Annotated in this window: 43 protein-coding genes, 1 tRNA gene and 2 pseudogenes; 28 read left to right on the forward strand and 18 right to left on the reverse strand. The window is 70.3% G+C overall.

The genetic code is table 11. The features are described 5' to 3' along the window. The 7 genes and pseudogenes from QR77_RS35405 to QR77_RS35435 all read left to right on the forward strand — a co-directional run. A pseudogene (locus QR77_RS35405) lies at positions 1–239 on the forward strand (prenyltransferase); the annotation flags it as partial. Beyond that, positions 236–1,081 carry a sugar phosphate isomerase/epimerase family protein gene (locus QR77_RS35410; RefSeq protein WP_040026093.1) on the forward strand — a complete coding sequence of 282 codons (846 nt, stop codon included), beginning with the start codon at positions 236–238 and terminating at the stop codon, positions 1,079–1,081. The pseudogene QR77_RS35405 and the gene QR77_RS35410, both read left to right, overlap by 4 nt. After that, on the forward strand, positions 1,078–1,674 hold the full coding sequence (locus QR77_RS35415; RefSeq protein WP_040026094.1) for an EboA domain-containing protein: 597 nt from the start codon (positions 1,078–1,080) through the stop codon (positions 1,672–1,674). Before QR77_RS35410 ends, QR77_RS35415 begins: the two co-directional genes overlap by 4 nt. Continuing rightward, positions 1,675–2,523, forward strand: coding sequence for a TatD family hydrolase (locus QR77_RS35420; RefSeq protein WP_040026095.1), 849 nt, complete (start codon positions 1,675–1,677; stop codon positions 2,521–2,523). A gap of 3 nt (positions 2,524–2,526) precedes the next feature. Then, the gene (eboE, locus tag QR77_RS35425; protein ID WP_040026097.1) at positions 2,527–3,705 is read left to right on the forward strand and encodes a metabolite traffic protein EboE; all 1,179 of its coding nucleotides are present in this window, start codon (positions 2,527–2,529) and stop codon (positions 3,703–3,705) included. Next, complete coding sequence (locus tag QR77_RS35430; RefSeq protein WP_052489299.1) at positions 3,702–5,135, forward strand: nucleotide pyrophosphatase/phosphodiesterase family protein; 1,434 nt, start codon at positions 3,702–3,704, stop codon at positions 5,133–5,135. Before eboE ends, QR77_RS35430 begins: the two co-directional genes overlap by 4 nt. Before the next feature lie 32 nt (positions 5,136–5,167). Next, the gene (locus tag QR77_RS35435) at positions 5,168–6,199 is read left to right on the forward strand and encodes a sugar phosphate isomerase/epimerase (protein WP_040026098.1); all 1,032 of its coding nucleotides are present in this window, start codon (positions 5,168–5,170) and stop codon (positions 6,197–6,199) included. Positions 6,200–6,309: 110 nt separating this feature from the next. Here the strand turns inward: QR77_RS35435 and QR77_RS35440 are convergent, their stop codons facing one another. The 4 genes from QR77_RS35440 to QR77_RS35455 all read right to left on the reverse strand — a co-directional run bounded on the left by QR77_RS35440 (position 6,310) and on the right by QR77_RS35455 (position 12,875). Next, on the reverse strand, positions 6,310–7,704 hold the full coding sequence (locus QR77_RS35440; protein WP_040026100.1) for an OFA family MFS transporter: 1,395 nt from the start codon (positions 7,702–7,704) through the stop codon (positions 6,310–6,312). Positions 7,705–7,776: 72 nt separating this feature from the next. Then, on the reverse strand, positions 7,777–9,924 hold the full coding sequence (locus tag QR77_RS35445) for an acetate--CoA ligase family protein (protein ID WP_040026101.1): 2,148 nt from the start codon (positions 9,922–9,924) through the stop codon (positions 7,777–7,779). Further along, positions 9,924–11,180, reverse strand: a complete 1,257-nt coding sequence (gene frc, locus QR77_RS35450) for a formyl-CoA transferase (RefSeq protein ID WP_040026102.1) — start codon at positions 11,178–11,180, stop codon at positions 9,924–9,926. The genes QR77_RS35445 and frc overlap by 1 nt, the downstream gene beginning before the upstream one ends. Positions 11,181–11,192: 12 nt before the next feature. After that, positions 11,193–12,875 (reverse strand): thiamine pyrophosphate-binding protein, encoded by a 1,683-nt coding sequence (locus tag QR77_RS35455; RefSeq protein ID WP_040026103.1) that lies wholly within the window; start codon positions 12,873–12,875, stop codon positions 11,193–11,195. 144 nt (positions 12,876–13,019) lie between these two features. Here QR77_RS35455 and sucC point away from each other — a divergent pair, with 144 nt between their 5' ends. From sucC to QR77_RS35475, 4 genes are all read left to right on the forward strand, one after another. Then, positions 13,020–14,153, forward strand: a complete 1,134-nt coding sequence (sucC, locus tag QR77_RS35460) for an ADP-forming succinate--CoA ligase subunit beta (RefSeq protein WP_040026104.1) — start codon at positions 13,020–13,022, stop codon at positions 14,151–14,153. Positions 14,154–14,166: 13 nt separating this feature from the next. Beyond that, positions 14,167–15,054, forward strand: coding sequence for a succinate--CoA ligase subunit alpha (sucD, locus tag QR77_RS35465; protein ID WP_040026106.1), 888 nt, complete (start codon positions 14,167–14,169; stop codon positions 15,052–15,054). A gap of 233 nt (positions 15,055–15,287) precedes the next feature. Further along, entirely contained in the window at positions 15,288–16,829 is a 1,542-nt protein-coding gene (locus QR77_RS35470; RefSeq protein WP_040026108.1) for an aldehyde dehydrogenase family protein, read from the forward strand. A 165-nt stretch (positions 16,830–16,994) separates the two neighbouring features. Further along, positions 16,995–17,079 (forward strand) — tRNA-Leu (locus QR77_RS35475). A 112-nt stretch (positions 17,080–17,191) separates the two neighbouring features. On the opposite strand, the gene QR77_RS35480 is transcribed toward QR77_RS35475, so the two are convergent. After that, positions 17,192–17,407: a hypothetical protein gene (locus QR77_RS35480; RefSeq protein WP_040026109.1), complete on the reverse strand. Its 216-nt coding sequence runs from the start codon at positions 17,405–17,407 to the stop codon at positions 17,192–17,194. 444 nt (positions 17,408–17,851) lie between these two features. After that, the gene (locus QR77_RS35485) at positions 17,852–18,139 is read right to left on the reverse strand and encodes a hypothetical protein (RefSeq protein WP_040026111.1); all 288 of its coding nucleotides are present in this window, start codon (positions 18,137–18,139) and stop codon (positions 17,852–17,854) included. 529 nt (positions 18,140–18,668) lie between these two features. Here QR77_RS35485 and QR77_RS35490 point away from each other — a divergent pair. The 5 genes from QR77_RS35490 (at position 18,669) to QR77_RS35510 (ending at position 23,303) form a co-directional block, all read left to right on the forward strand. Then, positions 18,669–21,197, forward strand: coding sequence for an ATP-binding protein (locus QR77_RS35490; RefSeq protein WP_150130484.1), 2,529 nt, complete (start codon positions 18,669–18,671; stop codon positions 21,195–21,197). Further along, a complete protein-coding gene (locus QR77_RS35495; protein ID WP_052489301.1) occupies positions 21,187–21,654 on the forward strand; it encodes a roadblock/LC7 domain-containing protein in 468 nt (155 codons plus the stop codon). Before QR77_RS35490 ends, QR77_RS35495 begins: the two co-directional genes overlap by 11 nt. A 31-nt stretch (positions 21,655–21,685) precedes the next feature. After that, positions 21,686–22,099, forward strand: a complete 414-nt coding sequence (locus QR77_RS35500) for a DUF742 domain-containing protein (protein ID WP_040026112.1) — start codon at positions 21,686–21,688, stop codon at positions 22,097–22,099. Positions 22,100–22,169: 70 nt separating this feature from the next. Further along, complete coding sequence (locus QR77_RS35505) at positions 22,170–22,697, forward strand: ATP/GTP-binding protein (RefSeq protein WP_040029222.1); 528 nt, start codon at positions 22,170–22,172, stop codon at positions 22,695–22,697. Positions 22,698–22,814: 117 nt separating this feature from the next. Next, complete coding sequence (locus tag QR77_RS35510) at positions 22,815–23,303, forward strand: carbonic anhydrase (RefSeq protein WP_040026113.1); 489 nt, start codon at positions 22,815–22,817, stop codon at positions 23,301–23,303. Positions 23,304–23,361: 58 nt separating this feature from the next. Here the strand turns inward: QR77_RS35510 and QR77_RS35515 are convergent, their stop codons facing one another. The 7 genes from QR77_RS35515 to QR77_RS35545 form a co-directional block, all read right to left on the reverse strand. Then, positions 23,362–24,225 (reverse strand): helix-turn-helix transcriptional regulator, encoded by an 864-nt coding sequence (locus QR77_RS35515; RefSeq protein ID WP_040026114.1) that lies wholly within the window; start codon positions 24,223–24,225, stop codon positions 23,362–23,364. 262 nt (positions 24,226–24,487) lie between these two features. After that, a complete protein-coding gene (locus QR77_RS35520) occupies positions 24,488–26,146 on the reverse strand; it encodes a hypothetical protein (protein ID WP_236711203.1) in 1,659 nt (552 codons plus the stop codon). Between the two features lie 217 nt (positions 26,147–26,363). Further along, positions 26,364–28,460, reverse strand: a complete 2,097-nt coding sequence (locus QR77_RS35525) for a tetratricopeptide repeat protein (RefSeq protein ID WP_040026115.1) — start codon at positions 28,458–28,460, stop codon at positions 26,364–26,366. Between the two features lie 188 nt (positions 28,461–28,648). Next, positions 28,649–31,549: an NHLP bacteriocin export ABC transporter permease/ATPase subunit gene (locus tag QR77_RS35530; RefSeq protein ID WP_052489797.1), complete on the reverse strand. Its 2,901-nt coding sequence runs from the start codon at positions 31,547–31,549 to the stop codon at positions 28,649–28,651. A gap of 58 nt (positions 31,550–31,607) precedes the next feature. Continuing rightward, on the reverse strand, positions 31,608–33,890 hold the full coding sequence (locus tag QR77_RS35535; protein ID WP_078877554.1) for an NHLP family bacteriocin export ABC transporter peptidase/permease/ATPase subunit: 2,283 nt from the start codon (positions 33,888–33,890) through the stop codon (positions 31,608–31,610). Then, on the reverse strand, positions 33,887–34,693 hold the full coding sequence (locus QR77_RS35540) for an HlyD family efflux transporter periplasmic adaptor subunit (protein ID WP_040026118.1): 807 nt from the start codon (positions 34,691–34,693) through the stop codon (positions 33,887–33,889). Before QR77_RS35540 ends, QR77_RS35535 begins: the two co-directional genes overlap by 4 nt. 96 nt (positions 34,694–34,789) lie before the next feature. After that, positions 34,790–35,005 (reverse strand): hypothetical protein, encoded by a 216-nt coding sequence (locus QR77_RS35545; protein WP_040026119.1) that lies wholly within the window; start codon positions 35,003–35,005, stop codon positions 34,790–34,792. Between the two features lie 706 nt (positions 35,006–35,711). Between QR77_RS35545 and QR77_RS35550 the strand changes: the two genes are divergently transcribed. Further along, positions 35,712–38,405, forward strand: a complete 2,694-nt coding sequence (locus tag QR77_RS35550) for an AAA family ATPase (RefSeq protein WP_040026120.1) — start codon at positions 35,712–35,714, stop codon at positions 38,403–38,405. A gap of 167 nt (positions 38,406–38,572) precedes the next feature. Further along, on the forward strand, positions 38,573–39,361 hold the full coding sequence (locus QR77_RS35555; protein WP_052489798.1) for a pentapeptide repeat-containing protein: 789 nt from the start codon (positions 38,573–38,575) through the stop codon (positions 39,359–39,361). Positions 39,362–39,483: 122 nt separating this feature from the next. Here QR77_RS35555 and QR77_RS35560 read toward each other — a convergent pair whose 3' ends face one another. The 3 genes from QR77_RS35560 to QR77_RS35570 form a co-directional block, all read right to left on the reverse strand. Next, complete coding sequence (locus QR77_RS35560) at positions 39,484–40,710, reverse strand: D-alanyl-D-alanine carboxypeptidase (protein ID WP_040026122.1); 1,227 nt, start codon at positions 40,708–40,710, stop codon at positions 39,484–39,486. A 66-nt stretch (positions 40,711–40,776) separates the two neighbouring features. Beyond that, positions 40,777–41,403: a dihydrofolate reductase family protein gene (locus QR77_RS35565; RefSeq protein ID WP_040026123.1), complete on the reverse strand. Its 627-nt coding sequence runs from the start codon at positions 41,401–41,403 to the stop codon at positions 40,777–40,779. Between the two features lie 84 nt (positions 41,404–41,487). Next, positions 41,488–42,396, reverse strand: a complete 909-nt coding sequence (locus QR77_RS35570) for a helix-turn-helix transcriptional regulator (protein ID WP_063798118.1) — start codon at positions 42,394–42,396, stop codon at positions 41,488–41,490. 277 nt (positions 42,397–42,673) lie between these two features. Between QR77_RS35570 and QR77_RS35575 the strand changes: the two genes are divergently transcribed. The 5 genes from QR77_RS35575 (at position 42,674) to QR77_RS35595 (ending at position 48,932) form a co-directional block, all read left to right on the forward strand. Beyond that, positions 42,674–45,421: a hypothetical protein gene (locus QR77_RS35575; protein WP_040026124.1), complete on the forward strand. Its 2,748-nt coding sequence runs from the start codon at positions 42,674–42,676 to the stop codon at positions 45,419–45,421. Positions 45,422–45,542: 121 nt separating this feature from the next. Beyond that, positions 45,543–46,505, forward strand: coding sequence for an ABC transporter substrate-binding protein (locus QR77_RS35580; RefSeq protein ID WP_040026125.1), 963 nt, complete (start codon positions 45,543–45,545; stop codon positions 46,503–46,505). Continuing rightward, positions 46,502–47,314, forward strand: a complete 813-nt coding sequence (locus QR77_RS35585) for an ABC transporter permease (protein WP_236710947.1) — start codon at positions 46,502–46,504, stop codon at positions 47,312–47,314. Before QR77_RS35580 ends, QR77_RS35585 begins: the two co-directional genes overlap by 4 nt. Next, complete coding sequence (locus QR77_RS35590) at positions 47,311–48,120, forward strand: ABC transporter permease subunit (protein WP_052489302.1); 810 nt, start codon at positions 47,311–47,313, stop codon at positions 48,118–48,120. Before QR77_RS35585 ends, QR77_RS35590 begins: the two co-directional genes overlap by 4 nt. A gap of 38 nt (positions 48,121–48,158) precedes the next feature. After that, complete coding sequence (locus QR77_RS35595) at positions 48,159–48,932, forward strand: ABC transporter ATP-binding protein (RefSeq protein ID WP_040026127.1); 774 nt, start codon at positions 48,159–48,161, stop codon at positions 48,930–48,932. 147 nt (positions 48,933–49,079) lie between these two features. Here the strand turns inward: QR77_RS35595 and QR77_RS35600 are convergent, their stop codons facing one another. Continuing rightward, positions 49,080–49,688: a TetR/AcrR family transcriptional regulator gene (locus QR77_RS35600; protein WP_040026128.1), complete on the reverse strand. Its 609-nt coding sequence runs from the start codon at positions 49,686–49,688 to the stop codon at positions 49,080–49,082. Between the two features lie 338 nt (positions 49,689–50,026). On the opposite strand from QR77_RS35600, the pseudogene QR77_RS35605 reads away from it, so the two are divergent. The 4 genes and pseudogenes from QR77_RS35605 to QR77_RS35620 all read left to right on the forward strand — a co-directional run. Further along, positions 50,027–50,848: pseudogene (locus QR77_RS35605) on the forward strand (hypothetical protein); the annotation flags it as partial. A 533-nt stretch (positions 50,849–51,381) separates the two neighbouring features. After that, complete coding sequence (gene tdh, locus QR77_RS35610) at positions 51,382–52,413, forward strand: L-threonine 3-dehydrogenase (RefSeq protein WP_040026129.1); 1,032 nt, start codon at positions 51,382–51,384, stop codon at positions 52,411–52,413. Between the two features lie 92 nt (positions 52,414–52,505). Beyond that, positions 52,506–53,699 (forward strand): glycine C-acetyltransferase, encoded by a 1,194-nt coding sequence (locus QR77_RS35615; RefSeq protein ID WP_040026131.1) that lies wholly within the window; start codon positions 52,506–52,508, stop codon positions 53,697–53,699. A 70-nt stretch (positions 53,700–53,769) separates the two neighbouring features. Further along, positions 53,770–54,684 (forward strand): LysR family transcriptional regulator, encoded by a 915-nt coding sequence (locus QR77_RS35620; protein ID WP_040026132.1) that lies wholly within the window; start codon positions 53,770–53,772, stop codon positions 54,682–54,684. On the opposite strand, the gene QR77_RS35625 is transcribed toward QR77_RS35620, so the two are convergent. Continuing rightward, positions 54,671–55,339, reverse strand: coding sequence for a TetR/AcrR family transcriptional regulator (locus QR77_RS35625; protein WP_040026134.1), 669 nt, complete (start codon positions 55,337–55,339; stop codon positions 54,671–54,673). The genes QR77_RS35620 and QR77_RS35625 overlap by 14 nt on opposite strands. Positions 55,340–55,431: 92 nt before the next feature. On the opposite strand from QR77_RS35625, the gene QR77_RS35630 reads away from it, so the two are divergent. Then, positions 55,432–56,086, forward strand: a 655-nt coding sequence (locus QR77_RS35630) for a hypothetical protein (RefSeq protein ID WP_040026135.1), incomplete at its 3' end; no start/stop codon positions are given.

Consider the following 56,086-nt stretch of genomic DNA (forward strand, 5'->3'; position numbering starts at 1 on the left):
AGGCGGCGGGCCCCGCGCTCGCCGCCGTCTATGTCGGCACCGCCGCCCGGCCACTGCTGCACGCCGCGCTCAACCCGTCCCCGGCGCTCACCCAGCGCGCCGTCGGCGGCGGAATCCGCGCCATGATCCCGCTTCAGGCCGCCCTCGCAGCGCGCGGCGGCGCCCTCGGGACCGCCCTCGCCGTCATGGGGCTCGTCCCCGCCGCCCGCGCCCTCGCACGGAAAGTGAGCGTCACATGAGCCTGCGCCTCGGGTACGGCACCAACGGGCTCACCGACCTCAGACTCGACGACGCCCTCCGGCTCCTCGCCGACCTCGGCTACGACGGGGTCGGACTGACCCTCGACCACATGCATCTCGACCCCATGGCCCCCGACCTGACGGCCCGTACCCGGCACGTCCGCCGGCTCCTCACCGAGCTGGGGCTCGGGGTCACCGTCGAGACCGGCGCACGGTACGTCCTCGACCCGCGCCGCAAACACGGCCCCACCCTCCTCGACCCGGACCCCGACGACCGCGCCGCCCGGGTGCGGCTGCTGGTCACCGCCGTACGGGTCGCCGCCGAACTGGGCGCGCACGCCGTCCACTGCTTCAGCGGCGTCACACCGGAGGGGACGGACCCGGACACCGCGTGGAAACGCCTCGAAGAGGCGATGACCCCGGTCCTCGCCGCCGCCCAGGCAGCCGGCATGCCGCTCGCCGTGGAACCGGAACCGGGCCACCTGGTCTCCGACCTCGCCGGCTTCCACCAGCTCAGAGAGCGCCTCGGCGACCCCGCCCTGCTCGGGCTCACCCTCGACATCGGCCACTGTCAGTGCCTGGAACCCGCACCGCCGGCCGACTGCGTCCGGGACGCCGGGCCCTGGCTCAGGCACGTCCAGATCGAGGACATGCGGCGCGGTGTCCACGAGCATCTCCCCTTCGGGGACGGCGAGATCGACTTCCCGCCGGTGCTCAGGGCGCTGGAGGAGACCGGCTACCAGGGCCTGACCGTGGTCGAACTGCCCAGGCACTCGCATGCCGGACCCGAACTCGCCCGCGCCTCCATGGAGTTCCTCCGGCCGAAGGGAGCATCCGCATGACCCCGACCAGCGAGGAGATCGCCTCCCGGCTCGAACCACCCGCCAGAACCTGGCTGGACAAAGCCCTGGCCGAGGCGGGGTCGGCAGCCGAGGACAACGTTGCCGTCCCGGCCTGGGAGCTGCGGTTCGCTGCGGCCGGCCGGCAGTGCGGCAGTGAACACGCCGACGCCGTAAGGACCTTGCTGCTGCGGCGGGCCGGTGCGGGTTCCGGCACCCTCACCCGGATCTACCAGGGCGGCACCGCGGCCGAGCGCCGCGCCGTACTGCTCGCCCTGCCGGACCTCGTGCCCGGGCCCGAAGCGCTGCCGCTGACCGAGGACGCCCTGCGGACCAACGACACCCGGCTCGTCGCCGCGGCCGTCGGCCCCTACGCCGCCGCCCACCTCGACCCCCACGCCTGGCGGCACGCCATCCTCAAATGCCTCTTCACCGAAGTGTCGCTCGACGCCGTCGACGGCCTCGCCGCACGCGCCGCCGGTGACGGTGAACTGGCCAGGATGCTGGGCGACTTCGCCGCCGAGCGGACCGCCGCCGGCCGTCCCGTGCCCGCCGACCTGTACCGCGCGCTGAATCTGACCGGCGAGGAGTCCTGAATGCGCATCTTCGACCCCCACATCCATATGACCTCCCGCACCACGGACGACTACCAGGCGATGTACGCCTCCGGCGTCCGGGCCCTGGTCGAACCGTCCTTCTGGCTCGGCCAGCCGCGCACCTCGCCGGTGAGCTTCTTCGACTACTTCGACGCGCTCCTCGGCTGGGAGCCCTTCAGGGCCGCGCAGTACGGCATCGCCCACCACTGCACGCTCGCCCTCAATCCCAAAGAGGCGAACGACCCGCGCTGCGCGCCCGTACTCGACGAACTGCCCCGCTATCTCGTCAAGGACGGTGTGGTCGCCGTCGGTGAGATCGGCTACGACTCGATGACACCCGCCGAGGACAAGGCGCTCGCCGCGCAGCTCCAACTCGCCGCCGACCACGGCCTGCCCGCGCTGGTCCACACCCCGCACCGCGACAAGCTGTCCGGACTGCGCCGCACCATCGACGTCGTACGCGAATCGGCGCTGCCGCCCGAGCACGTCCTGCTCGACCACCTCAACGAGACAACCGTCAAGGACGCGGCGGAGAGCGGCTGTTGGCTCGGCTTCTCCATCTACCCCGACACCAAGATGGACGAGGACCGCATGATCGCCGTCCTCAACGCGCACGGCACGGACAAGGTGCTGGTCAACTCGGCGGCCGACTGGGGCAGGAGCGACCCGCTGAAGACCCGCAAGGTCGCCGACGCGATGCTCGCCGGCGGCTTCACCGAGGACGACGTCGACAAGGTCCTCTGGCGCAACCCCGTGGCGTTCTACGGGATCAGTGGCAGACTCCAGCTCGACGTACCCGCGCCCGGGGCCCTCCACGAGGGCAACTCCATTCTCCGCGGCGGGGAGTGAGCGATGCGCTTCCGCCATCTCGACGGCTCCACCGTCCACCTCTCGTACTGCACCAATGTGCACCCGGCCGAGACCCTCGACGGCGTGCTCGCGCAACTCCGCGACCACTGCGAGCCGGTCCGCCGCAGGCTCGGCCGCGACCGGCTCGGCATCGGACTCTGGCTCGCCAAGGGCGCCGCCGGAGCTCTGATCAACGACCCGGCCCAACTGCGCGGCCTGCGCGCCGAACTGGACCGGCGCGGCCTCGAGGTCGTCACACTCAACGGCTTCCCGTACGACGGATTCGGCGCCGAAGAGGTCAAGTACCGCGTGTACAAGCCGGACTGGGCCGACCCCGAGCGCCTCACCCACACCACCGACCTCGCCAGGCTGCTCGCCGCGCTGCTGCCCGACGATGTCATCGAGGGCTCCGTCTCCACCCTGCCGCTCGCCTGGCGCACCGCCTTCGACGCGGAAGCGGCCCGTACGGCCAGGGAAGCACTGATCACCCTCGCCGGACGGCTCGACGCCCTGGAGGAGCTGACCGGCAAATCCATCAGGATCGCGCTGGAACCGGAACCCGGCTGCACCGTCGAGACCACGGCCGACGCGATCGGCCCGCTCACCGACATCGCCGCCGAAGCCGGCGGCCGGATCGGCATCTGCGTCGACACCTGCCACCTCGCCACCTCCTTCGAGGACCCGGCCACCGCCCTGGACGCGCTGGAAGCGGCCCGTATCCCCATCCCGAAGGCCCAGCTCTCCGCGGCGCTGCACGCCGAGGAGCCCCATCTGCCCGAGGTACGCGAAGCACTCGGCGCCTTCGCCGAGCCCCGCTTCCTGCACCAGACCCGCACCCGCACCGCCGCCGGACTCATCGGCACCGACGACCTGGACGAAGCGCTCACGGGAGGGGCACTGCCGTACGGCGCCCCGTGGCGCTCCCACTTCCACGTACCGCTGCACGCGCCGCCCGCGCCGCCGCTGACCTCCACGCTGCCCGTCCTGCGTGACGCCCTCACCCGGCTGGTGGGCCGCGCCGAGCCGCGCACCCGCCACCTGGAGGTCGAGACCTACACCTGGCAGGCGCTGCCGGCCCAGTTGCGGCCGCGCTCGCGCGGACAGCTCGCCGAGGGGATCGCCGCCGAACTCACCCTGGCCCGCGACCTCCTCGTCGACCTCGGATTGAAGGAGCTGCCATGACCGGAAGCACGACACGTACGGAGAACGCCGGAAGCGCGGGGGTCAGCGGGAGCACGGACCCCACACCGCTCCTGGTGATCGACGTCGTCGGTCTCACCCCCCAGCTCCTCCACCACATGCCGCGCCTCAAACGCCTCGCCACCGCAGGCTCCCAGGCCCCGCTGACCACCGTGCTGCCCGCCGTCACGTGCAGCGCCCAGTCCACCTTCCTCACCGGCACACTCCCCGCCGAACACGGCATCGTCGGCAACGGCTGGTACTTCCGCGAACTGGGCGACGTCCTGCTCTGGCGGCAGAACAACGGCCTGGTCGCCGGCGACAAACTGTGGGACGCGGCCCGCCGCTCGCACCCCGGCTACACCGTCGCCAACATCTGCTGGTGGTACGCGATGGGCGCCGACACCGACTACACCGTCACCCCGCGCCCCGTCTACTACGCCGACGGCCGCAAGGAACCCGACTGCTACACCAGGCCGCCCGCGCTGCACGACGAACTCCACGAAAAGTTCGGCACGTTCCCGCTCTTCCACTTCTGGGGACCCGGCGCCGACCTCGTCTCCTCGCAGTGGATCATCGACGCCACCCGGCACATCATCCGCACCCGTACGCCCGACCTCGCGCTGTGCTACCTCCCGCACCTCGACTACGACCTCCAGCGCTACGGACCCGACGACCCGCGCTCCCACCAGGCGGCCGCCGACCTCGACGCGGCCATGGAGCCGCTGCTCGACGACGCGCGGGCCGAGGGCCGTACGGTCGTCGCGCTGTCCGAGTACGGCATCACCCCCGTCTCACGGCCCGTCGACATCAACCGCGCGCTGCGCAGGGCCGGGCTGCTGGAGGTCCACACCCAGGACGGCATGGAGTACCTCGACCCGATGGCCTCCCGCGCCTTCGCCGTCTCCGACCACCAGATCGCACACATCTACGTGCGGCGCCCCGAGGACCTCGACGCCACCCGCGCCGCCCTGGCGGACCTGGCAGGCATCGACGTGATCCTCGACGACGAGGGAAAGAAGAGCCAGGGCATCGACCACCCGCGCGCGGGCGAGCTGGTGGCCGTCGCCGAACCCGACGCCTGGTTCACGTACTACTACTGGCTCGACGACGCCCGCGCCCCCGACTTCGCGCAGCTCGTCGAGATCCACCGCAAGCCCGGCTACGACCCCGTCGAGCTGTTCATGGACCCCCTGGATCCGTACGTACGGCTCAAGGCGGCCAAGGCCATCGCCCGCAAGAAGATCGGGATGCGCTACCGGCTCGCAGTCGTCCCCCTCGACCCCTCGCCCATCCGGGGCAGCCACGGCCGCCTCCCGGCGAGCGACGAGGAGGGCCCGCTCATCCTGTGCTCCACCCCCCGTGCTGTCGGGGGCCGCGTCGCGGCCACCGATGTGAAATCCCTGCTGCTCCAGCTCGCAGGCCTGCACTGAACCGCCTTCACACAGGATTAGGAGTTCCGTACATGAGCCGCAAGAAGTCCACCGACCCCGAACTCTCCGCCAAGCTCAGCAGACGCAACATGCTCGGTGTCACAGCCGGAGCGGGCGCCGCCGCCCTGCTGGGCCTGGGCGCCGTACCGGCCGCCGCGCAGGACCTGGCAGCCGGCAAGGGCGGGGCGAACCAGCCGGTGCTCCCGCCGGGCCGCCTCGGCATCCAGCTCTACTCCCTGCGGGACAAGGTCGCCGAGATCGGCTTCGCCGCTGTCTTCGCCGAGCTGGAGAGGTTCGGGTACGACGAGGTCGAGTACGCCGGCTACACCCAGGGCATCGGGCAGATAACGGTGCGCCAACTCGCCAACCTGGCCAAGGGACACGGCCTCAACGGCATCGGCACCCACGTCAACTACTTCGACAACAACCCGGACGGCTACAGCTTCGCGACGAAGCTCGAAGCGGTGCTCGACGACGCCCAGGTGCTGGGCCTCGAACACGTCGGGACCGCCTCCAGCCCCAACCGCTACGGGAACACCGTCGACGCCTGGAAGCGGGCCGCCGCGGAGTTCAACACGTACGGTGCGGCGGCGAAGGCGCGCGGCATGAAGTTCTACCAGCACAACCACGGCGACGAGTTCGGCTTCGCCACCGACCAGCCCAACGTGCGCCTCTACGACGTGCTGCTGAACGAGACCGACCCGGCGCTGGTCTTCCTGGAGATGGACATCTACTGGGCGTACACCGGCCAGTTCCGCTTCAGCAAGACCGCGGAGGGCAAGCCCCGCCCCTTCGACCCGCTGGACTACGTCATACAGAACCCGCACCGCTACCCGCTCTTCCACGTCAAGGACGGCGTGCACGACCCGGCGGCGCGTGACGGCTACGACATGGTGGACGTCGGCGACGGGGAGATCGACTACAAGACCTTCATCCAGAAGGTGAACAAGACCAACAAGGGCCGCACCACCCACCACTGGCAGGTGGAGCACGACCAGCCGGTGGACTCCATCGAGTTCGCCCACAAGTCGGCGGACCACCTGCACGCACTGCGCGGCAAGTAAGCGCGAAGCAGGAACATGAAGCGGCGGCCCTCCGCCCGGTTCCCCAGGGAACCGTGCGGAGGGCCGCCTTGTCGCGCGTGGTGCGTGTGCGTTATGCGTGTGCTACCGGATCAGACCGCTTCCCGGCTGACCGGCTGCGGATTGGGTGAGATGCCCTTCTCGCCCCGTGGCCTGCCAGGATGGCGTAGGAACAGCGCCAGCCCGGCTGCCACCAGTGAGATGACACCGGCAATGACATAGGCACCGTTGTAGCCCCAGGCGTCCACCGCCTCGGCGCCCAGACCGCCACCGAACAACCCGCTGATGACCTTGCCGCTGTAGGCGATCCCGTAGTTCGTGGCGTTGTAGTTCTCACCGAAGTAGTCCGGTGTGAGAGACGCGAACATGGGATAGAACGCACCTCCACCGAATCCGGAGAAGAAGGCGAACACCAGGAACAGCCACTCACTGTGGATGTTGCCGGCCCACAGCACACCGAACTGCGAGAGACCCAGCACCAGGATCACGAAGATCAGAGCCAGCTTGCGGCCCCAGATGTCCGAGAGCCAGCCGACGACTCCCCGGCCGACGCCGTTGACGATCGACAGGATGCCCGCCGAGTTGGCGGCGACGAGCGGACCGAAACCGACTTCCTTGGCGAACGGCACCTGGAAGGAGATGCCGAAGATGGAGACACCCGCGGTGAGCACCAGCAGCAGCCAGATGAGCGGGAGCTGACCGGTCTTGAGGGCCTCCATCGGCCGGTACTGCTTGGTCGCCGGCGGGTTCTTGAGCAGACTCCGTGCCGACTTGCCGACCGCCTTCAGCGGATCGACGTCGTGCGGCCACCAGTTCTTCGGCGGGTCCTTGAAGAACCACCCGGAGACGGCGACGGCGAGCAGGACCCAGACACCGATCAGGTCGAGCACTGTCTGGTAGTTACCGGTGTCGAACAGGAAGTTGAAGATGAAGATGAACGGCACGGCGCCGTAGGCGAATCCGCCGTTGACGAATCCGGTCTTACCGCCGCGCTTCTCCGGGAACCACTTGCCCACCATGTTGATGCAGGTGGAGTACACGAGACCCGATCCCACACCTCCCAGTACGCCGAACCCCAGAATGGCGAGGAACACGCTGTGGAAGTGGGATATGGAAAGGAACCCGAGCAGTGCGAGCACGGAGCCGATCATCATGGCGCTGCGCGCCTTCAGAATTCCCTTTTCCCGCATCCAGCCGGTGGGGAACGAGACCCCCGCCTGGAAGAAGGTCCACACACTGAGAATCCAGAATGTGTTGGTCTGCGACCAGCCGTGGGCGTCGGACAGAACGTCCTCGGCCGAGCCGTACGCGTACTCGAACACGCTGATGCCGAACATCGCGAGCCATGGCAGCCACACCATGAGCTTGCGGGAGTGACCGAGAATGTCCCGGTCGGTCTCCCCTACGCGATAGAGCCGACCCCTGCTGTCCGTGATCTCGCGGTAAGCGACATCCGTTGGCGCTTCCCGCTCTTCCTCTGAACTCATCGAATCTCCTTGGGCTGTGAAAGAACCTGGCCAGCGCCCCCTGTCCGGACTCTTCTCGCTTCAGGAGAGTCCTTACGTGAGCAGCCCCGCTGCCCGAGCCCAGCGGTATTTCGCTCCTAGTGCTTCCACAGGCTTCTCCGTGGTGTAGGGGTAGGCGACGACACCGTGCTCGAAGAGGTACTGGCACGCCTCTTCGACCTCGACATCGCCGGCGAGAGATGCGACGACGGGCTTTTCGATGCCCTTTGCCTTGTACTCAGCCACGACCTTCGCCGTCAGTTCGGCGAAGACCATCGGCGGTGTGACGATCGTGTGCCAGTAACCGAGCACCAGCGCGTGGATGCGCGGGTCCTCCATTCCCAGCCGGATCGTGTTCTCGTACGTCGACGGCGGCTCGCCACCGGTGATGTCCACCGGGTTCCCGGCCGCGCCGAACGGGGGGATGAACTTCCGGAAGGCCGCGTCGAGATCCTCCGGAATCGTCATCAAGGAGAGGCCGTTGTCCACGATGGCGTCCGAGAGGAGCACACCGGAGCCGCCGGCGCCCGTGATGATGACGACGTTGTCGCCCTTGGGGGTGGGGAGCACGGGCAGGGACCGCGCGAACTCCAGCATCTCGTTCAGACCGCGTGCCCGGATGACACCGGCCTGCTTGAGCACGTCCTCGTAGACCGCGTCGTCACCGGCGAGCGCGCCGGTGTGCGAGCCGGCCGCCGCGGCGCCCGCCGCCGTACGCCCCGCCTTCAGGACGATGACCGGCTTCTTCGGTACGGTCGCGCGCGCCGCCTCCACGAAGGCGCGCCCGTCCTTGAGGTCCTCCAGGTGCATCGCGATGCACTGGGTGTTGGGGTCCTCACCGAACCAGGTCAGCAGGTCGTCCTCGTCGATGTCCGACTTGTTGCCGAGACCGACGATCGCCGAGACACCCGTCTTGGTGGTCCTGGCGAAGCCAAGGATCGCCATGCCGATGCCACCGGACTGCGAGGTCAGTGCCACGCCGCCCCTGACGTCGTACGGGGTGCAGAACGTGGCACAGAGGTCCTGCCACGTCGAGTAGTAGCCGTAGATGTTCGGCCCGAGCAGCCGGATGCCGTACTCCTGGGAGATCGCGACGATCTCCGCCTGGAGCTCGTGCTCACCGGTCTCGGCGAAGCCGGACGGGATGAGGACGGCGTTCGGAATGCCCTTCTGGCCACACTCCTTGAGCGCGGCTGCGACGAACTTCGCGGGGATCACGAAGATCGCCACATCCGGCTCACCGGGGACGTCCAGGATGCTCTTGTACGCCTTCAGCCCGAGGATCTCGTCCGACTTGGGGTTCACCGGGTGGATCTCGCCCGGGAATCCGCCGTCGACCAGGTTCCGCATGACCGAATTGCCGAGCTTGCCCGCCTCGTTGGAGGCGCCGATCACCGCGACCGACTTGGGCTTCATCATCCGGCGCATCGAGGTGAGGATCGCCTCGCGCGTGAACGTCGGCCGCCGCACCGGGGCTTCGGTGGTCAGGATGATGCGTACGTCGGCCGCGATCACCCCGTTCTCCGAGGCGAACACCGGGTTGAGGTCGACCTCGGCTATCTCCGGGAAGTCGGAGGCGAGCCGGGAGACCTTGACCACGAGGTCGGCGAGCGCCTCACGGTCGACGGCCGGGGCGCCGCGCACGCCGCGCAGGATCTCGGCGGCACGGATGCCGTCGAGCATCGACAGCGCGTCGTCCTTGGAGGCCGGCGCCAGGCGGAAGGTGACGTCCTTGAGGACCTCCACCAGCACACCGCCGAGACCGAACGCCACGATCTTGCCGAACGTCGGGTCGGTGACCGTACCGATCAGCACCTCGGTGCCGCCCGGCGGAACCATCTGCTGGATCTGCACACCGAGGATCTGCGCGTCGGCGTTGTACGCCTTGGCGTTGGCGACGATCGACGTGAACGCCTCCCGCACCTCGGCGACGGAGTTCACACCGATCCTGACGCCGCCGGCGTCCGTCTTGTGCAGGATCTCCGGGGACACGATCTTCATCGCGACCGGGAAGCCGATCCGGTCGGCGAGCTGTACGGCGTCGTCCGCGGACTCCGCGAGGCCCTCGCCCGGGGTGGGGATGCCGTACGCGTCGGTGAGAGCCTTGCCCTCGGGCGCGGTCAGGGCCGTACGGCCCTCGGCGATCGCGGCCGTCAGGAGGGCGCGTACAGCCTCCTGATCGGGTTCAAACGTGCCAGGCACTAGATGACTCCATTCGTCTTGAGCAAGCGCAGTTCCTCGACGTCGAGACCCAGCTCACCGGCGTAGACCTCTTCGTTGTGCTCGCCGAGCAGCGGTGAACTGACGATGTCCACCGGTGAGTCGGAGAGTTTCAGAGGGCTGCCGACGGTGGTGAAGGTGCCCCGCTCGGGATGCCGGACCTCGACGACCATGTCATTCGCGGCCAGTGACTCGTCCTCGATGATCTCCTTGGTGGAGAGGATCGGGCCGCACGGAATGTTGTGGGCGTTCAGCTTCTCCAGTACTTCCCACTTGGAGAGGGTGATCGTCCACTCCTCGATGAGCTGGAACATCTTGTCCAGCTTCGAGAGCCTGACTTCGGGAGTCGCCCAGTCGGGGTCGTCCGTCAGCTCGGGCCGCCCTATCAGGTTCGTGATCGGCTTCCAGCCCACCGGCTGGACGATCACGTACACATAGTCGTTCGGGCCGCCCGGCGCGCACTTGACGGCCCAGCCGGGCTGGCCGCCGCCGCTCGCGTTGCCGCTGCGCGGTACGTCCTCGCCGAAGTCCTCGTTGGGGTACTCCGGGAGCGGACCGTTCGAGAGGCGCTGCTGGTCGCGCAGCTTCACGCGCACCAGGTTCAGCACGGCGTGCTGCATCGCGACGTTGACCCGCTGGCCACGCCCCGTGCTCTCACGCTGGTACAGCGCGGCGAGGATCGCGGCGACGGCGTGGATGCCGGTGCCCGAGTCACCGATCTGCGCTCCGGTGGCGAGCGGGGGCCCGTCCTCGAAGCCGGTCGTGGACATCGAGCCGCCCATGGCCTGGGCGACGACCTCGTACGCCTTGTAGTTGGTGTACGGGCCTTCGCCGAAGCCCTTGATGGAGGCGTAGATGATCTTCGGGTTGATCTCCTGGATCTTCTCCCAGGTGAAACCCATCCGGTCGACGGCCCCGGGCCCGAAGTTCTCCACCATCACGTCGGAGCGGCGGATGAGCTCCGTGAGGATCTCCTTGCCGCGCTCCGTCTTGGTGTTGAGGGTGACGCTGCGCTTGTTGCAGTTGAGCATCGTGAAGTAGAGCGAGTCGACATCGGGGATGTCGCGGAGCTGCTTGCGGGTGATGTCGCCCGTGGGTGCCTCGACCTTGACCACGTCCGCACCGAGCCACGCCAGCAACTGAGTTGCCGAAGGGCCGGACTGTACGTGCGTCATGTCGAGGACGCGGACACCCGCCAGTGCTTTCGTGCCTTGCGAGGCCTCTAGAGCCTGGGTCATCGGAGGGCTCCTCTACTTGTACATCGTCTGATTCATGGTTCCCGGGGCGTACGCGTCGGGGTCGACCCAGACGTTGATCAGCGACGGCAGTCCGGACTCACGTGCACGCTGGAGCGCCGGCGCGATCTCGGACGGGTCGCGCACCTCTTCTCCGTAACCTCCGAGCATCTGGGCGAACTTGTCGTAGTGCACGTCGCCCAGGGTGTTGCCGACGCGCTCGCGCTCGTCGCCGTACTTGGCCTTCTGGCCGTAACGGATCTGATTCATCGACGAGTTGTTGCCGACGATGCCGACGAACGGCAGGTTGTAGCGGACCAGCGTCTCGAAGTCCCAGCCCGTCAGGGAGAAGGCGCCGTCACCGAACAGCGCGACGACCTCCTTGTCGGGGCGTGCCTTCTTCGCGGCGAGGACGAACGGGATGCCGACACCGAGCGTGCCGAGCGGGCCCGGGTCCATCCAGTGGCCCGGCGACTTCGGCTGGACGACCTGACCGGAGAAGGTGACGATGTCGCCGCCGTCGCCGATGTAGATCGAGTCCTCGGTCAGGAAGTCGTTGATCTCGCTGACCAGCCGGTAGGGGTGGATCGGCGAGGCGTCCGACTTCAGGCTCGGCAGCCGCTTCTCGATCGCGGCCTGCTCGGCGGCGCGCAGCTCGTCGAGCCACGCCTTGCGCTTGACGCCGCCCCCGTTGATCCGGCCGCTGGCGGCCTGGGTGACGGACTTGAGGATGACACCGGGGTCGCCGACGAGGCCGAGGTCGATGTCGCGGTTCTTACCGACGGTGCGGTAGTCCATGTCGATCTGTACGACGGTCGCTTCGGGGGAGAGGCGCTTGCCGTAACCCATCCGGAAGTCGAACGGCGTGCCGACGATGATGATGAGGTCGGCGTTGGAGAACGCGTAACGCCGGGAGAGCTGGAAGTGGTGCTGGTCGCCGGGGGGCAGCGTGCCGCGGCCCGCGCCGTTCATGTAGGCCGGGACGTTGAGCGTCCGTACGAACTCGATGGCGTCGTCCGTGGCCCGTGCCGTCCAGACCTGGCTGCCGAGCAGGATCGCCGGCTTCTCGGCCTGGGCGATGAGGTCGGCGAGCTTCTCGATGGCCTCGGGGTCACCGATCGAACGGGTGGAGGCGCGGTACTGGCCGGCCGAGGGGATCCGGGCCTTCTCCGCGGGCACGCTGGCGTCGAGGACGTCGCGCGGGATCTCCAGGAACGACGGCCCCTGCGAGCCGTTGAAGCACTCCCGGAACGCCATCGACACCATGTCCGCCACGCGGGCCGTGTCCGGCACGCTCGCGGCGAACTTGGTGATCGGCGTCATCATGTCGACGTGGGGGAGGTCCTGGAGCGAACCCATCTTGTGCTGCGTGAGCGAGCCCTGACCGCCGATGAGCAGCATCGGGGACTCGGCGCGGAAGGCGTTCGCGACACCGGTTATGGCGTCGGTGGTGCCCGGGCCGGCGGTGACGACCGCGCAGCCCGGCTTGCCCGTAATACGTGCGTAGCCGTCAGCGGCGTGCGCGGCTACCTGCTCGTGGCGTACGTCGACGACCTCGATGCCTTCGTCGACGCAGCCGTCGTAGATGTCGATGATGTGGCCGCCGCAGAGTGTGTAGATGACCTCTACGCCCTCTGCTTTGAGGGCCTTGGCGACCAGGTGACCACCGGAAATGCTTGCCTGGCTGTCGTCGGGCATGAAAAGTCCTGTCTCTCCGTAGGGGTGAGCGGGGTTCGCTCGGTACATTGCATACAGTCTACGAATACTGTATGAACCTTGTTATCTCGCATCTGGTGGACGGTGTCCAGGGGGCAAGCGGCACTTTCGTCAAAAGGGAGTGGCATGGATCTGTACGAGCACCAAGCAAGGGAACTGTTCGCGGACCACGGAATCCCGGTTCCGGAGGCCGAAGTGGTGGAGGTGGCCAAGGACGCCAAGGCCGCCGCCGAACGCCTCGGCGGCCGGGTCGTGGTCAAGGCCCAGGTGAAGACCGGAGGCCGGGGCAAGGCAGGTGGGGTCAAGCTCGCAGCCGACCCGGCAGCGGCCGAACTGACGGCCCGCCAGATACTCGGCATGGACATCAAGGGCCACACCGTAAGGAAGGTGATGCTGGCTCAACCAGTGGACATAGAGGCGGAGTTCTACGTCTCGTTCGTGCTCGACAGGGCCGCGGGAACCTTCCTCGCGATCGCTTCCGTCGAGGGCGGCATGGAGATCGAAGAGGTCGCGGCGACCCGCCCCGAGGCGGTCGCCAGGATCCACATCGACCCCGCGGAAGGGGTCACCGAGGCCAAGGCCGCCGAGATCGCAGCGGCGGCGAAACTGCCGCCGGAGACGGCGTCCGTCATCGCTCAGCTCTGGCAGGTGCTGATCCGCGAGGACGCTCTGCTGGTCGAAGTGAACCCATTGGTCCGCACCAAAGATCGGCGCATTCTCGCCCTCGACGGTAAAATAACGCTTGACGACAACGCACGTTTCCGGCAAGAGCGCTGGGGCGGCGACGAGAGCGACCCCGGCGCCGACCCGCTGGAGGCAGCGGCGGCGGCCAAGGGGCTGAACTACGTCAAGCTCGACGGCGAGGTCGGCATCATCGGCAACGGCGCGGGTCTCGTGATGTCGACCCTCGACGTGGTCGCCGGCTGCGGCGCCCGCCCCGCCAACTTCCTCGACATCGGGGGAGGGGCCTCGGCCCAGGTCATGGCCGACGGTCTGTCCGTCATCCTCTCGGACCCGGCGGTCAAGTCCGTCTTCGTCAATGTCTTCGGCGGGATCACGGCGTGCGACGCGGTGGCCGACGGCATCGTCCAGGCTCTGGAGTCCGTCCAGCTCACCAAGCCGCTCGTCGTGCGTCTCGACGGCAACAGCGCGGCCCGGGGGCGCGCGATCCTCGAGGACCGCGCCCACCCTCTCGTACAGCAGGCCACGACCATGGACGGCGCCGCCCGCCAGGCGGCCGTACTGGCGAACGCGGAATAAGGAGAAGGACACCATGGCCATCTTCCTGACCAAAGAGAGCAAGGTCCTCGTCCAGGGCATGACGGGCGGCGAGGGCATGAAGCACACGCGCCGCATGCTCGCCGCCGGCACCGACATCGTCGGTGGCGTCAACCCGCGCAAGGCCGGCCGCAGCGTCGAGTTCGACGAGCGCACCGTTCCTGTTTTCGGATCCGTCGCCGAGGGCATGGAGGCGACAGGGGCCGACGTCACCGTCGTCTTCGTCCCGCCGCCGTTCGCCAAGGCCGCCGTCATCGAGGCGGCCGACGCGGGCATCGCGCTGGCCGTCGTCATCACCGAGGGCATCCCGGTCCACGACGCCGTCGCGTTCCAGGCGTACGCCAAGGAGCGCGGCACCCGGATCGTCGGGCCCAACTGCCCGGGCCTGATCAGCCCCGGGCAGTCCAACGCCGGCATCATCCCTGCCGACATCGCGGCCAAACCCGGCCGGATCGGTCTGGTGTCCAAGTCGGGCACCCTGACCTACCAGCTCATGTACGAACTGCGGGAGATCGGTTTCTCCTCGGCGGTCGGCATCGGCGGCGACCCCGTCGTCGGCACCACACACATCGACTGCCTCGCGGCGTTCGAGGCCGACCCCGACACCGAACTCATCGTGCTCATCGGTGAGATCGGGGGCGACGCCGAGGAGCGCGCCGCCGCGTACATCGCCGATCACGTGACCAAGCCGGTCATCGGCTACATCGCCGGCTTCACCGCACCCGAGGGCAAGACGATGGGGCACGCCGGCGCCATCGTCTCCGGCTCCTCGGGTACGGCGGAGGCCAAGAAGACGGCGCTGGAAGCGGTGGGCGTACGGGTCGGCTCCACACCTTCGGAGACGGCGCGGCTCGTCCTCGACCGGCTGGCGTCCCTCGTCTGACGGCCGTCCGAACGTCCGGTCGCGACTGACCGGTACGGGAGGCGCGCGGCTGACGGTACGTGCAAGCCGTCAGCCGCGCGGGCCGTTCCCGCTCCACAACCGCAGGACTCAGCAACCGCAGAACTCAGCAACCGCAGGATTCGCCAACCGCAGGACTCAGCAACCGCAGGATTCAACAACGGCACTCGTGCCGAGCCATGCAAATCCCGCCCTCCCTCGAGCGGAGAATCCCGATGGCACCTTCACTCATACTCAAGCCCGGCACGTCCTGGTCCGACGCGTGGCAGCGCTGCCTCGCCGTGGCCCCCGAGGCCTTCCAGGACGATCGTGTCCTCAACCTCTGGGGGTCGTCCTGGCAGTCCGACGGCCGTGCGCTGGCCGCCACCAGCCCGGTCGACGGGAGCCCCATCGCCGGGCCCCCGCGACTCGACGCCGCGACGGCCCAGCAGGCCGTGCGCGGCAGTCTCGACGAACACCGCGCCTGGCGGCACACTCCGCTGTCCGAGCGCAAGGCCCGCGTCACGGCCACACTCGACGCGCTGACCGAACACCGTGAGCTGCTCGCCCTGCTCCTCGTCTGGGAGATCGGCAAGCCGTGGAAGCTGGCGCAGGCGGACGTCGACCGTGCGATCGACGGTGTGCGCTGGTACGTGGACGGTGTGGACCGGATGCTGGACGGCAGGACCCCGCTGCCCGGTCCCGTGTCCAACGTCGCCAGTTGGAACTACCCGATGTCCGTCCTCGTCCACGCCATGCTCGTGCAGGCGCTGGCGGGCAACGCCGTGATCGCCAAGGCCCCGACCGACGGCGGGGTGGCCTGTCTGACGCTGGCCAGTGCGCTCGCCGTACGTGAGGGACTGCCGGTCACCCTGGTCAGCGGCAGCGGCCGGGAGCTGTCCGAGTCGCTCATCAACTCGCCGGAGATCGGCTGTGTCTCCTTCGTCGGCGGCCGGGACACCGGCGCCGGCATCGCCAGCGCCGTCGCCGACCTGGGCAAGCGCCATGTCCTCGAACAGGAGGGCCTCAACACCTGGGGCGTCTGGAACTTCAGCGACTGGGACGCGCTGACCGCCGTCATCCCGAAGCTCTTCGACTACGGGAAGCAGCGCTGCACGGCCTACCCGCGGTTCGTGGTCCAGCGCTCGCTGTTCGCCGACTTCCTGGAGGCGTACCTGCCGGCCGTACGCTCCGTCCGCCTGGGCCACCCCCTGGCGGTCGAGCACGCCGACGACCCGCTGCCGCAGCTCGACTTCGGCCCGCTCATCAACGCGGCCAAGGCCAAGGAGCTGGCGGACCAGGTGGCGGACGCCATCAACCGGGGCGCCGTCCCCCTGCACCAGGGAGACCTGGCAGAGGGCCGCTTCCTGCCGGGCCAGGACACGAGCGCGTACGTGCCGCCCGTCACCCTGCTCGGCCCGCCGCCGTCGTCCCCGCTGCACCACGCGGAGCCCTTCGGCCCGGTCGACACCATCGTCCTGGTCGACACCGAGGCGGAGCTGCTGGCGGCGATGAACGCCTCGAACGGCGCGCTGGTGGCGACCCTGTCCACCGACGACCCCGACACGTACGCGCGGCTGTCACCGCAGATCCGCGCGTTCAAGGTCGGCCACGGCAGGCCCCGCTCGCGCGGCGACCGCGACGAGCTGTTCGGCGGCTTCGGCCACTCCTGGCGCGGCGCCTTCGTGGGCGGCGAGCTGCTCGTCAAGGCCGTCACCGAAGGCCCGGCGGGAGAGCGGCCTCCGGGCAACTTCCCCGACTACCACCTGATGCCCTGAGCATCGGTCCCGATCCCCGCCGGCCGGGCTGGAGTACGAACGCCCGGCCGGCGGGTTCCACTCCCGCGATCATTCGCTGACCACCGGATATACGGGTGAGCCGCACCCCGATCCCCTGGTATTGTTGACCTGTCGCCACGGGGAACAACCGCGGTTCGACCACTCGTCCGGGTGGCGGAATGGCAGACGCGCTAGCTTGAGGTGCTAGTGCCCTTTATCGGGCGTGGGGGTTCAAGTCCCCCCTCGGACACGACGGGTAATCCACACGAATACCCGGCTCGGCTTCACAGAACTCCCGGCACGGATTCGTCCGTGCCGGGAGTTCTTTTCGCGTTCGGGATCTTGATCGGCGGGGGCGAGCCCTACTCGCAGATCTTGACGCTGCTGACGTAGTCGAGTTTCTTTCTCAGGACATAGCCGGTCGCGCTCCCGGCGAGAGCCTCGTCGACCGTGCCGTAGTAGCGGTCATCGACGGGCGCGGGGTAGCCGGCGGGCTCCTGTCGGAAGAACAGGGTCCCTGAGGCCACGTCGCCGATGGGCTCTCCCCGCGCATCCCAGATCTGAGCCTTGTTGTTCACCCGGTACTCCTGCCGCTGCTGACAGACCCGTGTCGGTGACGGTTTGGGCGTGGGACGTCTCGACGGGGCGGACAAGAGGGGCGGATTCGGGGCTCGTAGTGGTGGCGCGGGCGTCGGTCGGAGGGTCGGGGGGAGGGGCGGCGGGAGAGCCGGTGGTGTCGACGAGGTGCTCGGCGTGGGTGCTGTTGTCGTCGGTGGGGCCGGCAATCGCCCCGGGGCAGCACTTGGCGCGGACTGGGCGGGCGGAGTGGACCGAGCGGACTCCATGAGGGCGTAGCCGATGATGAGAACAGCCGCGCACACCACCACCAGAACGGCGCTCAGGGCTTTCAGCGAGGGTCCGTTGCGTTGGACGGCGTTGTCCCCGACCACAACGGACTCGGGCCCGCTCACGACAATGCTGCGCGGTTTGTCCTCGCAGCCGCCGGGACACTTTGTCACCGGTCAGTGAAAGTGGTTGGTCTGGCGGCTCTTGTCCCCGACCAGAACACCTTTGCCGTCGTACACGGAAACGGTGTACTTCGGAACGTCGCGATCAGGTTTGTCCGCCTGCCCGATGCCCTCACCAGGGTCGCCGGCGGACCGCTCCTCGCCGACCGCGGTACTTCGGCCGCGGCGCGTCAGGGAGATCAGTCCGTCCCAGACGTTCCGCCCGACACGCCGGACCGTCTCCGTCACCCCGGCCGTCACTCCCGCGACCAGGGCCTGGGTCGCCAGTTCCGCCTCGGACATTGTTCCCCCTTCACCGACTTACCAACTCTTCGACCGACATGGGTCGTTGCGGCCCAGTATGGTCAAAACGCCTCCCCGCCTCGCGGGTGACGGCACCCGGACATGGTGCTGACCTCGGGGGACGTCGGATCGTGTTCGCTCGGACGAGTGATGCCGCCTCGGTCTGCCCGTACAGCCGGGGGAGGCCGTTCGCCGGGACACGGAGTGGCGTACGCAGTGATCCAACCGATTTGCCTCACATGGCGTCAAGTGCCGCTTGATCACTGCTTGGCATCGAATCGCGACCGGTTGTGCCGAATGTCCAGTGGAACACATCACAATCTGCCGTTTGCTTCAGATTTTTCATTCACGAGGGGCCCATGGCGCGATCCCATGGTCACGATAGGGTCCGCAGCGTTGACGCCCCGTTCTTCGGGGCCCAACATCCGTCCAGATTTGCGCCGTTCGCGGTACAACTCACCCAACCTGACGGTCGGCGGGCTCATATGGCTTGGCGTCTGTCGGGATGATTTCAGTCTGAGGAGGCTCGGTGTCCTCGCACGAAGGGGCCGCTTCCGGGCGGCCGCCTGCCCGACGGCGCAGCCGTGGCCGTACGATCGTCGCGTTCATGGAGCGCTGGTCGTTCGGCAGAAAGCTCTACCTCCTGGTGATGGTGCCCGTCATCGTCGTCGCCGCGATGCTGGCCTACGTGGTGACCAACCAGGTCGTGGAGGCCCGGCACGCCGCCGACGCCGCCTCCCTCGTACGTGACAGCGAGAGAGTCGCGACGCTCATCGACAACCTCCAGACCGAGCACCGGCAGGCACTGCTGCTCTCCGTGCGCCAGCAGGCCTCGCAGACCGGCGTCGAGACCCCGTCGAACGCCACCTACATACAGGCCCAGCACGCGGTCGACGCCCAGGTCGAGCAGGTCAGGGACGGGTTCGGTCCCCGGCTGCCGGCCGCGGAGTCCGCCGCCATGGACTCCATCGGCAAGCTCAGCGGCCTGCGGCAGATGATCGGCCGGACGTACATACCCGCCGACAACATCGACCCCACGTACACGAGTCTGGTCGAGAAGCTGATCAGCGGCCTCGGGCTCGGCACCTCGGCCATCAGCTCGCCCGGCTCGGCCGAGAGCAGGCTCGACGCGCTGCTCGGCGCCGACGCCGCCCACGCGGCCTTCGAGATCAGTGTGTTCGGCGCGCAGACCGGCGGTGCCAACGCGATCAACGAGTTCGCTCGCGGGGTCGGCGACCGCCGCCAGTACGACAACGCCGCCGACCTCTTCAAGTCGCTGTCCCCGCAGGCGCAGGGGCACGAACTGGACGGCATGGAGCGCGGCTCCCAGCAGAGCATCATCGAGGACCAGTACAACGCCCAACTCGTCGACCCCACTTCGCTCCAGGCGCAGACGCCGGACAAGCTGCGGGTCGCGATCAACGACGCACTGGGGAACGAGCCGGCCTACGCCGCACAGGCCAAGGAGCGGCTGGCCGTCACCCACTCCCTGATCAACAAGATCGCGGCCGACGCCGAAGACGCGTCAAGTCAGGCCTGGCGGCACACCATCACCCTGCTGGTCGGCGCGGTGCTCGCGCTCGCCGCCTGGCTGCTCTTCTCCTTCCTGGTACGCCGCTCGGTGGCCCGCCCGGTGCGGGTGCTGACCGTCGCGGCCCAGGAGGTCGCCGACGCGACGGGGCGCGAACTCGCCCGGGTCGCCGACGACGAGTCCGCCGAGACCGGACCGCCACGGCTGCGTGAGGTGCCCGTCCCCGTACGCGACGAAATCGGCGCGCTGGCCGAGGCGTTCAACCATGTGCAGGCGAGTGCGTCGGCGCTGTTGGAGCGTCAGGTCACCGTGCGCGGTAACGTCGAGAAGATGTTCGGGAACATCGGCCACCGCGTCAGCAACCTGGCGTCCCGTCAGCTCGACCTCATCGAGGGCCTCGAACAGTCGCAGACCGACCCCGAACTGCTCCGCCCGCTCTACCAGATCGACAACATCGCCACCCGGCTGCGCCGCAACGCCGAGAGCCTCCAGGTGATCGCGGGCAAGCGGGAGGCCGCCGAGGACATCGACGCGCAGGGGCCCACCGGCCTCGCCGACGTCCTGCGCGCCGCGCTGAGCACCATCGGCGGCTACGAGCGGGTCTCCCTGCGCCCGGCACCCGAGGTGGCCGTGGTCCCCGCCGTCGTCAGCGACTTGACACTGATGCTGGCCGAACTGCTCCAGAACGGTGTGTTCTTCTCGCCCGCGCACACCCTGGTCGATGTGGCCGTCACGGTGGACTCCCCGGCAGAGGGCGTCGTGATCGAGATCATCGACCACGGCATCGGGATCCCCGCCGAACAACTCGTCGAGGAGAACGCCCGGCTGCTGAGCCGCGAACGCCTCGACCTCGCGCCGACCAACGTGCTCGGCCTGTTTGTGGTGGGACGCATCTCCCGGCGCTTCGGCATCGGCGTGGGCCTCGGACGCACCTCGGGCGGCGGTGTGACGAGCACCGTCTCGATCCCGGGCGACCTGCTCCTGCCCGCCAGCGCCATCCCCTCCCGGACGGCGCCGGCCGACCCGTACCGCGCGATCCCGTCCTCGACCTCAGGACGGCAGCCCCGGCCGGCCCTGGTGGCGGCGGCGCCGCACGAGAGCGGTCTGCCGAGGCGCGTCTCGCGCCGGGACGGGGACGAGTCCCCCGGCGGGCCGATCGCCGCCGCACAGCGCGGCGGGCTCGACGACCAGCCGCGGCACGATCAGGCGGGCAGTGACCAGCCCCGCCAGGACCCCGCTCGGGACCAGCATGTGCGCGACCGCGCGCAGGACGACGACTACCTGGAAACCATTTCCCGCCCTCTGCGCCGCCGTGTGCGCGGCGCGACCCTGGACCGGGCGGCGTCCCGTCGCCCGACCGCCGCTCCCGCTCCGCAGCGGCATCCCGTGGACGCGGCCGGTGTCCGCAGCGAGCTGGAGGATTTCGAGGCCGCCACCCGGCGGGCACGAGAAGACTCCGCCCGTGGCAGGACACCATCGGTGCCGCGGCCATCACTCACCCCGGAAGGACCCGGCAATGACGGATGACTTCACCACCAACCCGGCGACAGCCGAGGGGCTCGGTGAATCCGCAGCGAAATTCACCTGGCTCCTGGAGCGCTTCGCGTCGGAATCCGCAGGCGTACTCGATGCCATCGCCGTCTCCTCCGACGGCATGCTCATCGCTGTCTCCCGGCGCGACGGCCACGCGGACTCCGAGCGCCTCGGGGCGGTGATCTCCGGCATGCTGAGCCTGGCAGCCGGTGCCTCCGCCAACTACGGCCTCGGCGACCTCAGCCGCGTCATCATGGACTACCTCGGCGGGCGGCTGCTCGTGTCCGCGCTCGGCAGCGGCGCCGTGCTCGGCGTGGTGGCGGCGAAGGAGGCCAAACTGGCCGACGTCGCCTACGAGATGACACTCTTCGTCGAGCGGGCCGGCGCGGTGATCAGCCCGGAGCTGATAGTCGAGCTCCAGAAGCAGGTCACTTCGGCGCCGGCCGGCTGAGCCGTGGAAGAAACGGGGAGGAAGAACCGTCATGGCGGCCGGTGACCCAGCAGCCGACGTAAGCCACGAAACCGGTCAGGACCCGGTCAGTCGCGCTCCCGCGATCCGGCCCTTCCTGCTGACCTCGGGAAGGGTGGCGGACGCGAGCAACGCGCTCCCCATCGAGACCCAGGTCGTGGCGACCGCGGCGGCACTCGCGATCCTCGACACCTTCTCCTTCGAACCGTTGGCCATCGTCTCCGTCTGCCGGCAACCACAGTCGCTCGCGGAGATCGCCGCTCACCTCCATCTGCACCTCAACGTGGTCCGGGTGCTGGCCGAAGACCTCCGGGTCAAAGGACATCTGGCTGTGTACGAGCCGGATACCAGGACCGCTCAGGACTCCTCGATTCTGCAAAGGGTTATCGATGGGCTACTCGCCATCCCCGACTCCCCGGACGTATAGCCCGACCGGTGCCGAGACCGACGCCGGCCCGGCCGTCCAGGGAACCGTTCAGCCGCCGCTGCCGGTGAAGATGGTGATCGCGGGCGGCTTCGGCGTGGGCAAGACCACCTCCGTGGCCTCGATCTCCGAGATCACACCGCTCACCACCGAGGCGTCGATCACCTCGGTCTCCGCCGATGTCGACGACCTCGCCCACACGCCGTACAAGGCGACGACCACGGTCGCCATGGACTTCGGCTGCATCACCATCGACCCGACGCTCAAGCTGTACCTGTTCGGGACGCCGGGCCAGGAGCGCTTCAAGTTCATGTGGGACGACCTCGTCCAGGGCGCCCTCGGCGCGCTGGTGATCGTCGACACCCGCCGGATGGACGACTGCTACGTGGCCGTCGACTACTTCGAGGACAAGGGGATCCCCTTCGCCGTCGGGGTCAACCACTTCGAGGGCGAGGTCAGGCACACCATCGACGAGGTGCGCTGGGCGCTGGACGTCGAGGAGCGCGTACCGCTGTTCACCTTCGACGCCCGCGACCGCGGATCCGTACGGGACGCGCTGCTGACCGTACTCAAGGTCGCCCTGGCCAGAACCGCCGCCTGACGCGGGGGGTCGCGCGGGCCGAGTGTTTCAGGTGCGTGGCCAGGTGGCCGGAGGCCTTCTGCGTTCCGGACAGTGCCGCCTACATTGTCCGGGCCGACAACAGAATGTGGGGCCGACATGTCAGTCACCGACGAATACCTGGCCAACAACGCGTCCTACGCCGCCTCGTTCGAGGGGCCGCTGCCGTTGCCCCCCTCGCGCCACATCGCGGTCCTGGCCTGCATGGACGCGCGCCTCGACGTCTATCGCATCCTCGGGATCAAGGACGGGGAGGCGCACGTCATCCGCAACGCGGGGGGCGCCGTCACCGACGACGAGATCCGCTCTCTCGCCATCAGCCAGCGGCTGCTCGGCACCCGCGAGATCGTGCTGATCCACCACACCGACTGCGGAATGCTCACCTTCACCGACGACGCGTTCAAGCAGGGCATCGAGAAGGAGACCGGCCTGCGCCCGCCGTGGTCCGCGGAGGCGTTCCCCGACGTGGAGGAGGACGTACGGCAGTCGCTGCGGCGCGTGCGGACGAGCCCGTTCGTCCCGCACACCGACTCCGTACGCGGATTCGTCTTCGACGTGGCCACCGGGCTGCTCAACGAGGTGGTCTGAGCGCGGACCGCTCCGCCCCGCCGGGCCACCGCGGCGGGGCGTGGCGCGTGGGCGCCGGTCACAGCTCCCGGCGGAACTTCTCCAGGAGCTCCTTCGTACGGCTCGTCGACTCCGCGTGTGCCACGACCCGGTCCATCGCCTCCATGTGCTGGGAGACCTCGCTGTCCTCGTCCAGGTAGAGCGCGCCGGTGAGGTATTCGATGTAGACCATGTCGGGCACTTCGGGCACACCGAAGCGGAACAGGACGAACGGGCTGTACGTGCCGGGGTGGTGGCCGGAGGAGAACTCGGCGATCTGGATCGTGACGTTCGGCAGCTCGGCCACCTCCATCAGCCGGTCGATCTGGGCCCGCATCACGGCCGCCGAGTTGACGGGGCGGCGCAGCACCGTCTCGTCCAGCACGGCCCAGTAGGCGGGCGCGTCGGGGCGGGTGAGCAGATCCTGGCGCTCCATCCGCAGCGCGACATGGCGCTCGATCCGGTGCGGGTCGGTCATCCGGCCCACGGCCCCGGTGGTGAGGATCTCGCGGGCGTAGTCCTCGGTCTGGATGAGGCCGGGCACGAAGTGCGGCTCGTAGGTACGGATGGTCCTGGCGGCCTCTTCGAGGCTGACGTAGCCGCTGAACCAGTCGGGCAGCACGTCGTGGAAACGCTGCCACCAGCCGGGCCTGTTGGCCTCGTCCGTCAGCCGGAGGAAGACGGCGGCCTCGTCGTCGGGGACTCCGTACGCGGGCAGCAGGATCTGGAGATACGGGATCTTGAGCGTGACCTCGGCCATCTCCATCCTGCGGATGGTCGCCGCGGTCACCCGCAGCAGCTTGCCGGCCTCGTCCCTGCTCAGCCCCGCCTTGGTGCGGCGGGCCTGGAGCTGCCTGCTGAGGACGAGCTGGCCGATCGTCGGGGCGGATCGTGGCTCGCTCACACCGCGTCCCCCAGCACCGGTGACATGCCGGGCAGTCTGCCACAGCGGGCGCGGCGAGAACACGGTTATGTGAGATGACTGCCGGTCAACATCGGTTCCCCGGCGCAGACCTGACACAACGTCGGCCATGGGCCCGGGAACGGGCGCCGAGGCGGGAGACCGGCGTCACGGTGGTGTACGTGCCTGACCCGGGTGGTCGAGGGGATCCCCGACCGCCGCGACGTCTTCCAGTCCCCGGCCGGACAGCGGATGAACAGCGACATCACCCTGTGCCGCAGCCGGGCGAAGTCCGAGGTGCTGGCGGTCGATGTGTGCGAGGCGCCGCTGTCGGGGACTCCGACGGGAACTCTCCGGGCTGCCGCGAGAAGCCGATCCCGACACCGCGCGCGCCCGTCCGTACGAGCAGCCCGCGCGTCAGATCCCCGGCGGCGCCGCCGTTCACCAGCCACACATTGACGGCCGAGCCGAGCAGCAGCGGATCGAGGGAGGGGCGCGGGGCGCCCCAGACATGTTCGGTGCGGGCCTCCACGAGCAGGCCGCCGCGCAGCCGTACGAGCGCGCGGTACTCGTCGAGCGCGGCCACCAGGACGTTGTGGCCGCCGTACTGCCTGGCGGTGTCCCGGACCCAGTCGACGGCGGGCACTTCGGCGTCGGCGGTCGTACGGGCGACAACCTCAGCGCTCTGCGCCCAGCGGTGCGGACCGCCCTCGGCGGCCACCGCGTAGAAACCACGGGCCTCCGTGTGATGGCCGGCGACCACGGGCCACCGCCGCACCTCGACGGCACCGTCCTCGCCGACGGCGCCGGTGACGTCGTACGTGGTGGGCGGGGACGCGGGGACCGGCTCGGGCGGCGGTACGGGGTCCGGCTCCGGGGCGCTGTGAGGGAGGCGTACACCGTGCTTGGCGAGCGGCGCGTACATCTCCTGCCGGGTGATCTCGCCCGACTTGTCGACCGAGCCGAGCTGCCGGTCGACGACCGGCCTGAGCGTGTCGGGGTCGTAGGCGTCGGCGACGGCGAGGAGCTGCGCGTACAGATCGCCGCGCGGATCGAGCCGTGGTGCCTTGTGGCCGAACTCGGCGGCGGGGGACAGCGGATGAAGCTCGTCCAGCCCGGTGGCGGCCAGCAAGGTGACGCGTTCGGCCGCGGCCGAGTAGAAGGTGGTGCTCCCGTGGTCGCCCACCACCCAGTCACTGGCGATGACGGCGGCGCGCCAGCCTTCCTGCGGCGGGATCAGCATCAGCCCGGCGTCCATGGCGGGACCCAGCCGCTCCAGCACGCCGCCCCGGCTGTGCCGCGCCCACACGTTGGGGTGGAACACGGCGGCCACGGCGAACTCGTCGGCCGGCAGCGAGGTGACGAGGTCGAGGGGGAGACCGGGCCACCGGCCCAGCAGCGAGTGCTCGCTCCACGTCGAGTGGACGACGACCAGCCGCCGCCCGTGCACCGCCCCGAGCCGTGCGCGGTAGCGGTCACGCTGCGGAGCACTCGCCAGAATCCGCTGGAAGCACCAGTCGCCGACCACCCGCGCGTGCGGCAGCGCCTCGGGGCAGGTCTCGGCGAGCCGGGTGAGCTGCTCCTCGTGCGACACACCGATGGTGGCCGGCACGACCTTCCCCCGCCGCATCAGCTCCTTGCGGGAGAGCCCGGCCGGCGAGGAGGTGTCACCGGTGGACTCCGAGACCAGCCGGTTGTAGCCGGCGCCGTGCGGCAGGACCATCAGCGGGGCGTCGAGGCGCCGCATGGTGGGGTGTACGGAGCACGCCACGGCGAGGTCGAAGGAGCGGCGGGTGGCTTCCTGCCAGCTCAGGAACTGGACGCCGGAGGCGGCCAGATAGGCGTCGAGCCCGTCGCCGAAGGCCGATCCCGGGTTGACCGTGCAGTACTTCTCGATGCCGTCCTCGGCGCGCAGCAGCCGCATGACGTCCAGCACCCGGGTCGCCGACGTCAGGGTGCGCGCGACCCCGATGACCGCTGCCTTCGGCGGATCCCAGGTGTCCCAGCGGGAGCGCGCGGGCCGCCGGCCCGGCCGGGCGAGGCGGCTGCGCGGCGACAGCGGCAAGGGCAACTGTGTCTCCGGGACGAGGGGGCGGAGTCGGTGGCTGTAGGTGCCGACGATCGTACTGTTCCGCCTGGGCTCAGCCGGACTCGGTACGCGGCGCGACGCCGCTGATCCCCCGCAGCTCGCGCAGCCGCAGGTCGCAGACCTCCCGCAGTTTCACGTCCATGGTCAGCGCCGCCAGCTCCTCCAGAACCGCGAGAGCCTGGTCGAGCTTGGCGTACTGTCTCCGCTCCGCCGCCACCTCGGCGGCCGACACGGCGCTGTCGACCGCTTCGGCCAGCGAGCCGAGCCCGCGCAGCGCGCGAGCCCTGACGATGCCGATACGGGGAAGCATCGCCCCGTCGTCCGCGGCCAGCGCCCCCGCCATCGCCTCGTCCAGGGCCTCCAGCGCCTCCTGCCATCTGCCGCCGGCCACCAGGGCCTGGCCGATGTTGTACCCCTGCACGATCACACCGTGCTCGTCCTTCGCCTCGGCGTTGGCCGATCTGGCCTGGCGGAACAGCGCCTCGGCGTCGTCGGGACGCCCGAGATCCAGCGCGATCAGCCCCTGTGTCTCCCGGACGACCCCGCTGAGCTGGTGGGCGGAGACCAGCCCGAGCAGCTCGCTCGCCACGGTCAACTGCGCCTGCGCCGGGCCGTACTGGCGCAGCTCGTAGTGTGCGCGGGCGAGTTGGTTACGCATCCGGACCTCGGCGTCCTGACGGCCCTCCCACTGGGCCGCCTCGATCCCCAACCGGTGTGCCTCGATGGAGTCGGCATGGTGTTTACGGCTGTGATAGAGGGCCCACAGTGACTCGCAGAGCCGCCAGACGGCGTCGTACCAGCCCTCCTTCGAGGCGAGGCGCAGCAGCTCAAGCAGGGCGGAGCGCTCGGCGTCCAGCCATTCGAGTGCCTCGGCGGAGGTGGTGAACAGCGGTTCCCCGGGGGACAGTTCGTCCACCGTGCGGGAGGGCGGCTCCTGGATACGGAACCGCCGGCCGAGGACGGCGGCGTCGGCGTGCGCCGCGGCGGCGAGGTAGAAGTCCGCCACACCCCGGAGCGCGGCGAGGCGGTCCTGCTCGGGCATGCCGCTCGCGAGCGTCCTCGCGTGCGCCCGCACCACGTCGTGCGGCCGGAACCGCTGGGGCCGGTCGGCGGATTCGGCGGCGACCAGCAGGTGCGCCGTGACCAGATCGCCCAGCGCGTCGTCGACGCGGGTGACACCGGCGGCGCCGGCGACGGCCGCGGTGACGCCGTTGCCGGGCAGGCAGCCCAGCAGCAGGTAGAGCCGCCGGCTGTGGTCGGGCAGTTCGGCGATGACCGTGTCGAGAACCGTGTCCACGTGGTCCGTCTCTTCCGTAGGGGAGCGGTGCTGCCCGGCGGCCAGCCTGCGTACGACGGCGTCCAGCCCCAAGTGCGGCCGCCCCGCCAGCCATTCGCCCGCCGCGCGCAGCGCGAGCGGCAGCCCGCCGCACAGCCTGACCAACTCGGCGGCCGTGCCCTCGGCCGCCGTGACCTGCCAGTGCCGTACCAGCTCGATACCGGCGGACCGGTCGAGCGGGTCCACCACGACATGGAGCGCGCCGTCCATCGTGAGCGAGGGCAGATGCCGGTGGCTGGTGACGACCAGCAGCCCGGCGGGCGGCAGCAGCGGCCGTACCTCCGGTGCCTGGTGGGCGTTGTCGACCACGACCAGCAGGGGGCGGTCCGCCGCGACACTGCGGAAGAGGGCCGCGCGTTGCGCCGGGTCCTCGGGGATGTAGTCCTTGTGCACACCGAGGGCGCGCAGGAAACCCGCCAGCACGGCCCCGGTGTCGACCGCGCCGTCCAGCCGGACGTCGTCCAGATCCACGTACAACTGCCCGGCCGGGTAGAGCTGTTCGAGGTCGCTGTGCACCCACTGCGAGACGAGCTGTGTCTTGCCGACCCCGCCGAGACCGGTGACGAGGATGACGCCGGGCATCCGTTCGGCCCCGCGGGCGGTGGCCCCGGCGCGCAGCGCTGTCAGCTCCTCCGTGCGGTTGACGAAGACCCGGCTCGGCGGCGGCACCTGATGCGGTGGGGCGGTCGGTCCCGGCGGCCCGAAGCTGATCGATCCGATGCGTTCGGCCTGCACCAGCGGTCCGGCGATCACCGCGTTGCCGGACACGGTGTTGTGTGTCGCCCCGGTGCCCTCGGTGCTGCGGTCGCTCACCCGTACTCCCTCAGCCTGTCCTGGAAGCGTCCAGGGTATGGCCTCGCCGGGCGGGTGCGCAGCGATACGTGTGAGTGCTCCTCCCGTACGCTTCCGGTGCGCTTTCCGCGCTCCTCGTGCGCTCCCCTCGTACGCGGTGGGGCACGCTGCCCGTGCGGGGGAACCGCGTGCGGCCCCGGCCGGAGGCTTCAGGCCATCTGGCGGCGTACCAACTCGTGGAGCCGGCCGGCCGGGTCGGCCAGCAGGTCGGCGGGCGCGCCCTGTTCCACGACGCGTCCGTCCGCCATCACGATCACCCGGTCGGCGTCCATCACCGTCGTCAGCCGGTGGGCGATGACCAGCCGGCTGGCGCTCAGCTTCCGGGTGCTCTCGATGACGATGCGCTGGGTCTCGTTGTCCAGGGCGCTGGTGGCCTCGTCGAAGAAGAGGATGCGCGGACGCCGGACGAGCGCCTGGGCGATCATCAGACGCTGCCGCTGACCGCCCGAGATCGCGCCGCTGCCCGCGATCATGGTGTGCAGCCCCATCGGCATCAGCTTGATGTCCTCCGCCAGGCCCGCCATCTCCGCCGCCTCCCACGCCTCCTCCTGGGAGAAGGCCTCGGCGCCGCAGATGCAGTCGAGGATCGATCCGGTGAGCGGCTGCGCGTTCTGGAGGACCACCCCGCACTGGCGCCGTACGGCGGCCTGGTCGAGGGCTGACAGGTCCTGGCCGTCGTACAGCACACTGCCGGAGACCGGCTTGTCGAAGCCGATGAGCAGCCGCAGCAGCGTCGACTTGCCGCAGCCGCTGGGGCCCACGACAGCCACGAACTCGCCGGGGCGGATCTGGAGCGAGACGTCGTCGAGGACCAGCGGGCCGTCGTCGGTGTAGCGGAAGGAGAGCTTCCGCGCCTCGATGCCGCCGGACAGCACACCGGGCTGCGCGCTGGAGCCCCGTACCTCCGGTGCCTCGTCCAGGACCGGCTTGATCTGTTCGAACATGGGCAGCGCCGCCGCACCTCCCACGAGCGCCCCGGTGAGCTGGGTGACCGAGGTCAGCACCATGGTCACCGAGGTGTTGAAGGTCAGGAAGGCGCCGGCCGACATGCTGTCGCGCGCGGGTCCAGCCAGCAGGACGAACATGATGAGCGAGCACAGCGGCAGATAGACCGCGTCCAGGACGGTCGTCAGGTTCTTGATCCGGCCGGTCCGCTGCTGGAGCTCGCGTGAGCGGGCGAACTCGCGGGCCCAGGCCGCGTACGCGAAGCTCTCCGCCGCCGCCACGCGCAGCTTCGGCAGACCGCGCAGGGTCTGGAAGGCCTGGTTGTTGAGCTTGTTGCCCAGCTCGACCAGGCGCCGCTGCCAGCGGAGCTGCCACAGGCCCATCGCGAGGAACACCGCTCCGATGACGATCAGCATCGCCACCGCCGCGAGCGCCAGCGGCACACTGTAGAAGAACAGCAGTACGACGTTCATCGCACCGACCGTGCTCGCCTGCACGGCCACCGGGCCGATGCCGGACAGCACCCGGCGGATGGTGCTGATGCCCATCGCCGCGCTGGCCAGCTCCCCGGTGGAGCGTTCGGTGAAGAACTTCGTCGGAAGCCGCAACAGCCTGTCCCAGACGGCCGGTTGCAGGGTGCTCTCGATACGGCCCTCCATCCGCAGGATGGTGAGGTTCTGGAGCAGCATGAAGGCGGCCGAGACGATTCCGGTGATCATGACAGCCAGCGAGACCTGGACGACCAGGCTGGTCTCGGCGTTCGGTACGTAGACCCCCAGCACCCGGCCGGTCGCGATCGGCACCAGGGCGCCGAGACCGACCGTGACCAGCCCGGCCATGAGCAGATTGCGTACGTCCATGCGGGTGCCGCGCAGGCTGAAGCGCAGCAACCGGGGCAGGTTCATGGGCCGTTCGGGCAGCGGTCGGTAGAACATCACGCCGCGCGCCTCCAGTTCACCGGCGTTGTCGGATCCGATCCGCATCCGGAGCCCCGAGGCCGGGTTCACCGCCTCGTACCTCCCGCGCCGCCACAGCAGTGCGACCGGCGCGCCCGACTTGGCCCAATGCCCCACCATCGGACCGGTGTTGGTACGCCACCAGCGCCCGTCGAGCCGGACGGCGCGGGTCCGGACACGGGAGCCGATCGCGATGCGCTCGACGGGACTGACCCGGTCCTCGGCGGCGGGGTCACCGGCGCCGCCCACCGGACCGCCCGCCGTGGGCCCGGCGAGCGTGATGCCCGTGGCCTCGGCGACCCGCCGGCAGACCGCGTAGGTCGTGTCGTCGTTGGAACTGTCCCTGGCCGCCGTCGCGCGCCCGCGCTCCGGCCTGCCGATGGAGGCCAGCAGCGCCTGGTCGGCGCGGGCGCTGACGGCCTCGCCCGCCCTGATACCGGCCGCCGTGCGGTCCTCGTGGGCGCGCTCCAGGCGTTCGATCCAGCGGTCCACCGCCGACATCAGCCGGTACTGCTGGTTGACCATCCCCTGCCACATCGCGCCGTCGACCAGCAGGTCACCCGCCGCCTCCGCGCTGAAGGAGGCGCCGTAGCGCACACTGCCCGGCGGGACCGGCATCCACAGGATGTCGTCGTCGGCCACGGCGTCCTCGATGCCGGGGCGGTCGTCGAGCGGGGCCTCGAAGAGCACACCGAGACCCCGGCCGATGCCGAGCGCGAACGCGTGCTCAAGGGGCGCAGGGGAACCGTACGCGTCAGCCTCCGCGCCGTACGCGTCGTAGCCCCCGTACGCGTCGTACCCGCCGTACTCGGGCTGGTTCAGCTCGCGCAGTGGGATCCTGCGCAGCGCGCAGTCGCCCGAGGGCCTGCCGAGCAGGGTGTGTGCGGGGCCCTCGACCGGTCCCAGCAGCAGCGTTCCCGATTCGAGGCGGCCGAGGAAGTGCCAGTGCCCGTCCCGGGCGGCGTCGACGGCGAACAGATCGAGTACGCCGCCCACCACGAGCCACAACACCTGGGGCCCTTCCAACGGCACACTGCTGATCCCCGCGCAGTCGACGGGCGCCCCGAGACCGCCGAGCGCGTGGATCACGGCGTCGCCGCCGCCGGACTCGGCGGACCGGGCGGCGCCGACGGACGGATCCGGGCCCACGGAAGGGTCAGGCCCTGCTGCCGGTTCGGGCAGGTCGGCCGGGTGAACGGATGCCACGTCAGTGCTCCTTGACCAGCTCGGCGTACGGGCCCCCGGCGGCGACCAGCTCTTCGTGCCGGCCGCGTTCGACCACGGCGCCGTGGTCGAGGACCACGATCTCGTCACTGTCGCGCACCGTGCTCAGCCGGTGCGCGATCACCACACACGCACACCCGCGCCGCCGCAGATTGTCGATGATGATCCGCTCGGTCTCCGCGTCCAGCGCGCTCGTCACCTCGTCGAGCACCAGGATGCTCGGCCGCCTGACCAGCGCCCGCGCGATCTCCAGACGCTGCCGCTGCCCGCCGGAGAAGTTACGGCCGTCCTGCTCGACCCGGCTGTGGATGGCGTCGGGACGGCGCGCGATGACATCGTCGTACAGCGCGGCGTCCCGCAGCGCAGCGATCACCGCGTCGTCCGGTATCGACGGGTCCCACAGCGCCACGTTGTCCCTGACCGTCCCCTCGAAGAGGAAGACGTCCTGGTCGACGAAGGAGACCGAAGCGGCCAGCGCACTGCGGGAGATGTCCTCCAGACGCTGCCCGTCGATACGGATCGTGCCCTCCCAGGGGCTGTAGAGCCCCGAAATCAGCCGGGAGACCGTGGACTTGCCGCTGCCCGACCCGCCGACGAGTGCCACCTGCTGACCCGGGCCCACCGTCAGCGAGAAGCCGCTGAGCAGCGGCTTGTCCAGCGGGCTGTAGCCGAACGTGATGTTCTCCAGCGTCACATGGCCGGTCAGCCTGCGGGTGCTCGCGTCCGGCTGCTCCCGCGAGTACAGCGTGTCGACGGGGAAGTTCTCGACGTCCTTCAGCCGCGCCACATCGGCGGCGAAGTCCTGGACCCGCCCGGCGACCCCGTTCAGCCGGGTGATGGGCGCGGTGAAGCGGGTCACCAGCGCCTGGAACGCGACGAGCAGACCGATCGAGATGTGCCCCTCCACCGCCCTCATCCCCCCGATCCACAGGATCAGCGCGCTGTTGAGCGTCGCGAGGGTGGGTGCCACCACGGCCAGGACCGCGCTCGGCACACCGAGGCGCTGCTGCTCCTCCAGTGTGGTGGCGTGCTGTCCCGCCCAGCGGCGGAAGTAACCGTTCTCGCCGCCGGTGGCCTTCATGGTCTCGATGAGCTGGAGCCCGGTGTACGAGGTGTTGGTGAGCCGGGCGCTGTCCGCGCGCAGCTTCTGCGTGTGCGTGGCGCGCAGCCGGATCACGATCCGCATCGCGACCACGTTGAGCAGCGCGATCAGCACGCCGATGACGGTGAGTTGGGGATCGTACGTCCACAGCAGGAAGGCGTAGAGGATCACCACGATGCCGTCGACACCGGCGGCGGCGAGGTCCCGGGCCAGGGTCTCCGCCACGGCGTCGTTGGACTGGAGGCGCTGGACGAGATCGGCCGGGCTGCGCTGGGAGAAGAAGGTGACGGGCAGCCGCAGCAGGTGCCGCAGGAACCGCGCGCTGCTCAGCGTCGAGGAGATGATCCGCCCGCGCAGCAGATTCGCCTGTTGCAGCCCGGTCAGTACGGCGGTCAGCGCCACCATCGCCGCCATGGCCGCGAACAGCGGCCCGAGCAGGGACGTCTGACGGCCTATCAGGAACATGTCGATGTACGTACGGCTCAGCGCTGGCAGCACCGCGCCGACCGCGACCAGCAGCAGGCTGGCGAGGAGAGCCGCCAGCAGGGTGCCCGTCGTGCCGCGCATCCGCGCGGGAATGGCGCTCATGATGCCCGGCTTGCGGCCGCCGCGGCGGAAGTCGGCCGTGGGCTCGAAGACCAGCGCGACCCCGGTGAAACTGGTGTCGAAGTCCTCGGAGGCGACGAACCTGCGCCCCTTGTCGGGGTCGTTGATGTGCACGCCCCGGCGGCCCAGGCGGCGGCCCGTACCGTCGTAGACGACGTAGTGGTTGAACTCCCAGAACAGGATCGCGGGAGCCTGGACTTCGGCGAGGGCTCCGGGTTCCATCTGCATGCCCTTGGCCTGGAGCCCGTAACTACGGGCGGCCTTCAGGAGATTGCTGGCGCGCGAGCCGTCGCGCGAGACGCCGCACGCGATCCGCAGCTCCTCCAGCGGGACATGCCGGCCGTGGTGGGCGAGCACCATCGCGAGCGAGGCGGCGCCACACTCCAGGGCCTCCATCTGGAGGACGGTCGGGGAGCGGACCCCCTTGCGCTTCTTGACCTTGGGCTTCTCGGCCCTGGACGACGACGGCGCGCGCCGCCCGCCGCGCCGGGCGGCCGGGGCGTTCTCGGGGCGGTGCCTGCCGCGTTCGGCAGGGGGAAGTCTCTGCTGGGTGCTCAAGGAAGCAGCCAATCGATCGGATGCTGCTCGGCCAGGTGGATGGAGCCGGTGGCCAGGGTCATGGAGCCGACGGCGAAGGGCGGGCCGTCCGACGACGACCAGAGATAACCGGACTTGGTGTGCGAGGAACGTTCGAGCCGCACCACGACAGCGACGGGCTGGCCCGCCTTGGAGAACTGTTCGCCGAGCTGGCTGCTGCCCAGGAAGCCGCTGATCCGCTGGCGCGTCTGGGCGGTACGGCCCACCGACTCGACGCGTCCGCGCAGCACTCCGTACTGCTGCGTGGGCACCGACTGGACGGTGAGGTCGACGGAAGCGCCGACGGGTACGCCGGAACCGCTGTCGGCCGGCACGTACAGCACCGCCGTCAGGGGGTCGTCGGCGCTGTCGAACCGCTCGACGGCCGCGACGTCGGCCCCGGTGGTGACCACGGACCCGATGGCGGCGACCAGCGTGGTCACCCGGCCTGCCGCGATGGTGCGCACGACGACACTTCCTTGTGCCGTACGGACCTTCAGCAGCGGCGCGTCGGCCGCGACCCGCTGGCCCTCCTCGGCGAGCACGTCGGTCACCTGGCCGGCGACGGGGCTCTGGAGGACGTAACTCCCCTGTGCGTGGGTGAGGATGCCGGGCGCCGCGACCGTCGACGACACGGTGCCGGTGACCGCCCAGCCGGCACCCACGAGCATGGCCAACACCGTGACGGCCAGCACCAGCCCGCCCCGAGGCCGGGCGTAGCGCACCGGCAGGTCGATCTCCTCGGGTGATTGCAGCTTGGAAAGGGCCTGTTGGCGGAACTGCACGACACGTATCCCTCGACGCTCAACGGCCGCGTGCCCCGGAACCTGTAAAGGCCCGGGACACGCGGCGCATGACGCAATCTGTCTTGGAGAGCAGGCTCAGAGACCGCCGACAACACCCAGGACGCCGGACGTGTTGGCGCCGGTGATCGAGTCGACGGTGCCCGTGACGGTGCCCACGGTGCCGGCGAGCGGGACGATGTTGTCGACCGTGCCGACAGCGCCGCCGACCAGGCCGCCGAGGAGACCGCCGGACACGTTGTCCAGGTCGGCGTCGGAGATTTCCTGGGTCGCAACCTGGGGGGTGGAGTTCATGATGTGAGTGCCCTTCGAGTGGGTATTCCGGAATCACCGCGATCTTCTGCGGTGCGATGGATCAAAGCACGAAGGCGCTGGGGGCGGCCAATCGAAACGTCGCCGGACGTGAGACATTCCGGCTCCCGAATAGCGGGTCGTGCACACGTGTCCATGAAGTGGTGGCAGCTCCTTCACACAATCAGCAGATTGAATTTCCGTCAACCATGACGTGATGACCATGAACGCGACATACCCGCACCTGGGAGCGGTGGGGATGGCCGGGGTGCGACATCCTCCGGGAGAGGATGTGTTGCCTGCGCATTCGGTGTGCAGATTCGCCGCAGGGTATCTATGCGCGTCACATCACGGCGGACCGCGTACGTATATACGCGGTGCGTGATTCACGGTGATTCAGGTCCGGCAGTGAGGTGCTGTTACGGCAGATACGCACCGGGGGAGCGGAGAATGGAACATACCCGCATAACGGGGCCCCGCCGGACGCGATAAGCAATACCCGATTTACCTCCGATACCTCGCAGTCGCCTGTGTCGGACTGTGTGAGCCTGCGTGGGCCGCCGCCCGCGGGCCCCGAGAGCACGCCTATACGCCGAAGCGCGCCGTTCCGCAGCCGATCGGCCGAATTCGGGCGGATTCATGTCGCACGGGACGCTCCACCGCTACCCTCGACACCTGACCAGCGCACTGGACGAAATGGGGAGGCCGGATGGTGCCCGGGCCGGAGCCCTCGGACGACCTCCCCCTGCTGGAGCGTGACACCGAACTCGCCGCTGCCGCGGCCGCCGTCGAAGCCCTGTGCGCGCACCCGCCCGCCGGACCTTCGCCCGGACCGGCTCCGGGACCCGCCACCGGACCGCCACCAGGCGGACTGCTCGTCTACCGGGGCGCGCGGGGCCTGGGAAAGACGGCGCTGCTGGACCGCGTCGGCCGGTTCGCGGCCGGCCGGTGCCCGGTGTGGTCCGCACGCGGCGGCGAGACACTCGCCTCCGTCCCCTTCCACGTCGTACGGCAACTGCTGTGCCCCGCGCTGGCCGCCTGCGAACCCACCGACGCCGAGGAGCTGCTCGGCGAGTGGTACGGAATCGCGGGACCCGCCCTCGGTGTCACACCACCGGGTGAACAACACCCCGACCCGGGGGCCGTCAGGGACGGTCTCGACGCCCTGGTCGAGCGGATCGCCGAGGCGCAGGGGCCGTTCGCCCTGGTGGTGGACGACGCACACTGGGCCGACCTGGAATCCCTCGCCTGGCTCGCCTCCTTCGCACGGCGGCGGGGCACACTCCCCGTCCTGGTCGTCGTCGCCCACCGCGAGGAGGAAACCGCCGGCGGGAGCGGCCGGTTCCTCCGCTCACTCGGTGAGGCATCGACACTGCTGCTCACCCTCCGGCCGCTCACCCCCGACGCCACGGCGGACCTGGTACGGGCCACACTCGGCGAGCACTCCGACGATCCGTTCTGCCGCGAGGTCTGGGCCGTCACCGGCGGAAACACGCGCGACACCGTCGAGCTGCTCGGCAGGGTCAGGGACAGCGAACTCGACCCCGTCGAAGGCGCGGCGCACGCACTGCGCGGGCTGGCGGAGGCGGCACACAGCACAGGACTGGTGGCCCGGCTCGGCGAACTGGGCCCGACCACCGCCGGCTTCGCCTGGGCGGCGGCCGTTCTCGGTACGGAGATCTCGCTGGACCTGGCCGTCCAGGTGACACGGATGAGCCGTGCGGAGGGCGCCCGGTGCGCGGAACAGCTCAGGGACGCCGGGATCCTGGCCGGCACGGACCCGATGGAGTTCACCGACCCGGAGACCGCCCAGTCCGTCTACCGGGCGATCACCCCGGCCATAAGGACCGCGATGCACGGCATCGCCGCCTGGGCCGTCACGAAGAGCGGACGCGGAGCGGCGGCAGCGGCGAGACACCTCCTCGAAGTACACCCGGACAACGACCAGAACCTGGTGGGGCAGTTACGTGAGGCCGCCGCCGAACATCTGGCGGTGGGTGCACCCGACGCGGCCAGGCGCTGCCTCGAACGCGCCCTGCGGGAGCCGCCGTTGCCCCTCACCCGCGCCCGTGTGCTGTACGAGCTGGGCTGCGCCACCCTGCAGATCTCACCGGCCGCCACGGTCGGCCACCTGCGCGCCGCACTCGACACGGACCTGCTCGACGAGGCACTGCGGGTCGACGCCCTTTTCCACCTCGCCCAGGCCCTGGCGCACGACGACCGGACCGAGGAGGCCGCCCGGCTCGCCGGCGCCGCGGCCGAGGACAGCGCGCCCGGCCCCGCCAGGACACGGCTGCGCGCCGCGCACTTCCTGTGGGAGGGGCTGCGGACCGTCGAGTGCGACGGCCCTGGACGCTCCCGGCGGCTCGCCGCCGCGGCGGACGGACTCACCGGCCGGGACAACACCGAACGTGTCCTGCTGATGCTGCGCGCCTGGGACGCGACAACACGCGGCGAGAACGCGGAGGAAATCGTCCAGATCGCCGAACGCGCCCTGGTGGACGGCAGGTTCGCGCCTGGAGCGGGATGGACCGACACCGCGTGGGGCTTCGAACCCCCGACCCTGCTCGGACTCTCGTACGTCTGCGCCGACCGCGTCGACCGGGCGGAGAGCCTGTTCACCGAGTGCCTGCGCGCCTTCGAGATCTCCGGCCGGAGCGGAGACCACCTGGCCTTCGCCCACGCGCTCGTCGGCTACCTGAACCGCAGGCGCGGCCGGCTGCTGGCCGCCGAGGCCCATCTGCGCGAAAGCCTGCACCTGGCGAAGCGGGCGGGGGAGCGCCGTACGACGCAGCGGACCGCGGTCTGCGCGCTGGTCGACACACTGCTCGCCCGTGGCCGCGCCGACGAGGCGTGGGAAATCGCCGAACGCTATTCCTTCGCGACTCCGTACACCTCGGCGATGGTCATTCCCAACGCGTCCTCCGTGCGGGGACGGCTGCTGCTCGCCCTCGGCCGGACCCGGGAGGCAGCAGCCGAACTGGAAGGCGCCGCACGCGCGTTGACGACCAGGGGCAGGCACAACGTCGTACTGGCGCCCTGGGCGCTCGACCTCGCACGCGCGGTCGCCGACGAAGATCCCGGCCACGCGGCCCAACTGGTGTCGTACGCCCGCGACCGGGCGGAACGCTCGGGCACGCACACCGGCATCGGCATGGTGCTGACCGCGGCCGCCTCACTCCAGGAGGGCCCGGCGGCGGTCGAGTTGCTGGCCCAGGCCGTCGCACATCTCGAAGCCTCGCCCAGCGCCTACGAACTGGCGCACGCGCGCGTCGAGTACGGCGTGGCGGCGAGGTTCCCGGCGGAAGTCGCGTCCGGTCTTGAGCTGGCCCTGCGCTGCGGCGCCGACGGGGTGGCGGCGCGCGCCCGCAAGGCGCTGGAGTCGGACAGCCTCCGACGCTGAGCCGGGCCCGGGCCGCCGGGGGCCGGGAGGTACGCTCCACCGGACGGCGGCCGTCCCCCCGTGAGCCGCGCTACAGGAGATCAAGAACGTTGCCCGAGCCCTCCACCTCCGTACCCTCCACGTCCGCCGCACCGGCAGCTCCCACGTCCGACACCGGCAGGAGCGACCTGCGCGCCGACTGCGGGAGCTGCTTCGGGCTGTGCTGTGTCGCCCTGACCTTCTCGGTGTCGGCGGACTTCCCCGTCGACAAGGGCGCCGGGGAGCCGTGCTCCCACCTCCAGGAGGACTTCCGCTGCGGCGTCCACACCGACCTGAGGCAGCGCGGCTTCCGGGGCTGCACCGTCTACGACTGCTTCGGCGCGGGGCAGAAGATCTCACAGATCACCTTCGCCGGACAGGACTGGCGGCAGGAGCCGCGCAGCGCGGAGCGGATGTTCGCGGTGCTTCCGGTGATGCGCCAGTTGCAGGAGCTGCTCTGGTATCTGAACGAGGCCCTGGAGCGAACGCCGGAGCCCGCCCTCCACGAGGAGATCAAGGCCTCCCTGGCGGAGACGGAACGGCTCACCCTCGGCGGTCCCGCCGCCCTGCTTGACCTCGACGTCGCGGCGCACCGGGCAACCGTCAACCCCCTTCTGCTCCACACCTCCGAGCTGATCCGGGCCGGGACCGGCGGCGGGAAGAAGAAGAACCGGAGGGGCGCCGACCTCTTCGGCGCGAAGCTCAGGGGCGCTGATCTGCGTGGCGCCGATCTGCGCGGCGCGTACCTGATCGCGGCCGATCTGCGCGGCGCCGACCTCCGGCTCGCCGACCTCATCGGCGCCGACTGCCGCGACACCGATCTGCGCGGCGCCGATCTGACCGGGAGCATTTTCCTCACCCAGACCCAGGTCAACGCGGCGAAGGGCGACAGCACCACCAAGCTGCCGCCCTCGCTGGCCCGCCCCGCGCACTGGTAGTCCGGACGCGCGTCAGGCGCGCCCGGACCTACGGAGCACGGAATCTACGGAGCACGGAATCTACGGAGCACGGAATCTACGGAGCACGGAATCTACGGCGCCCGGACCTACGGCGCCCGGACCTACGGCGTCCGGAATCTGCGGCGTACGACGACGAACGCGCCGGCGCCGAGACCCGCGGCGACGGTGAGGACCACCGGCAGGAGATACCCCGACCAGACCGATCCGGACGCGTCCGAGGCGGAAGCCGCCCGTACGGCCCGCGTGCCCGCGCCGGGCCCCGGCTGCGCCCCCGGCCCTCCGCCGCTCGTCGACCCGCCCGGGCCCCGGGGTGTCGAAGCGGCCGCAGGCGCGAGAGAGCCCACGGGGGCGACCCGCCCCCCGGCCTCGAAGCCCCAGTCGAGCAACGCGCGGGCCTCCTCGTACACCCCGTACGACTCGCCCGACTGCGGGTTCATCACCGTCACCAGTACGGTCCGCTCGCCGCGCCGGGCTGCGGCCACCAGTGTGTTGCCCGCCTGGGTGGTGTAGCCGTTCTTGATGCCGACGAGTCCGGGGTAGCGCTCGACCCCGTTGGCGCCGCTGAGCAGCCGGTTCGTGTTCTGGATGCCGAAGGTGCCGTCGTTGCCGGGGAACTGCGCGTCACGGGTCGAGCTGTACCGTACGAACTCGGGCGAGGCCAGACCGTCGCGTCCGAACACCGCCAGGTCGTACGCCGAGGAGACCTGCCCGGGCGTGTCGTACCCGTCGGGCGACACGACATGGGTGTCGAGGGCGCCCAGCTTCCGGGCCTTCGCCTGCATCTGAGTGATCGTCGAATCCCAGCCGCCGTTCATCTCGGCCAGGACGTGCACCGCGTCGCTGCCCGAGCTGAGGAAGACACCGCGCCACAGGTCGGCCACTTCGTACGTATGGCCGGGGACGATCCCCACCAGGCTGCTGCCCTCGCCGATCCCGGCGAGTTCGGACTCGGTGACCCGGTGCTGGGCATGTTCGGGCAGATGGGGCAGGGCCGTGACGGCGAAGAGCGTCTTGAGTGTGCTCGCCGGAGGTAGTTGGCGGTGCGCGTTGTGGGCGGCGAGCACCTCACCCGTACGGGCGTCGGCGACCAGCCAGGACAGCGCCGAGATATCGCTCGGTGGCTCGGGCGCGCCGGGCGCCGGGCGCACCTGGGTGCCGGATTCGTACAGGGCCGCGCCGTCGAGGGAGGCAGGCGCGCCGGGTGCGGGGGGCACGGGGTAATCGGGGGGCGTGCCCGCCGCCGTGGCTGCGGGGAGGAGGACCAGCAGGCCGGCGGCGAGGGCCACCGTCCCGGAGTACGCGGAGCGCGTCACGGATCTGATGATCATTCAGTCACGTTAAAAACGGACCGCGTCCGCCGCATCGCCACCAGAGCCGACCGGACGTATGTCCGCTCACTCGCTCACGGGCCGGCCGAGCGGCGGGACGCGATAGCGCAGATGGGTGACGCCGTGGCCCTGGTCCGTCGAGATCGGGCCCTCCAGCTCCACCGGGGCGTTCTCGATCTGTTCGAAGTACGGCGTGCCGCCGCCGAGCAGTACGGGCACGAGATCGATCCGCACCTCGTCGAGCAGCCCCGCGTCCAGGCACTGCCGGGCGATCGTGCCCGCGCTGACGCCGACCGCCTTGCCACCGGCGATCGCCTTGGCCCGCTCGACCGCGCTCACGATGCCGTCCGTGACGAAAGTGAAGCGGGAGCCCGCGGCCTCCTTGTGCGGCCAGTCCTCGGGCTCACGGTGAGTGAGCACGACCACGGGGCACCCAATCGGGTGATTGCCTTCCCATCCCGAGGTGAGGTCGAACAGCTTGCGGCCGACGATCAGCGCCCCGGTCTCCTCGACGAGGTCGTGCCACGCGGTCGCGCTCACGGGGGAGAGCGCGAACGTCAGGTCCTCGTGGGTGGTCTCCACGATCACGTCGCCGTTGCCGTACCACGTGAAGAGCCGGTCGAATCCCGACTCCTCGGGCCCGGAGATGTACCCGTCGAGCGACATGCTGGCGTTGGAATAGACCTTGGTCATGGAAAGCTCCTGCCGTGCTGTGTCATCGGCCGCTGGTGCGTCTGGTTCCGCTGGCGAGGGGGACGGACATCGGGACGGCGGAACTCATCGGTCCCCGGACGCCACCGGGCTCGACGTGCTGTCGGCTCCGGAATCCGCGGTGACCTCCGCGTGCGCCGGCGGGGTGTCCGCGCCGATGACGTCCAGGAGCCTCAGCCGGTCGGCGTCCACCGACCCCGGCGCCGCCGAGTAGACGGCGACCCGGAGGTCACAGCCGGGCAGCGAGAGCGTGTCGCAGTCCACGGTCACCGGCCCCACGTCCGGGTGGTGCACGGTCTTCCTGTCGCAGTCGTGGCAGCCGCCGATACGGGAGTTCCACAGCCCCACGAACTTGACGCTGGCCCGGCGCAGCCCGGCGACCAGGAACCGCAGCCGTACGTCGGTCGGGTAGCGGGCCGTGGCCATCCTGAGGTCGGCGACAACGGCGGCCTCGAACCGCGCCTCCTGCTCCGGTGTGTGCGTGACCCGGCTGGGCCGTCCCGCGAAGTGCTGCCACACCACATTGCGCTCGCGCCCCGTCCACCCCGAAGGGTCCCCGAGGAGGGCGGCCCACTGCGGATTCCAGGTGAGCAGGTTCCACGAGGCGTCGTAGACGCTGAGCGGGGAGCCGGTGAGCTGGTCGAGCAGCCGTCGCACACTGGCGGGGATCTCGACCGGGACCTGCCCCATGGCCGGCGGCGACTGCCCGGCGAGCAGGAAGAGATGCGCCCGCTCGTCGTCGGACAGCCGCAGCGCCGTCGCCAGCGCCATGAGGACCTGTACGGAGGGTGACGTCGCCCGTCCCTCCTCCAGGCGCACGATGTAGTCCACGGACAGGCCGGCCAGCAGCGCCAGCTCTTCGCGCCGCAGCCCTCCCGTCCGGCGGGAGTCGTCGGCGGACGAGCCGGCCTCGGCCGGTGCGGTCCGGTCACGCCAGCGGTGCAGGGCCGTGCCCAGCTCTCCGTGTCGGGTCATTCACCCAGTATCAGCATGTTTCGGCCGACTTGCCTGGTACGGCCGTTTCCGGGGAAGACGCGGGCGCACGCGACACCGCCCGGGCGGTGTCGGCGCCGGTCGCGGTACGGCCGGTGGCGGCGGCCCCGACAGGCCCTGTCCACCGGACAGGACCTGGGCCCGGAGCGGTTGTGTTCTCGTAACCGCAGAAGGCCTGCGCGGTGACGTGTCGCGCACGTACAGTTGTCAACCCGCGGGGCGCACACATGCGTTGGGGGACCATGCGTTGGGGGACCAGATGACAGAGCCGCCCGATCCGATCGCCTGGCGCAGGACCTTTCCCGACGCCACCGGCGCCGACGACTTCGTCCGGGTGTACCGCAACACGGTGGTACCCAGCCGCAGGGACGCGCTCGGGCGCGCGGTGCCGGTGATCGTGCTGGACACCGGGGGCCGTCCCGGCCGGACCGTCCGGGTGCTCTCGGCGCTCCAGAGCGCGCTCGACGACAACGGCAAGCTGGTCCACAACGTCAAGCTCGAAGCGGACTCCGACAGCGTCCTGTTGAGCAGGACCGCCGGTGACGGACTGGCCTACGACCGTCCGGGCCGCTCCCTGCCCGACCGGTTCCCCGACTTCGGACTGATCAAGGCCGTCGTGGAGTGTGTGGAGGAGCACGCCAGGGACTCGGAGGTGGTGCGGGAGGTCGATCTGCGTGACCGCGCCTACCGGCACCGGTGTGAGCGCGGCGGGGTGCTGGGCCTGCTGTGGGGGCTCGGCGGGAACGAGGCACCCGCCGCGAGCGGCCCGCTGGGACTGGCGCTGAACACCTTCTGGCTGCCACTGACCCGGTATCTGCCCCGGTGGTACTGGGCGCGCAGGAAGCGCCGCAGGCTGGTCACCTCCAAGCGGCACGGCTGGCTCGGGGCGATGCTGAGCGCGAGCGGAGGCAACGCCAACGCCTTCGAGTTGCTCGCGCAGGAGACGAACCAGCAGCTCACACGGTTACGGCTGCCCGAGGACCACCCCCAGCACGAAGAAGCCCTGGAGGTTCTGGAGCGGCTGTTGCTGCGCGCGCTGCTGGAGGACCTGCGGACACCGCGCCAGGGCGGTGTGCTGCCCCGGCGGCGCAGGCGGGTGGCTCGCCCCGTACTGCTGGTGGCGCTGCCGCCGCACGGGACGGCAGGCGCGCGGGCTGGGGAGCGCTTCCTGCGGGTGTTCCAGTCGCTGCGCGAGGGCGCCGGGGGTGGCCCCGGACCGCTCGTCATCGCCGCCGGCGAGGTCTCCGCCGACCTGCGGACCTACCTCGGGCTACGGGAGGAACGGACGCTCCAGCAGGCGGCGGAAGCGCTCGGCGGCGGGATCGCGGCGCCGGTGTTCGTACCGCTTCCCGACGAGCCGTTCGAGCGGATCGGACAGCATGTCGTCCCGGTCACCCCGAAACGCTTCCGGCTCGGCTGGCGCACCGAAGCCGTCACGGAGTTCATCGCCGTCGCCGCCGTCCTCGCCGTGCTCTTCGCGCCGGGCGGTGTCGTCGGGCTGCCCGGCGTCGGCGGCTCCCGGAGCTGCGCCGGAGGGGCCGCCAGAGATCCGGGCACCGAGGCGCAGCCCGAGGTGCTGCCGAAGAAGTGGTACGAGGACGTGCGCCGGCGGATCGACGAGCAGAACGCCGAGGCGGACCAGCTCGCGGCGGCCGGCCACACGGTCCGTACCGTCGTGCACTTCGGTTCCACCAAATCGGACACCCCCGGGGACACCCTGTTCGACGGTGTGATCCCCGAGCTGCGCGGCATCGCCATGTGGCAGGAGACCCTGAACAGGGACGCCGGCGCCGACCCGGCGCGGGTGGTGCTGCGCGTGGACGTCCGGGAAGCGGGCCCCGCCTTCAGGGACGCTCAGAAGATGGCGGCGAGGCTCGTCACGGAGATCAAGGCGGGCCCCAGCAGCAAGCTGGACAAGGACAAGGTCATCGGAGTGCTGGGGTTCGCCCAGAGCACCCGTGACACCAGGGCCGCGCTGGCGACGCTCGACAAGGCGAACATCGCCATAGTGGGCACCACCGCGACGGCCAACGAGATGCAGCAGGCCAGTGGCAATTACTGGCCGACCACCCCGGACAACGTACGCGAGGCCGGGATCGAGGCGAGGTTCGTCAGGGACGCCAGGATCATCGCCGACCAGGGAGCGGCCGACCGGTGCTCCAAAGCAGCCAGGGCCATCGTCGTGCAGAACGACGGGGACCTCTACAGCAACGGCCTCTCGAAGGCGTTCCAGCAGGACGCCAAGGACCTGGGCCTGCCCTTCCAGGTGATCAACTACTCCCAGACCAGCGGCGCTTCGGGCGCCGGACAGGTGTCCACCGCTCGCGGTCTCGCGGACGAGGTGTGCAGGGAACTCCAGCTCGACCCGCGGTCCGTCGTGTACTGGACGACACGGGCACGCGACTTCACCGCGTTCGTCAACTCGCTCAACGACAGCACCCTCTGCGCCGAGGACGGTGTGACCGTACTCGGCGGCAACGAACTCACCAATGTGGTGCTGACCGGGCAGTACGCGAAGAAGAGCTGGCTGAGGCTCTACTACTCGGCGCACCGGGTGCCGAGCACAGATCCCAGGGCCAGCAGGAAGACCAAGGAATTCGTCGAGGAGAACAACGAGTTCGTGGCCGGTCTGAACGACCCGGGGCGCGATCCGGCCGCCTCGGCGCGGCCCGACATCTGGCTGGAGGACGGCCACGCCGCCGTCGCCTACGACGCCTTCCACGTGCTGTCCATGCTCGCCGACCAGGCGAGGTCGGCCGACACCGGGGACGTCGACGCGGGCACGATGCTGGCGCTGCTCCGCAGCGGCATCAGGTTCGACGGCGCCACCGGCTACATCAACTATCCGAGCATCGACAACACACCGCCCGAGAACAAGACGCTCGTGATCGTGCGGCAGTTGGCGGACGAACCCAAGGCCGTCGCCGTATGCGGCGCCTACAGCCAGGACGCCGTACCCGCCGAGCAGGGGAGCCCGTGCAACGGGGTGACACCGACCCGCCGTTGAGCTGTTGAGGCACCGAGCCACCAACGCACCGAGCCACCAACGCACCGAGCCACCAACACACCTAGGTACCGCGCCAGTTTCGCTTTTCCGCCCGGAGCGCCACCACCTCAGAGGGGGGTTCATGCGTCGACTGTTCATCGGACTCAGCGCAGCCGTGGTCCTGGTCACCGGCACGGCCTGTGGTTCGTCCGGCACCTCGGACGGACCGCAGACGTCCGGCGGCGTCACCGCCGTCAAGGTCGGTGTCATTCCCATCGTGGATGTGGCGCCGATCTACCTCGGCGAGAAGAAGGGCTTCTACCGCGAGCAGGGCATCGATCTGACACTGCGCACCGCCCAGGGCGGCGCGGTGATCGTGCCCGGTGTCATCAGCGGGGAGTTCCAGTTCGGCTTCTCCAACACCACCACGCTGATGGTCGCCCAGAGCAATGGCGTGCCGGTCAAGGGTGTCAGCAACGGCGGCGCCACGACAGGTAAGGACGGCGCGGACTACAGCGGTGTCACCGTCAGGAAGGACAGCCCCATCCGCTCCGCCAAGGACCTGGAGGGCAGGACGGTCGCCGTCAACACACTGAAGAACATCGGCGACACCTCCGTACGGGAATCCGTCCGCAAGGCCGGCGGCGACCCGAGCAAGGTCAAGTTCGTCGAGATGGCGCTCGACCAGATGCCGGCCGCACTGGACGGCGGCCGGATCGACGCCGCCTGGGCCGTCGAACCGACACTCGCCACCATCAAGGCGCAGGGCGGTCGCGTCATCGCGTCCAACTATGTCGACGTGTCCCCGGACCTCACCGTCGCGCTGTACTTCAGCTCCACCCCGTACATCCAGCAACACCCCGACGTGGTCAAGAAGTTCCAGCAGGCCACGGCCAGATCGCTGGAGTACGCCAACGGCCACCCCGACGAGGTGCGCGACATCCTCACCGTCTACACCAAGATCCCCGCGGCGACACTGAAGCAGATGATCCTGCCCCGCTGGCCCGCCGAACCCAACCGTCCCTCACTCGACAGGCTCGCCCAACTGGGCACCCAGGACGCCATCTTCACCACCCCGCCCGACCTGGACAAGCTCCTCCCGTGACCGCCGGCCCGGGAGCGATTCCCAAGCGGACCGGCCCCGGCAGGGAGAACACCCTGCTGGGGCTCGGCGGACTCGCCGTGTTCCTCGCCCTGGGGGAGCTGGTGCCACGCACCGGCCTCGTCAAGGCCGACTACCTGCCGCCGACCAGCCGTATCGCCCGCGCCCTCGCCGCCGAGATCACCGACCCCGCGTTCTGGACGGCGCTCGGCGACACACTCACCGGCTGGGCCCTCGGCCTGCTGATCGCCACCGCCGGCGGGATCGCGGTGGGCGTCGTACTGACCGTCGTCCCCCATCTGCGCCAACTGACCACCTCCACTGTCGAGTTCCTGCGGCCCATCCCCTCCGTGGCACTGATTCCGCTCGCCGTGCTCGTCTTCGGCACCGACCTGCGCTCCACCCTGCTCCTCGTCGTCTACGCCGCGTTCTGGCAGGTCCTCATCCAAGTCCTCTACGGAGTCCAGGACGTCGACCCGGTCGCCGAGGAGACCGCCCGTTCGTACGGCCTCGGGACCTGGGCGCGGGTCCGCCATGTGCTCTGGCCGACGGCCCTGCCGTACGTCATGACCGGCGTCCGGCTGGCCGCCGCCGTGGCACTCGTCCTGGCCGTCACCGCCGAACTCGTCATCGGCGCACCCGGACTCGGCGCGCGCATCGCCCTCGCCCAGACCTCCCAGGCGGTCCCCGACATGTACGCCCTCGTGGTCGTCACCGGGCTGCTCGGGCTGCTGATCAACCTCGGCGCTCGCGCCGTCGAACGGCGCGCGCTCGCCTGGCACCAGTCCGTACGAGGGGAGTCGGCCCTGTGAGCACCACGAGCCCGGCCAGAAGTCGGGGCGCCCGCCGGTACTTTCCGCGCAGGACGGTGTTCGCCCTCGCACTGCCCGCCCTGCTGTTGGCCCTCTGGTGGGTCCTCTCCGACAGCAGCACCAACGTCTACTCCCCGCCGCTGCGCACCATCGCCGGGTCCTTCGGCCGCGTGTGGACCGCCCGCCGCCTCGCCGACGATGTCGTACCGAGCCTGCTGCGACTCGCGGCCGGATACGGCATGGCCGCGCTGCTCGGTGTGGCACTCGGCGTGCTCATCGGCTCGTACCGGCGGGTGCGCGCCGCCACCGAGCCCGTACTGGAACTGCTCAGGGCCGTGCCGCCGCCCGTGCTGGTCCCCGTCATCATGCTGTTCGCCGGGATCGGCGACACCATGAAGATCCTGGTCATCACCATCGGCTGCGTCTGGCCGGTGCTCCTCAACACCGTAGAAGGCGTACGGGCCGTGGACCCGGTGGCGGCCGAGACGGCCCGCTCGTACGGCATCGTGGGCGCGACCCGGCTGCGCCGTCTCGTGCTGCCGTCGGCCGGTCCGCAGATCTTCGCCGGACTGCGCCAGGCCCTGTCGATCGGCATCATCCTCATGGTCATCAGCGAGATGTTCGCCGCCAGCAACGGCCTCGGCTTCGCCATCGTCCAGTTCCAGCGCGGTTTCGCCATACCCGACATGTGGACCGGCATCCTGCTGCTCGGCGTGCTCGGATTCCTGCTCTCCGTCGTGTTCAGGACGGTGGAACGCCGCGCTCTGCGCTGGTACCACGGGCTGCGCGAGAGCCGCCGCTCATGAGGGCGGACGGCAGCGGACCGGACGAAGGGAAGACCCCGATGCTCGACGTACGCGGCCTGAAGAAGGTCTACGAGGGAACCGGCCGCCGGGTCGAGGCGGTCCGCGACCTCACCTTCTCCCTCGCCGCCGGCGAATTCGTCTGCCTGGTGGGCCCCTCCGGCTGCGGCAAGACCACACTGCTCAAGTGTGTCGGCGGCCTGCTCACACCGAGCGCCGGCGAGGTCCTGCTGAAGGGCAGCCGGGTCACGGCCCCGCCACCCGGGATGGCGGTCGTCTTCCAGGAGTACGGGCGCAGCCTCTTCCCCTGGATGCGGGTCCGCGAGAACGTCGAACTGCCCCTGCGCAGGCGCACGTCACTCAGCAAGGAACGCCGAAGAGCCCTGGTGGACGACGCGTTGGAGGCGGTGGGTCTCGCGGAGACCCATCGCGCGTATCCCTGGGAGCTGTCCGGCGGTATGCAGCAGCGCGTCGCGATCGCGCGCGCCGTCGCGTACCAGCCCGAAGTGCTCCTGATGGACGAGCCGTTCGCCGCTGTCGACGCCCAGACCCGCGCGGATCTGGAGGACCTGGTGCGCGGGCTGTGGCAGGAGCGCGGGATGACGGTCCTCTTCGTCACCCATGACATCGACGAGGCGGTGTACCTCGGCGAGCGGGTGATGATCCTCTCCGCCGCGCCCACCGTCGTACGCGAACAGCTCACGGTGGACCTCCCGGCGGAGCGGGACCAACTGCACACCCGCGTCGCTCCGCGCTTCGCCGAACTGCGCACCCAGGTGTACGAGCAGATCCAGGCGGCCAAGCGAGGAGTGTGACCCCCGCCCCCGCACATGTCCCCCCCCGCTCATGCCTGTGGGCCCCTCCGGAGAGGGGCCCACAGGTCTTGGTGGTGCGCCGCGCCCGTCCCCACGGTGCGGCGCTGACGAGCCGTCGTCATCCGCTTTCGGACAACGGCCCGCCGGTCAGGTGGGCGAGGTGACCCGCAGCGCCAGGGCGGGCAGCACCGCCGCCTCCAGGAACCGGACGAGGTACGCCTCGTCCGCGTACCGCCCCTCCAGCGCCGGCCGGGCGCGCACGACGCCGATGAGCTGGGTGGCGACGAACTCCGCCGCCGGATTGTCGGCGGCGATCTCGCCGCGCTCGACTCCCCGCCGGATCATGGCGTCGATCGCGGCGACCGCGGGCTCGACGAGGGCCTCGCGCAGCGCCGAGAGCAGCTCGGGGGTCCCCAGCGCCGCGTGCGCGAGGGCGTGCATCAGCGGGGTGTCGCGCCCCGATCCGGCTCCGGTCGCGCGTGCCGCCGCCCGCAGATCGCCCTCCAGGCCGCCGGTGTCGATGTCGGCGAGCTGGAACGAGCGGGTGCCACGCAGCGCGGCGGCCACCAGTCGCGGTTTTGTGCCCCACTGCCGGTAGAGGGTCGATTTGCCGCAGCGGGTGCGCGCGGCGACGCCCTCCATGGTCAGGGCGTCGTAGCCGCCCTCCCTGAGCAGGTCGAGGGTGGCCTCGTAGAACTCGAGTTCCCGTTCCGGTGTGATCTTGGAGCGGCGCGGCGACGGCGACGGTGACGTCAACGTATCTCCCTCTCGGACTCTCGAATTCACCCTGGCTGGAATCGACCGGCGTGCGGCGGTGTTGCCCAGCATGCACGACTGTCATCGATACGACCATGTACCGATACGCCAGTGTAGCGATACGATTGCGTATCGGTACACTGCCGTATCGATAGGGCGCGGCTCAAGCTGCCGCGCCATCGCACACCACCGTGACGCCGCCACATCGCGTCGTCCATGCAAAGGGGTCGGGTGATGAACGCCCGCACTGGGTCCGCCGTACGGAAGCCGGACGCTTCCGCCCGGCCTTCCAGCGCTGCGCACCGAGGGACCACGCCCACTCCGGCAGGGGTCTCCCGGTGAGCGGCGCGATACTCGTCGCCGTGGCGCTCTCGCTGGTCTCGGCCGTCGCGTACGCCTCGGCAGCCGTGGCGCAGGAGCGCCTCGCGGCCCGTACGCCGCATCGCGGCGGCCTCTTCGCGCTCCTCGGACACGGCACCTGGTGGTGGGCGGTCGGGCTCAACGCCACCGGCGCGATGCTCCATGTCGCCGCCCTCACCTACGGGCCGCTCACCGTCGTCCAGCCGCTCGGCGCGCTGACGCTGGTCGCCGCCGTGCCGCTGGGCGCGCGCCGCGCCGGGCGGCAGGTCAGCAGGGGCGAGTGGCGCGGTACGGCGTTCACGCTCGCCGGTCTCGCCGTCATCCTCGTGACAGCGGCCGGTACGGCACCCGCCGAGACGCTCACGCTGCCCGGGGCCCTCGGGGTCTCGGCCGTGGCGATGGCCCTGGTGGCGCTGCTCACCCGGCCCAGGCACGGTGACCGGCCGGGGCTGCGGCACGCGGCGGCCTCCGGGATCACCTCAGGGGTCGCCTCGGCGCTCACCCAGACCGTCACCGTCGCAGCGACGGTGCGCGGGGCGCACGCGCTGCCGATGTGGCAGGTCGGCGGGGTGGCGCTGCTGGTGGCGACGTTCGCGGCCAGCGGTCTGCTGCTCTCGCAGCGGGCGTACGAGGGCGGACTCGGCGCACCGCTCGCCGTCCTGACACTGGCGAACCCGGTCGCGGCCTCCGCGATCGGCCTGATACTGCTCGGCGAACGGCTCCAGGGCGGCGCACTCGGCATCCTCGCCGCGGCGGTGGGCGCGGTGCTCGCCGCACGCGGTGTGGTGCTGCTGACGCGCAACACGGCACCACCGGCGGAGCCGTCGGTCACGCAGCCGGTGACGCGCCCAGCACTGGCGAAGGACTCCGCGAAGGCGCCGGCGCGGATCCCGCAGCCGGTTCCGGCCGGAGGCGTACGCCGCGCCGGAGCGGCCCTACCGGCCCTACCGGCAGCGCCTCCCGTGTCCGACCCGCCGATGTCCGGTGCCGGGGCCGGTGCCGCCGTACCGTCCGTGCCCTCCGTACTGGACGCGCAGGCCGCCGCCCGATTGGCGGTATCCGACGTAACCGGCCGGGACACCCGGATTCCCGTCGTCCTCCTCCCCGGCCTCTTCGCCACCGTGGACCTGCCCGGCCCCGCCCTGTCACCACCGGAGGCGGGCAGCGGCACCGAGGAGCCGCGCCCTCGCCGGCACGGGCGGTGCCGCGCGTGAAGCTCCGCTGTTGGGCCGCTTAAGAAATCCTCGATGGACTGAACGGTCGGCACTGGGCAGATTGGTGGCTGAACGGTGATCACCACCGTTCACGATCGTCACCACCGGGAGCCGCGCCCATGAAGGCACTTGTGAAACAGAAGGCCGAGCCCGGACTGTGGCTCATGGATGTGCCGGAGCCCCGCACCGGGCCGGGTGACGTGCTGATCAAGGTCCTCCGTACGGGTATCTGCGGCACCGATCTGCACATCAGGTCCTGGGACGGCTGGGCCCAGCGGTCCGTCGCGACCCCGCTCGTCCTCGGCCACGAGTTCGTCGGCGAGGTGGCCGCCGTGGGCGCCGACGTACAGGACATCGCGGTCGGTGACCTGGTGAGCGGCGAGGGCCATATCGTCTGCGGCAAGTGCCGCAACTGTCTCGCCGGCCGCAGGCACCTCTGCCGTGGCACGGTCGGCCTCGGTGTCGGCAGGGACGGCGCCTTCGCCGAGTACGTGTCCCTGCCCGCCACCAACGTCTGGGTGCACCGCGTCGAGGTGGACCTCGACGTCGCGGCGATCTTCGACCCGTTCGGCAACGCCGTACACACGGCGCTGTCCTTCCCGCTCGTCGGCGAGGACGTCCTGATCACCGGCGCCGGACCGATCGGGATCATGGCCGCGGCCGTGGCCAAGCACGCGGGCGCGCGCAGCGTCGTGATCACCGACATCAGCCCCGACCGGCTGGAACTCGCCCGCAAGGTCGGCGCCACTCTCGCCCTGGACGTCTCCCGCACGGACATCGCCGAGGCGCAGCGGGAACTCGGCCTCAAGGAGGGCTTCGACATCGGCCTGGAGATGTCGGGCCGCCCCGAGGCCATGCGCGACATGGTCGCCAACATGACGCACGGCGGACGGATCGCGATGCTCGGGCTGCCCGCCGAGGAGTTCGCCGTCGACTGGTCGAAGATCGTCACCAACATGATCACGATCAAGGGCATCTACGGCCGCGAGATGTTCGAGACCTGGTACGCGATGACGGTGCTGATCGAGGGCGGCCTCGACCTCGCCCCCGTGATCACCGGCCGGTACGGGTACCAGGACTTCGACGAGGCGTTCGACGAGGCGGCCACCGCGCACGGCGGGAAGATCATCCTCGACTGGACGACCGTCTGACCCCCAGGTCGCCCCGAGGAGAACAGCGCCTCCGAACAGCGCCTCCGAACCCCGCGCCCCCGAACCGCCCCAAAAAAGAGAGCGAGCTTTCCATGTACGGGTCCGTCCGCGACGACCTGCGTTCCACCCTCGACGAGATCCGCGACGCCGGCCTCTTCAAGCCCGAGCGTGTGATCTCCACCCCGCAGAGCGCCTCCGTCGCCGTCAGCGCGGGCGCCACGGGCGAGGACGTACTCAACTTCTGCGCCAACAACTACCTCGGCCTCGCCGACCACCCCGAGGTCGTCTCCGCAGCGAAGGACGCCCTCGACCGCTGGGGCTACGGCATGGCGTCCGTACGCTTCATCTGCGGCACCCAGGAGATCCACAAGGAGCTGGAGCAGCGGCTGTCCACGTTCCTCGGGCAGGAGGACACGATCCTCTACTCCTCCTGCTTCGACGCCAACGGAGGCGTCTTCGAGACCCTCCTCGGCGCCGAGGACGCCGTCATCTCCGACGCCCTCAACCACGCCAGCATCATCGACGGCATCCGGCTCTCCAAGGCCCGCCGCCTGCGCTACGCCAACCGCGACCTCGCCGATCTCGAAACGCGCCTCAAGGAGTCGCAGGACGCGCGGCGCAGGCTGATCGTCACCGACGGCGTGTTCTCCATGGACGGTTATGTCGCCCCGCTCGCCGAGATCTGCGACCTCGCCGACCGCTACGACGCGATGGTCATGGTCGACGATTCGCACGCCGTCGGCTTCGTGGGCCCCGGCGGTCGCGGTACGCCCGAGCTGCACGGCGTGATGGACCGCGTCGACATCATCACCGGCACGCTCGGCAAGGCGCTGGGCGGCGCGTCCGGCGGTTATGTCGCCGCACGCGCGGAGATCGTGGCGCTGCTGCGCCAGCGCTCACGCCCGTACCTCTTCTCCAACTCCCTCGCCCCGGTCATCGCAGCCGCCTCGGTCAAGGTCCTCGACCTGCTGGAGAGCGCGGGCGAGCTGCGCGAGACGCTGAAGGCGAACACCGCGCTCTTCCGCAGGAGGATGGCGGAGGAGGGCTTCGAGATCCTGCCGGGCGACCACCCCATCGCGCCCGTGATGATCGGCGACGCGGCCGAGGCGGGCAAGATGGCCGATCTGCTGCTGGAGCGCGGCGTGTACGTCATCGGCTTCTCGTACCCGGTCGTGCCCATGGGCCAGGCCCGGATCAGGGTGCAGCTCTCGGCCGCGCACTCGGCGGCGGACGTGGAGCGTGCCGTCGTCGCCTTCACCGAGGCGCGGGCGGCGCTGCGGGCGTGAGCGGGAGCGGGAGCGGGCACGCCGTCGGTCCGGGAGTCCGGAACCCCCGCCGGCCTGGCACCATGAAGAGGTGATCGACCCCCGGCGGCTGCGCATCCTGCGGGCCGTGGCGGACCACCGTACGGTGACCGCCGCGGCCGCCGCGCTCTACCTCACCCCGTCCGCCGTCTCCCAGCAGCTCGCGGCGCTGGAGCAGGAGAGCGGCCACTCCCTGCTGACCCGCAGCGGCCGGGGCGTACGGCTGACCGCCGCCGGTGAGATCCTGCTCACCCACGCGCACGCCGTCCTCGCCCAACTGGAACGTGCGGAGGCGGAGCTGGCCGCGTACGCCGGCGGGGTGGCCGGCGAGGTCACGGTCGCTTCCTTCGCCACCGGCATCGCCGAGGTGCTGGCCCCCGCCGTCCAGCAGCTCGCCGGACCGCACCCCGGCATCCGGGTGCGCGTACGGGACGCCGAGGGCGACGAGAGCCTGCCGATGGTGCTCGACGGGGAGGCCGATCTGGCGGTCGCCGTGGAGTACCGGGGCGCCCCGCGCGAGGACGATCCGAGGCTGTCGCGCGTACCGCTGTACGCGGAGCCGTTCGACGCGGTCCTGCCCGCCGCGCATCCGCTCGGCCTCGAAGCCGAAGTGGCGCTCGCCGAACTGGCCGACAGCGACTGGATCGGCCCCTACCCGGGCAACCCGTGTCACGACGTCATGCAGCTCGCCTGCGAACTCGCCGGTTTCCAGCCGCGCCTGACCCATTCGTCCGACGACTTCCGGGCCGTCGTCGCCCTCGCGGGGGCGGGCGCCGGGGTCGCGCTGGTGCCCAGGTCGGCGCTGCGCGGCATGGAGCTGAAGGGCACGGTCGTCCGGCCCGTGGCGGGGTCGGCCGCCACCCGCCGCGTCTTCGCCGCCGTGCGCAGGGGCGCCGAGGACCACCCGCTGATCAGCCCGGTCCTCGACGCGCTGACGCGCGCGGCGGCGGGACTCACGACGGGCTGACCGGCTGGTCGGCTCCGCCGGGCCGCAGGAAGCGCTGGAGGATCAGGCGCAGCGTGGGAAGCTGCTCGGCCGGGCTGAACGACGGATCGGTGGCCGCGCTGGTGTAGAGCGCGGCGATGAGTGCCATGACCCAGGCCGCGGTGCCGTCCGGGTCCAGGGTGGGGTCGATCTGCCCCTTCGCTGCCGCGTTCCGCAGCAGGGCGGTGATGGTGGACTGCTCTTCGTCGTTGTCGCGGCTCAGCAGTGCTTCGAGCTCGGGGTCCCGGAATGCCTGGATCATCGCCTCCATGACGAGGGCGGGGACCAGCGGCTCGGTGGCGGGGGCCGCCAGAAGGTCGACGGTGTCGAGGAGAGCGGTCCACGGGTCGTCGGAGGCGCGGGCGGCGGCGAGGCGCTCGGCCTTGGTGGCGGCGGGTTCGTCGTCGCCGGTGGCGTCCGTGTGGTCGGTGTCGTCGGTGTCCTCTTCGAAGACGGCGTAGAAGATCGCGCGCTTGTTGGGGAAGTAGTGGAACAGGTTCCCCGCGCTGATACCGGCGGCCTTGCAGATCTCCGCCGTGGTGGTGCGCTCGAAGCCCTTGGCGGCGAAGAGGACGGTCGCGGTGTTGATGATGTGCCCGCGCCGTGCCCGGTACTTGGCCGGGTCGACTGTCCTCATCGTGGTTCCTTTCTTCTTCGTTCCGCAATCATAGACCGAGTGCTCGGTCTATGATTGCGGGAACGGCATGCACGGGGATACGGGGAGGAAGCATGAGCGTAGGCAAGAGAGTTGAGCGGAGCCCGGGGAGCGAGAAGGTCACCGTGGTCGGCGAGTCGGCGTGGCGGACGGTGAGTGTCTACCTCGTTTTCGCGCTGGTGGGGGCAGGGGCCGGCTGGCTCGTCGGCCTCCTTGCCGACTGGCTCGTGACGCTGCCCTGGGCGCCGATGCAGGGACCGGCCAAGCTTGTCGCGTCCATTCCCGCTCCCTGGCTGCCTGTCGCGGGTTCGGTGGCGGGGCTGGTCCTCGGACTGGTCGCCCAGTACGAGCAGTTGGCGATTCGCCTGTCGGACGATCGCGTCGTGTTCACGAGCAGGGGCCGGGAGGAGGAGTTCGCGCGGGACGCCGTCGCCGGGGCCTTCCAGGACGGCAAGCACCTCGTTCTGCTCGGCCACGACGGTGGCGAACTCGCCCGCCAGGAATGCGATGTGGACCTCGGCCGGGTGGCCGGCGCCTTCACCGCGCACGGGTACGCGTGGGCGGACGCCGATCCGCACAAGGACGAGTTCCGTCGCTGGGTCCCGGGCACCCCCGGACTGCCGGGCGGTGCGGACGCCGTCCTCAAGGCCCGCCAGAAGTCGCTGGAGAAGAAGGGCGCCTCCGACGGCGATGTTCAGGACCTCCGTGCGGAACTGGCACGTCTCGGTG

Source organism: Streptomyces sp. 150FB, assembly GCF_000818195.1.
Classification (GTDB): Bacteria; Actinomycetota; Actinomycetes; order Streptomycetales; family Streptomycetaceae; genus Streptomyces.

Excerpts from the sequence above, each read along its gene's own strand:
- QR77_RS35500 (WP_040026112.1), top strand. The coding sequence starts at position 21,686 with ATGGCGGCCGGTGACCCAGCAGCCGACGTAAGCCACGAAACCGGTCAG.
- QR77_RS35485 (WP_040026111.1), bottom strand. The coding sequence starts at position 18,139 with ATGTCCGAGGCGGAACTGGCGACCCAGGCCCTGGTCGCGGGAGTGACG.
- QR77_RS35615 (WP_040026131.1), top strand. The coding sequence starts at position 52,506 with ATGTACGGGTCCGTCCGCGACGACCTGCGTTCCACCCTCGACGAGATC.
- QR77_RS35570 (WP_063798118.1), bottom strand. The coding sequence starts at position 42,396 with ATGACCCGACACGGAGAGCTGGGCACGGCCCTGCACCGCTGGCGTGAC.
- eboE (WP_040026097.1), top strand. The coding sequence starts at position 2,527 with ATGCGCTTCCGCCATCTCGACGGCTCCACCGTCCACCTCTCGTACTGC.
- frc (WP_040026102.1), bottom strand. The coding sequence starts at position 11,180 with ATGACCCAGGCTCTAGAGGCCTCGCAAGGCACGAAAGCACTGGCGGGT.
- QR77_RS35520 (WP_236711203.1), bottom strand. The coding sequence starts at position 26,146 with ATGCGGCTGCTGCGCGCCGAGGACGGCATCGAGAAGTACTGCACGGTC.
- QR77_RS35565 (WP_040026123.1), bottom strand. The coding sequence starts at position 41,403 with ATGACCAAGGTCTATTCCAACGCCAGCATGTCGCTCGACGGGTACATC.
- QR77_RS35455 (WP_040026103.1), bottom strand. The coding sequence starts at position 12,875 with ATGCCCGACGACAGCCAGGCAAGCATTTCCGGTGGTCACCTGGTCGCC.
- QR77_RS35510 (WP_040026113.1), top strand. The coding sequence starts at position 22,815 with ATGTCAGTCACCGACGAATACCTGGCCAACAACGCGTCCTACGCCGCC.
- QR77_RS35415 (WP_040026094.1), top strand. The coding sequence starts at position 1,078 with ATGACCCCGACCAGCGAGGAGATCGCCTCCCGGCTCGAACCACCCGCC.
- QR77_RS35420 (WP_040026095.1), top strand. The coding sequence starts at position 1,675 with ATGCGCATCTTCGACCCCCACATCCATATGACCTCCCGCACCACGGAC.
- QR77_RS35550 (WP_040026120.1), top strand. The coding sequence starts at position 35,712 with ATGGTGCCCGGGCCGGAGCCCTCGGACGACCTCCCCCTGCTGGAGCGT.
- QR77_RS35575 (WP_040026124.1), top strand. The coding sequence starts at position 42,674 with ATGACAGAGCCGCCCGATCCGATCGCCTGGCGCAGGACCTTTCCCGAC.
- QR77_RS35440 (WP_040026100.1), bottom strand. The coding sequence starts at position 7,704 with ATGAGTTCAGAGGAAGAGCGGGAAGCGCCAACGGATGTCGCTTACCGC.
- QR77_RS35430 (WP_052489299.1), top strand. The coding sequence starts at position 3,702 with ATGACCGGAAGCACGACACGTACGGAGAACGCCGGAAGCGCGGGGGTC.
- tdh (WP_040026129.1), top strand. The coding sequence starts at position 51,382 with ATGAAGGCACTTGTGAAACAGAAGGCCGAGCCCGGACTGTGGCTCATG.
- QR77_RS35505 (WP_040029222.1), top strand. The coding sequence starts at position 22,170 with ATGGTGATCGCGGGCGGCTTCGGCGTGGGCAAGACCACCTCCGTGGCC.
- sucC (WP_040026104.1), top strand. The coding sequence starts at position 13,020 with ATGGATCTGTACGAGCACCAAGCAAGGGAACTGTTCGCGGACCACGGA.
- QR77_RS35560 (WP_040026122.1), bottom strand. The coding sequence starts at position 40,710 with ATGATCATCAGATCCGTGACGCGCTCCGCGTACTCCGGGACGGTGGCC.
- QR77_RS35580 (WP_040026125.1), top strand. The coding sequence starts at position 45,543 with ATGCGTCGACTGTTCATCGGACTCAGCGCAGCCGTGGTCCTGGTCACC.
- QR77_RS35470 (WP_040026108.1), top strand. The coding sequence starts at position 15,288 with ATGGCACCTTCACTCATACTCAAGCCCGGCACGTCCTGGTCCGACGCG.
- QR77_RS35410 (WP_040026093.1), top strand. The coding sequence starts at position 236 with ATGAGCCTGCGCCTCGGGTACGGCACCAACGGGCTCACCGACCTCAGA.
- QR77_RS35545 (WP_040026119.1), bottom strand. The coding sequence starts at position 35,005 with ATGAACTCCACCCCCCAGGTTGCGACCCAGGAAATCTCCGACGCCGAC.
- QR77_RS35625 (WP_040026134.1), bottom strand. The coding sequence starts at position 55,339 with ATGAGGACAGTCGACCCGGCCAAGTACCGGGCACGGCGCGGGCACATC.
- QR77_RS35495 (WP_052489301.1), top strand. The coding sequence starts at position 21,187 with ATGACGGATGACTTCACCACCAACCCGGCGACAGCCGAGGGGCTCGGT.
- sucD (WP_040026106.1), top strand. The coding sequence starts at position 14,167 with ATGGCCATCTTCCTGACCAAAGAGAGCAAGGTCCTCGTCCAGGGCATG.
- QR77_RS35595 (WP_040026127.1), top strand. The coding sequence starts at position 48,159 with ATGCTCGACGTACGCGGCCTGAAGAAGGTCTACGAGGGAACCGGCCGC.
- QR77_RS35435 (WP_040026098.1), top strand. The coding sequence starts at position 5,168 with ATGAGCCGCAAGAAGTCCACCGACCCCGAACTCTCCGCCAAGCTCAGC.